Here is a 57070-nt window from a genome sequence, read left to right as displayed (position 1 = left end):
AACACGGCAGTTAAGCTCTTCAGCGCCGATGGTAGTTGGGGGTTTCCCCCTGTGAGAGTAGGACGCCGCCAAGCCATTTAAAAAGATCAGCCATCTGGCTGGTCTTTTTTGCTTAATGCAAAGAAAAATCATTGGATATAAAGGGATTATCAATTATGGAAACTTTTATAAAGACATACACGTATTGAAATTCTTCATCATACATTGTTAAAAGCATCCCCGGGTTCTCTTAAACTATTTAAATTAATGTATGCGAACAATGGTTTTTGGGGAGAATGCAGGTATGGAGGTGGAGATGTTGGGGACAACAACAACCAAAACAACGGCAGGGGAAACGTGCGCGGTTTGTGAACAAGTAAAAGGGATGGGTATACATCTATATACGACTTTTATTTGTGAGGAATGCGAAAGGGATATGATCGGGACGGATACGAACGATCCCAAGTACCAATATTACTTAAAGCAATTAAGAAAAATCACTAATCCTGAAATATTATCATGAAAAAATAGTTTGTGGAAAGTTAAAGAGTCAGAGAAAAAAGAAATGTGTGTTTCTTTAGTCTCTGATTCTTTTTTTGGTACTTTAGAAGAATGCTTGGCAACATGCTCCCATGTTTCTGTATGTTCCCTCCAAACAGACTGTTCAGTGATGCATAATTGCCTTTCTGTCGACGCAATATGAGATAAAATCGTACTTATTTGATAAAATGAAAAAATACTATGATATGAGGGAAGAGAAAAATGAATCAATCACAAACACCGTTGTTCGATGCAATGAGTGCTTTTCATAAAAAAAGCCCCATATCCCTGCATGTCCCAGGGCATAAAAATGGATGGGTGTTTAATAAAAAGGGCCAAGCCTTATACAACCCCCTGCTTGGTATTGATGCCACGGAGATAAGCGGTTTAGATGACCTGCATGCTCCAGAGGGTGCCATTTTAAAGTCCGAGCAACTACTCGCTGATTTATATGGGGTAAAGCGGAGTTATTTTCTTGTTAATGGGTCAACCGTAGGCAACATTGCCATGATTCTTGCAACCTGCCGGGAAGGTGATAAGGTCCTTGTCCAAAGAAACTGCCATAAATCAATTTTACATGGATTGATGTTAGCGAATGTACAACCGGTTTTTTTACAACCAGATTATTATGAAAAATGGGGCATTGCTGGCGGTGTAGGATCAAATTTAATTGAAGAAGCCTTGAGTGTACATCCAGATGTAAAAGCCATCATTGTTACCTATCCTAATTATTATGGAATTGGTGAAGACTTGACGGAAATGGTAAGGCTCGCACATCAAAAGGGGATTCCTGTACTGGTGGACGAGGCACATGGCGCTCATTTTCAGTTAGGGAGTCCATTTCCCAAGTCGGCCATATTGTCAGGGGCAGACGCTGTTGTCCATTCAGCGCATAAAACACTGCCGGCGATGACGATGGGGTCATATCTTCATGTGAATTCATCTTTGGTTGATGTCGATCAAGTATCATTCTATTTACAAATGCTTCAGTCGAGCAGCCCATCATACCCAATTATGGGTTCGCTCGACTTGGCCAGGGCCTACTTAGCAGCTTTTACTTCAGAAGATAAAAGATCCCTTGTTGAAAAGATATCAGACTTCAGAGGAGAATTAGGAGCCCTCCAAACAGTAAGGGTGCTGGAGGCACCACTAGGCACCTTGGCAGACCCGTTGAAAGTAGTCATTCAATCAACAAATGGTTTAAGCGGATTTGAGTTACAGCAGCTATGTGAAGCCGAAGGCATTTTTACAGAATTGGCTGATCCTGATAATTTATTAATGATTTTACCCTTATTAAAAATAGGTACCGATTTTCCTTTTCATGAAATCGTACAAACTATAAAAAGTGCCACTGAAGACAGGACTGGAAACAAGGAAGCAGATCTTGGGGTCTTCTGGCCTGATGGAAGGTCAATGACAGGGCTTGAAATGCCCTACTCCGTCATGAAGCATAGTAAATCCAAACCTGTCGTATTAGGGAAAGCAGCCGGTGAGGTATCTGCCGAGATGGTCATTCCTTATCCGCCAGGCATCCCTTTAATTATGTCCGGGGAAATGATTACTCCTGAGCATATATCCAATTTACGGAGACTGCTGGAAATGGGATCAAGGTTTCATGGCGGTTCCTCCCTATCAAACGGAGAATTGATCGTTTATGAAAGCGGGCAGACTGGTTAAAATGATATACTACAAACAAAGAACCTTGGAGGTACATCGATGAAACGTGGTATTTTTATAACAATGGAAGGGCCTGAGGGTGCCGGGAAAACAACCATTACCCAAATGCTTGGCAAGGCTCTGCAACAAGAAGGCTATCAAGTTCTATTAACCCGTGAGCCAGGGGGAGTTCCCATTTCGGAGCAAATTAGGGAAGTGATCCTTAATAAAGATAATACAGCCATGGACTCCAGGACAGAGGCTTTATTATACGCAGCAGCAAGGCGTCAGCATTTAGTGGAAGTGGTCATGCCTGAGTTGGAACGAGGGGGAATTGTCCTCTGTGACCGATTTATAGATAGCTCGTTAGCCTATCAGGGTCATGCAAGGGGTTTGGATATAGAAGAAGTTTACAATATCAATAAATTCGCAATTGGAGATATGATGCCAGATGCCACGCTCTTTTTTGACATCGACCCAGAGGAGGGATTGAGACGTATCCAGTCCAATGGGGAACGGGAAGTGAACCGGCTGGATCTTGAAGCCCTTGACTTCCATAAAAAAGTTTGTGAGGGGTATCAGTTCATTATAAATAGATGGAAAGACCGTTTCATTATCGTGGATGCAGGCCGGACAATAGATGAAGTCTTTGAGGAAACGAAAGCCAGCTTGTTGGATTTTTTAGCGAAAGCGGGAAACTGAATATATAGGTTTCCATATTATTCAACCAATACTATTCCAGGCAAGGACTAGTTGCTATAATGGAGTTAGTAAAAATTCAGAGTAACCGGAGGATGATGAGAATGAAAATGATCATTGCTGTCGTTCAAGACAAGGATAGTCATCGCCTGCTGAATCAATTAGTGGAAAATAATTTCGGAACGACCAAGCTAGCCAGCACCGGCGGGTTTTTAAAATCAGGTAATACGACTTTTATGATTGGCACAGAGGATGAACGTGTTGACCAAGCCATCGATATCATCAAACAGAATTGTCAGTCACGATCCCAATTAGTATCACCGGTTTCGCCGATGGGCGGGAATGCCGAGTCATATGTACCTTACCCAGTGGAGATTCAAGTGGGCGGTGCGACCATTTTTGTTCTGCCGGTTGAAACCTTTTTACAATTTTAACGGTTAGTTTCAGGGAGGTTCATTATGAAAATCAACCATGATATCCCTATTAAGCTGGATAAATCGCGTCAGGATGCCAAACAATTTCAAACTGGAAATGGCAAATTTCAACAAATGGTCCAGACACAGGATCAAAAGATGCAAATCCAAACATTAAACCGTTTGATAGGCGATATTGAAGGGGTGGGTCAGCGTTTAGTAAGATCACGTACTTTTAGGGAATTGGCAAAATATAAAGCATTGGTGAAACGGTTTGTTAAAGAAGCGGTCGAATATGGACTGGAACTGAAGCAATCCACGAGCTGGAACGAATATGGACAGAGCCGGCCATTGAAAACCGTGGAAACGATAGATGCAAGATTAGTTGAGTTAAGCGAGGAAATTCTTAGTAAAGAGAAAAGTTCGCTTGAAATATTGGAAATGATTGGTGAAATTAAAGGTCTTCTGATTAATTTATATACTTAAGTGAGTTGATGGTTTTGGATAAAACATGGCAGGACATGAGTGAAATTCAGCCGCAGGTAATGACGATGCTGCAAAATAGCATAACGAAAAACAGGGTGGCTCATGCGTATTTATTTGAAGGGGAAAAAGGGACAGGTAAGCAAGACATAAGCATTGCCTTTGCCAAAAGCTTACTTTGTGAAGCCCCGACAGCAGGTTATGAGCCATGCGAACTTTGTCGGAATTGCAAACGGATTTCAAGTGGGAATCATCCTGATGTCCATTTGATAGAAAAAGACGGCCTCTCAATAAAGAAAGAACAAATCAAGGGGCTTCAGGAAGAATTCTCGAAAAAAAGCGTAGAAGCAGATCGGAAGGTTTATATGATTGCCGATGCTGACAAAATGTCGGTGGGGGCAGCCAACAGTCTATTGAAATTTTTAGAAGAACCTTCGGCTGATACTGTAGCAATATTGATGACCGAACAGCTTCAGAGGATTCTTCCGACTATATTATCAAGGTGCCAAGTGATTTCGTTCAAGCCATTATCTCCGGAGAATGTAAAACGGAAGCTGATGGAACAGGAGTTAGAACCGCAGCTGGCCTCGGTTATCGCCCACATAACACAGAATGTGGAAGCTGGAATCGAGCTTAGCCATGATGAATGGTTTGTACAAGCTCAAAAAATAGTGGTAAAATTATATGAAGTGTTAAAACTTAATTCCTTGAAGGCAATGCTGTATCTTCAGACGGATTGGTTCACACACTTTAAAGAAAGAGAACAGGTTGACAGAGGTCTTGATTTGTTACTTCTTATATATAAGGATTTATTATACATTCAGTTGGACAAAAAGGACTTCGTTGTGTTCCAGAATAAACTGAAGGAATTTGAAACTCACGCTCTTCATCTTTCCCCAAGACGCCTTGCTGAACATATGGGTTGCATTTTGGAAGCAAAAAGGAAGCTGATGTCCAACACGAATCCACAGCTGTTGATGGAACAGCTTGTGCTGAATTTGCAGGAGGGATCATGATTTGTATGATGTTGTAGGTGTCCGTTTTAAAAAGGCGGGCAAAATATACTACTTCGATCCGGGTGAATTCGCTATTCCTAAGGACGATTTTGTAATAGTGGAGACTGTCCGCGGTGTTGAATTCGGTAAAGTCGTTACAGCCCGTAAACAAGTAGATGAAAACGATGTTGTCCTGCCATTGAAAAAAGTACTTCGAGTCGCTGATGCAAAAGATAAGCTGATTGTAGACGAGAACAAGGCGGCTGCAGAAGAGGCTTACACTATATGTTGTCAAAAGGTTGTGGAACATAAGCTGGATATGAAGCTGGTTGATGTGTCATATACTTTCGACAGAAATAAAGTCGTGTTTTATTTTACAGCGGATGGTCGCGTGGATTTCCGTGATTTAGTCAAAGATTTAGCTGCCATATTCAGAACTCGCATAGAACTGCGCCAAATCGGGGTAAGGGATGAGGCAAAGATGCTTGGTGGCATCGGACCTTGTGGCAGAATGCTTTGTTGCTCCACATTTCTTGGAGATTTTGAACCGGTTTCCATCAAAATGGCGAAGGATCAGAATTTATCATTAAACCCTACAAAAATCTCAGGTTTATGCGGTCGATTGATGTGCTGTCTGAAATATGAAAATGATGAGTATGAAAGTGCGAAGGAAATGCTTCCTGATTTAGGTGAAATGATTAATACGCCTGGTGGCAAAGGCAAGGTAGTGGGGCTTAATATTCTAGAACGCGTACTTCAGATTGAACTAATCGGGCAAGAAAGAGTATTAGAGTATACTCTAGATGAGATTCTAAAAGAGGGAGCCGTTTCTATTCAAGCCACAGATTATTAAGGTGGTGGGAGAGCGTGGATAAGAAAGATATTTTTGAGTCGGTGACCAATATGGAAACCCAGATAGGCCAATTATATAAGCAGCTTGGAGAATTGAAGCAGAACTTAGCTGAAATCCTTGAGGAAAATCAGTCGCTCAAGCTGGAGAACGAGCATTTGCGCCATCGGTTGGGCCTTGTGGAAGTCGAAAGTGCGCCTGCTGCAGTAAAGGTCAAACAAAAAGTGAAAAACCGTACTGCAAGTGCGGAAAAGGTTATGGATATCGGGGAAGGCTATGATAATTTAGCCCGTATCTATCAAGAAGGCTTTCATATTTGCAATCTGCATTTTGGCAGTTTACGAAAAGAAGGGGATTGCCTGTTCTGTTTATCTTTTTTAAACAAGAAGTGATAATGGATAATATAAAAGATGTTCCATCTCTTTTACGTGATAGATAGACCGTTTACAATATATAGTGATTCGGGGTCTGACGCATACTATGAGTCAGACCCCTTTTTGTACGATAGTGATGTAGAAGCATGGACCCTAAACATGCTTTTTCCATACATGATTAGGAGGGTAACAGCAATGGTAGAACTTAATGGAGATGAGCGCCTGGATTATCTATTGGCTGAGAATTTAAGGATCATCCAGAGCCCATCGGTGTTCTCTTTTTCATTAGATGCCGTTTTATTATCAAGGTTCGTGAATGTACCGATCCAAAAAGGGAAAATTGTCGATCTTTGCTCGGGCAATGGGGTCATACCTTTGCTGCTGAGTACAAGAACGAAAGGGACAATTACCGGTGTTGAAATTCAAGAGCGGTTATATGACATGGCCCAGAGGAGCATGGACTATAATGGTGTATCCTCCCAAATCGAGATGATTCATGGAGATATAAAAGAAATTCCAAAACAGATAGGGTATAGCAAATATGATGTCGTTACTTGCAATCCACCCTATTTCCCGACGCCATCCATCGAGGAAATTAACAAAAATGAGCACTTTGCAATTGCCCGACATGAAATATTGTGTAATCTTGAGGACGTCATGCGTGTTTCAAGCCAGTTGCTACGTCAAGGTGGGAAAGCCGCATTCGTTCATAGACCGGGCCGTCTGATGGATATCCTGCATTTTATGAGGATGTACAGAATTGAACCGAAGCGACTGCAATTCGTTTATCCAAAAAGTTCAAAAGAAGCGAATACGATTCTCATAGAAGGGATAAAGGACGGCAACCCTGATTTGAAGATTCTTCCCCCGCTTGTTGTATATAATGATCAAAATGAGTATAATCCGGAAATCAGAAGGATTCTATATGGAGAGGAATAAGCATTATTTTTATGTTTTAGAATGCAGGGACGGCAGCTATTATGCTGGGTATACCAATGATTTGCTCCGTAGGATTGACGCTCATAATCAAGGCAGGGGTGCTAAGTATACACGAGGCCGAACCCCGGTTGAACTCATTTATCATGAAATATTCGAAACACGGACATTGGCCATGCAGGCTGAATATAAATTCAAGCAATTAACAAGAAAACAAAAGCAAAAGTGGATGGCAAAGGAGGATACATGATATGTGGCAGCAAAAGAGTTTTGAAAAAGAAGGATTGGAGCCGGCTCTGTATCTGGTTCCTACACCGATAGGCAACCTTGAGGATATGAGTTTCCGGGCTTTAAGAATTTTAAAGGAAGCGGATGTCATTGCTGCTGAGGACACGCGAAATACGAAGAAATTATGCAACTACTTTGAAATTTCGACACCTATCGTAAGTTACCATGAACATAATAAGGAATATAGCGGGAAGCAAATGCTTGAGAGGCTTCGATCTGGAGAGGTCATTGCATTGGTAAGTGATGCTGGCTTGCCGACGATATCCGACCCGGGATATGAACTGGTCAAAGATGCCATTGCCGAACAGTTTAAAGTCATTCCGTTGCCGGGGGCCAATGCTGCATTAACTGCATTGATTGCATCTGGGCTGGCTCCCCAGCCTTTTTACTTCTATGGTTTTCTACAACGGGGAGCGAAGGAAAAAAAGCAGGAACTGGAAAAATTAAAAAAAATGGAATCAACTTGGATCGTTTATGAATCGCCACATCGATTGAAAGAAACATTGAAACATATGCATGAAATTTTAGGTGACCGTCGTATAGTATTATGCCGCGAATTAACCAAGAAATTTGAAGAGTTCATTCGAGGGACTGTGAGTGAAGCATTGACATGGGCGGTGGAATCCGAAATTCGGGGTGAGTTCTGTTTGATAATAGAAGGCGGGCAATGGTCGGAGGATGAATCGGAAGAAGCTTGGTGGATGGCCCTTGATATCGTCGGTCATGTTAATCATTATATAGAAACTAAGCAGTTCAGTTCAAAGGACGCAATCAAGCAGGTCGCAAAAGATCGCAATATGCAAAAACGCGATGTATATCAAGCGTTTCACATTGATATACAATAATAATAAGCATAAAAAAAACTTCCGGAGACCGGAAGTTTTTTTATCATTTTATTTAGAAGCAGTGAAGTTTTGTTGAATTTCTTGAATAAGTAATTCTGCACCTTCACGGCTAAGAATCAATTTACCATTGGCAAGTGTAAGGTTGTTATCGGAAACTTCACCTGTAACTTGGCAAGTCATGTTTGGTTTGTATTTTTTCAAGATGATGCGCTCATCATCAACATAGATTTCAAGAGCGTCTTTCTCAGCGATACCCAATGTACGACGAAGTTCGATTGGAATAACCACCCGGCCTAACTCATCAACTTTACGAACAATACCTGTAGATTTCATTTAAAAAATTCTCCTCTCAGTTACAATCTAGTACCCTATTTCTATTTTTTTCGCCATTATTCGACAAATTTTTTTATAAATTTATAATACCAGCCATTCCCAAATTCGTCAATGATTTATTTTCATTTTTTTGTAAGAAATAGCATGGCCCATTTGTATAACAAAATGGCTTTTAAAGAGAAAAAATCGGTTATGCCTTTAAAAGTAAAGAAATGCAGGATTACAAAGAACTACTCACTTCACCACATTTCGACAAAGTATGCATATGAAAACATACTTCACCATTATATGATTAAATATATTTTAGTTTCAAAACAAAAGTTCTGAATTAAGGATAATTTTCTGAAAAAGTTTATGAATATGTGAGTTGTTGCACAAAAAAAGAAATTTAGGTATATTTTGTTGAGGTAAGAGGTAATGCTGACAGAAGGGAAGTCCCCTTATTTTTATAGTGAGATTTACTTATCATTTTTTTATTCTATTAACATGATGATTAGATTAGTGATTATTGTCGCGCAGAATTGTATATAGCGTTAAAATAGAGATAAAGCTTAAATATATATTCTTATGGCTTGGGTCAGTCCCATAGCCGGTTTTTCAAATGATGAGGAGGGAACGAAGTGCAAGATAAATTAAAAACATTCTATATCACGACACCCATATATTATCCGAGTGGCAATTTACATATAGGGCACGCGTATACGACAGTGGCAGGGGATGCCATGGCTCGTTATAAAAGGATGCGTGGCTTCGATGTCATGTATTTAACAGGAACTGATGAACATGGTCAAAAAATCCAGCGTAAAGCGGCTGAGGAAGGAATCACTCCACAGCAATATGTAGATAATATCGTATCAGGGATTAAAGAACTATGGGAAAAGCTTGATATTTCTTATGATGATTTCATCAGGACGACGGAAGATCGCCATAAAGAGGTCGTAGCCAAGATTTTCAAAAGGCTATTGGACCAGGGTGATATATATTTGGACCAATATGAAGGGTTATATTGTACACCTTGCGAATCTTTCTTCACGGAACGTCAAGTGGAAGAAAGCAATGGAAACTGCCCTGATTGCGGCAGGCCTGTTGAAAAGGTAAAAGAGGAATCTTATTTCTTTAAGATGAGTAAATATGCGGATCGGTTACTTAAGTTTTATGAGGAAAACCCGGATTTCATTCAGCCGGAATCCCGCAAAAACGAAATGATCAATAACTTCATCAAGCCTGGATTGGAGGATCTGGCCGTTTCACGTACTACTTTCGATTGGGGCATCAAGGTGCCGGGAGATCCAAAGCATGTTATTTATGTATGGATAGATGCTTTGACCAATTATATAACGGCATTAGGGTATGGAACGGATAATGATTCTAAATACTTGAATTATTGGCCGGCCGATGTACATCTGGTCGGAAAGGAAATCGTTCGTTTCCATACGATCTATTGGCCGATCATGTTAATGGCTCTTGACGTGCCGCTTCCGAAGAAAGTCTTTGCCCACGGATGGCTTCTCATGAAAGATGGTAAAATGTCCAAATCAAAAGGAAATGTAGTGGATCCCGTTACATTGATTGATCGTTACGGTTTGGATTCTTTACGCTACTATTTATTGCGTGAAGTACCATTTGGTTCCGATGGGGTATTTACACCGGAAGGGTTTGTGGAACGGATCAATTTTGACCTGGCAAATGATTTAGGGAATTTATTAAATCGAACAGTTGCAATGGTCAATAAATATTTTGATGGTGTGATTCCAAATTACAAAGGATCCAATGGAGAATTCGAAAAGGCTTTGCTTGAAATGAACCAAGATACGGTAGGCAAGTATGAGGAAGCAATGGAAAACATGGAATTTTCAGTTGCACTAACATCCATTTGGCAACTCGTGAGCAGAACTAATAAATTCATTGATGAGACCCAGCCATGGACTCTTGCTAAAGATGAATCAAGGAAAGAAGTCCTTGCCAGCGTCATGGTTCATTTGGCGGAATCATTACGCAGGACGGCAATCCTTTTAAAACCGTTCTTGACGCAAACACCGGAAAAAATCTTTGCTCAGCTTAACATCGAGGATGATGTGTTAAAATCCTGGAACAGTTTAGCTGAGTTCGGTCAAATTCCTGCTGAAACAAAAGTCTTGAAGGGAGACCCGATCTTCCCTCGTTTGGATATGGAAGAGGAAGTTTTATATATTAAAGAACAAATGCAGGGTGATGCCCCTAAGGCCGAGGAAAAAGTGGAAGAGATGATTCCAGAGGTTGATGAAATCACTATCGATGACTTTACAAAAGTCGAGCTTCGTGTTGCTCAGGTAATGGAAGTTGAGCCTGTAAAGAAGGCGGATAAGCTTCTTAAACTTCAGCTTGATTTGGGCTATGAGAAACGGCAAGTCGTATCAGGCATTGCACAGCACTATAAACCAGAAGATTTAGTAGGGAAAAAAGTGATATGCGTAACGAATTTGAAACCTGTTAAACTTCGTGGCGAGCTCTCTCAAGGAATGATTTTGGCGGGAAGCCAGGATGGTGTGCTCTCTGTCGCTACAATAGATTCATCGATTCCAAATGGTTCAAAAGTGAAATAAACGGATGAAAACATAAAAGTGTTTCATATGAAACATTTTTATGTTTTTTTCTTTATGCTTTTGGAAAAAGTAACGTAATATAGGTTTGTTTTTGGTTCTACATTTATTTGTTGGGCATATAGGCTCCTTTGTAATCTGTTTGTTACCTAAATGTGAAACATAAAACTTTCATTTTTTTATAAAATAGTGCTAGAAAGGAAGAAAAATAATGTTATTTGACACACATGTACATGTAAATGCGGAACAATTCAACGAGGATCTCGAAGACGTAATGGAAAGAGCTAAGGAAGCAGGGGTCAATAATATGGTAGTCGTTGGTTTTGACCGGCCCACCATTATAAGGGCAATGGAATTAATAGAAGCTTATGATTTCATGTATGCCGCAGTCGGATGGCATCCTGTGGATGCTATAGATATGACAGAAGAGGACTTACAATGGATCGAGGAATTATCCAATCATCCAAAGGTTGTGGCCATTGGTGAGATGGGCCTGGACTATCATTGGGATAAATCTCCGAAAGATGTTCAAATGGAGGTGTTCAGGAAGCAAATCCGATTGGCAAAAAAGGTGGGGCTGCCCATTATCATCCATAATCGGGAAGCGACTGCGGATATCGTGAACATACTAAAGGAAGAAGAGGCATCAAGGGTTGGAGGCATCATGCATTGCTTTAGCGGAAGTGCAGAAACCGCTTTGGAGTGCATCAATATGAATTTTTATATTTCATTGGGTGGACCTGTGACCTTCAAGAATGCAAAAAAACCAAAGGAAGTGGCAGCAGCCGTACCTTTAGACCGTTTACTGATTGAGACCGATTGCCCTTACTTGGCTCCCCATCCTTATAGAGGGAAGCGTAATGAACCTTCATATGTGAAGCTTGTTGCTGAACAAATTGCAGAAATCAAACAACTTACAATAGAGGAAGTTTCCCAGGCGACAACGGAAAATGCCAAGAAATTATTCGGCATTAACTGACATTTTTTTTTACAATATCTCCCGGGGTTTGCTAGCTAAAATCGCACTTTTTTAAGGTTTCTACAAATCTCACTCCAACTATAGGCTTATTATGTCGAGAAGTCGCCCTTTCCTTTTCAATATGGAATATGCATAATAGGTAGTAATTTCCTGAATGAGAAGTGAATGGGTTGACAGCTTGATAACTAAGTCTATATAATCACCGGGAGGAAGGAGGAGTTTTTCATTCTATTAAAAACTATGAAAAACCTTATTCCCAAACCTTTTGGGAAGAAGAGAATGGCCATTGCCATTTGCAGTGCTATTCTTGTTTCTACAGCATTGGGAATACTAATATATCAGGGAACAAAGGATACAGTAACAATCATGCTAGATGGAAAAAAAGAGGTAGTGCGTACACACGCGGCTACTGTAAATGATATGTTGGAAGATTTAGAGATTACCGTTCAAGCCGCAGACTATGTCCACCCATCAAGAGCCACAAAGGTTGATGATGATTTGGAGGTGGTTTGGAAGCCTGCACAAAAAATCATCATGGTGCAGGATGGCAAGAAGAAGGAAGTCTGGTCCACCGCCGATTCGGTGGATGAACTTTTAAAAGACCAAAATCTTAGTGTGAAGGAACAGGATAAGATCACCCCTTCAAAAAATACGAAGCTGAAAGCGAATATGGAAGTTGCCATAGACAAAGCCTTTTCACTGAAATTAGTGGTAGGTGGAGACGAAAAGCAGGTATGGTCAACTTCGACTACTGTCGCTGACTTTTTAAAGCAACAAGGAGTAAAACTCAATGATTTGGATCGAGTTGAGCCAGAATTAACCGAAAAAGTTGAGGCTGAGAATACGGTAAACGTAGTTCGAATTGAAAAAGTCACCGATGTAGTGGAAGAACCAGTTGACTTTGCTGTCATAACTAAAAAAGATGACTCTTTATCAAAAGGGAAAGAGAAAATTGTCAAAGAAGGAAAAGACGGGCTCGTTTCCAAGGAATATGAAGTTATTAAAGAAAATGGCAAAGAGGTCAAAAGAGAATTACTTTCAGAAAAAGTAGTTAATAAAAAGCAGGATAAAGTTGTAACGGTCGGAACTCGAACGACGGTTGCCCAGGCATCACGGGGAGTAACTAACGTTAGTTCTTCAAGTGGGAAAGAAATATACGTATCATCAACAGCTTATACTGCCAGTTGTAAGGGCTGTTCCGGAGTCACGTCCACAGGAGTAGATCTAAAGAGTAATCCAGGTGCGAAAATCATTGCTGTCGATCCAAGCGTAATTCCTATGGGGTCGAAAGTATATGTAGAGGGATATGGCTATGCTGTAGCGGCTGACAAAGGCGGAGCAATAAAGGGAAATAAGATTGACGTCTTCTTTTCCTCAAAAAATGATGCCTATCGCTGGGGTGTAAAGAGAGTAAAGATTCGCGTATTGGACTAATAAGGTTTCTCTCGCAGGAGATGAATTCGTCTCCTGTTTTTTGCGTTTTATTTTCCATTTGTTGAAAAACCCCATGTAAAACTGTTTTAATAAGATAGACGTCTCATCATTCCATAAGATTTCAATATATGCGTGTAAACTTTCATAAATGATCTTGAATGGATTCTATACCCAAAAAATTTTACGGGGGACCGGTTACGTTTATCCAAGAGCTAATCAAAGCGGCTTGCGCTTTTCTGTATGGAGGAAACCATGAAAAAGATTAAAGAAATTATTGTTGTAGAAGGAAAAGACGATACAGTGGCGATAAAAAGGGCTGTTAATGCTGATACAATAGAAACCAACGGATCAGCAGTGAATGATTCCTGTATTGAACAGGTGAGGCTTGCACAAAAGACACGTGGAGCCATCATTTTCACAGACCCTGATTTTCCTGGTCAAAAAATCAGGAATATAATTTCAGAACAAGTAAAAGGCTGTAAACACGCCTTTTTAACGAAGAAGGAAGCCCTTCCTAAGTCAGGTAGAGGAATTGGTGTGGAACATGCTTCTCCTGAGGCAATTCGTAATGCTTTAAAGGACGCCCAAATAATGGATGAAGAGGCTTCAGAAGAGATTTCACAGCAGGATTTAATAGATGCAGGTTTAATCGGGGGATCCGGTGCCAAGGAACGTAGGGAAAAACTTGGATCTATTTTAAAAATCGGGTTTACCAATGGTAAACAGTTATATAAGAGACTAAAAATGTTCCAAATATCAACTGAGGCTTTTGAGGAAGCGATGGTACAGATAATTCAGGAGGAAAAAAATGAATAAGGATATTGCAACCCCTGTCAGAACGAAAGAAATATTAAAGAAATACGGATTCTCCTTTAAAAAGAGCTTAGGCCAAAACTTTTTAATCGATACGAATATCTTGAAACGTATTGTCGAACATGCCAATTTGACGGAGGAAAGCGGCGCCATCGAAATTGGGCCGGGAATCGGGGCATTGACGGAACAACTGGCGAAAAGCAGCAAAAAGGTTGCTGCCTTTGAGATTGATCAGCGTCTACTGCCCATCTTATCGGATACACTGTCTCCCTATAACAATGTAAACATCATTCACGGGGATGTTCTTAAGGCTGATGTCAAGAAGGTCATCGAGGATGAATTTGCTGGATTCTCGGACTTGATGGTCGTTGCAAATCTGCCATACTATGTCACGACGCCGATCATTTTAAAGCTATTGTCCGAGGACTTGCCCATTAGAGGCATTGTGTGCATGCTGCAAAAGGAAGTGGCTGATCGAATTGCCGCAAAACCTGGGACAAAGGAATATGGTTCGTTATCCATTGCCATTCAATATTATACAGAAGCCGAAACAGTGATGATCGTACCCAAAACGGTATTCATGCCTCAGCCTAATGTTGATTCAGCTGTAATCCGCCTTACTAGGCGCGTGAAGCCAATCGTCGAAGTCCTTGATGAGGATTTCTTATTCACTGTGACCCGGGCGTGCTTTGCACAGCGTCGGAAAACGATTTTAAATAACTTAACCAGTCAGCTGCCAGATGGTAAATCGAAAAAGGAACACATACTTGCCGCCCTCGAAGCCGCGGAAGTGGATCCTTCCAGACGGGGCGAAACACTGAGCATCAAAGAATTTGGCCGCTTAAGTGATGCGTTATTGCCGAATTTCAAATAAAGAAAATGTGAAAGATTCAAGTCGGAATGGGGTCACTCCCAGCTTCCGGCTTTTTTTATTTTGAAATTGCCCCATCCGACGGAACGTACCCGAAAATGTAATCATCTCCACCTTTCACCATTCAAGAATGGTTCGCATAACTTAAGAATGAAAATAAACTAGGGCGGGCTGAAAATAAGTCTTCTCATGGGGTGGGGCCATGAATATTCAAATAAACGATATTGTTGGTCGGATTTCTTATAAATGCGACGTGTTGTTCCGGGTAATCGATATCCGTGATATTGACGGAAGGCGTGAAGCTGTTCTTTATGGGGAAGATATCCGACTGATTGCAGATGCACCTTTTCAAGATTTAATGATTATTAATGATAATGAAAGAAATGATCGACAAAGGTCGAATGAGGTACTTCAAGAACAATCTGACCGCTTATTAACACAAGATCTAGAGCTGCAACAACAAAAAAATGGCTATCAATCCAGTAATGGCTATCGGTATAGCGGTGAATATTTTCAAATACCAGGGAGAGTCCTCCATGTTGATGGGGATGCATCTTACTTAAGGAAATGCATGGATCTTTATCAGAAATTCGGTATTCCGGTCAATGGCATCTATTGCAATGAAAAGGAAATGTCCCAAAGAATCGGGGGGTTGTTGGATCATTATCGGCCGGATATTCTTGTTGTCACAGGTCATGATGCCTATTCAAAATCAAAAGGACCGATGTCCGATATTAATGCCTACCGTCACTCAAAGGATTTTGTACAGACAGTTAGAGAAGCGCGAAGGAGGGTTTCTCATTTAGACCAACTGATTATATTTGCCGGGGCTTGTCAGTCGCATTTTGAATCGCTGATCCAAGCGGGGGCAAATTTCGCAAGTTCTCCTTCCCGTGTTAATATACATGCTCTTGATCCGGTATATATCGTCGGAAAGATAAGTTTTACGCCTTTTTCCGATCATATTCATGTATGGGATGTCCTTCGGAATACATTAACGGGAGAGAAGGGGCTGGGGGGGATTGAGACAAAAGGAGTGTTACGGACCGGGTTGCCTTTCAAGCCATTTCAGGAAGAATGAACGAGCTGCATTTTGAAAGAATGCAGCTTGCTTTTGGTGGGGTAAGATTTCGGATATCCTCACAAAAAAACGGATTTTTTGTTGAGCAATGTCACTATGGAATGATTTAATTACGAAAATTCGGCTTAATAATAATGGAATAGTTCGTTTACATAATTTTTCATTTCCCAGGATATAATAAAATTGTTCGCGATTTTGCCGAATTTCAGATAAAAATATATTGACTACATTTTTAAGTGCTGATATAATTTATTATTTTGTTTGCGTATATTTGTAAATTGTGATATACTTAACTTAGTGAGGTGGACCGAAAATGCCAAAAACTCTAGCTGATATTAAAACTGCACTTGATTCAAACCTAGGTAAAAGATTGCTCTTAAAAGCAAACGGTGGAAGAAGAAAGACTGTAGAACGATTTGGAACTTTGGCGGAAACTTATCCGGCTGTTTTTGTAATTGAGCTCGACCAAGATGAAAATGCGTTTGAAAGAGTATCTTACAGCTATGCGGATGTTTTAACGGAAACCGTAGAACTAACATTTTTAAACAAACAACAAGAGATGTAACTTAGACGAGGCAGCTAACAACTTTGTTTGCTGCTTTTTGTTTTGCATGGAATATCCTGTGAACCCCAATAAAGGTTTAAAAAGGATGTAATGAAATAGCGTATGATGCAAACACTAGGCATGTGACGGCATGTGAAAGGGGTTGCTTCGCTTGAGCAGGAAAAAAGGGATTATGTCAAATGATCTTAAAGAGGAATTGGCTAAAGAACTTGGATTTTACGATGTTGTCCAGAAAGAAGGCTGGGGAGGAATCCGGGCCAGGGACGCAGGGAACATGGTAAAACTTGCTATCGAAAAAGCACAACGTCAATTGGTGAACAAAGAGTAAGATAAGACACTTAATTGTATCATGCCGTCATGTTGAAAGAAGCCGGACTCTTTATACAATGTATAGCTCTATTCATTTTTGCTTACATTGTAGTTAAGGAGTCTGGTTTTTTTATGTATCGGTGAATGCTATATGGATATGTAGCAAGTCTTTTGGGATGCAGGAAGTGGTTGCTCTCCAATGTGCCTACATGTGTCTATTCTCCTCTAAGGGTCACTCTTAGCTTCATTACATTGAAATTACGATGAAAAAACCTTTAGAATATAAACAAATATGATAGAATAGGACAAGAACTTTTAAGAACGTTAAAGTAGGTGGACATATTGAAGCTTATGGAAAAAGCCCCGGCTAAAATTAATTTGGCTTTGGATGTGCTTTTCAAACGGCCTGATGGGTATCATGAGGTGGAAATGATCATGACGACAGTCGACCTTGCCGATAGAATTGAACTAAAGGAAATAAAGGGAAATCATATTCAAATTCTATCCCATAATCGATTTGTTCCGGATGATCATCGGAATTTAGCTTATCAAGCTGCATTTATTCTAAAGGAACGTTTTGGAATCAATAAAGGTGTTTCCATAACTATAGAGAAAAATATACCTGTAGCCGCAGGACTTGCTGGTGGAAGCAGTGATGCCGCAGCAACCTTGAGAGGCTTAAATAGACTGTGGAAGCTTGGTCTTTCCATGGATGAACTTGCGGAAATCGGAGCTGAAATTGGCTCTGATGTTTCATTTTGTGTATATGGAGGTACGGCATTGGCCAGAGGGCGCGGGGAAAAAATCACGCATCTTCCTGCACCGCCAAAGTGCTGGGTCATCTTGGCCAAACCGACGATCGGCGTTTCGACTGCCGATATATACAAAAGGCTCCAAACTTCAAAAATGGAGCATCCGGATGTACCTGGAATGATTTCGGCTATTATGGAAAACAATTATCACGAAGTATGTGAAGGGTTGGGGAATGTTCTCGAACAAGTGACATTGCAGTTATACCCGGAGGTTGCGAACATTAAAGATCAAATGAAGACATTTGGAGCAGATTCTGTCTTGATGAGCGGAAGCGGTCCGACCGTTTTTGGTTTGGTGGAACATGATTCGCGCATGCAGAGGATTTACAATGGTCTTCGTGGATTCTGTGATCAGGTCTATGCGGTCCGTTTGTTGGGTGATCGAAACAATCTTGAATAGAAACGTACATTAGTGGTATAGTTGCTATATAATATTCGGAATTCACAAAGGGGGTGTCTCAATGAAATTTCGTCGCAGCGAGAGGCTAGTCGATATGACCAATTATTTATTAGAACATCCAGGGGAGCTAGTTTCGCTGACTTATTTTGCTGAAAGATATAGTTCGGCGAAGTCCTCGATAAGTGAAGATTTGACAATCATCAAAGATACCTTTGAACAACGCGGGATAGGTTCTTTAACAACCGTTCCAGGTGCGGCTGGTGGAGTGAAATATATTGTTTCCATCAAGGAAGAAGAGGTCAATGCCTTCATTGACGGATTATGCGATACGATCGCTAGTCCCGAAAGGCTACTTCCTGGCGGTTATCTATATATGACAGACATATTAGGACATCCGCAAACCGTGAATAAGGTTGGAAGGATAATCGCTTCAATGTATGCCAAGAAAAATGTCTCAGTCATCATGACGATGGCAACCAAAGGGATATCATTAGCATACGCCGTGGCAAATTATTTGAATGTTCCAGTTGTCATTGTAAGTAGGAATAATAAAGTAACGGAAGGTTCTACAGTGAGCATCAATTATGTTTCTGGCTCTTCAAAGAGGATCCAGACTATGGTACTCTCTAAGAGAAGCTTGGTTGAGGGTTCGAATGTATTGATTGTAGACGATTTCATGAAGGCTGGAGGTACCATTAACGGTATGGTCAGTCTATTGGATGAATTTAAGGCAACAGTTGCCGGAATTGCGGTGCTGGTCGAATCCGAACATACGGAGGAGTGCCTTGTCGAGGACTATGTTTCTTTAATCAAGTTGACGCAGGTGGTCGAAAGAGACAAGAAAATCAAGGTCAGCCGTGGGAATTATTTTACGAAAAAGGAATAGGGGGAATGATTTCATGAAAACGATACATACTGATGAAGCACCGGCAGCGATCGGACCATATTCACAAGGCGTGATCGTGGATAAGTTATTTTTCAGTTCAGGACAGATCCCACTTACTGCTTCTGGTGAAATGGTGACAGGGAATGTCAAGGAACAAACACACCAGGTCTTTAAGAATCTCCAAGCCGTATTGAAAGAAGCTGGGGCTTCATTGGAAACTGTCATTAAGGCTACAGTATTCATTAAAAGTATGGACGATTTCGGTTCGATTAATGAAATATACGGAGAATATTTTTCTGCTCACAAACCTGCCCGCTCTTGTGTAGAGGTTGCCCGCCTTCCTAAAGATGCACTAGTGGAAATAGAAGTGGTAGCGCTCGTTAAATAAACGGGCGTTTTTTTATTTTTAAGGGAATTCGTAATGGGTAATTTTTCTGTAATATAAGGATAATTTTTAATGTTTTTAAAAACTAGGCTGAATTTTCTAAAAAAATTACAGATAATAGAAGGAGTTCACGTTTTTTTGTTGAATATGTACTTTAAGTTTTAACAACAACAAAAAGGGATGGTGAGCTTAAATGGAAGTAACTGACGTAAGATTACGCCGTGTGAATACGGATGGTCGTATGAGAGCTATCGCATCAATTACACTGGATAATGAATTTGTGGTTCATGATATTCGTGTGATCGACGGAAACAATGGTTTATTTGTAGCAATGCCAAGTAAACGAACTCCAGATGGAGAATTCCGGGATATCGCTCATCCAATCAATTCCTCGACACGCGGGAAAATTCAAGAAGCTGTCTTGACAGAATATCATCGATTGGGAGAACTTGAAACTGAATTAGAGGAAGCTGGAGCAGGTGCTTCTTAAAATAACCTTACTTTTAAACTTTAAATTTATAATTCGTGCATCTAGAGCCTACTTCATAAGTAGTGCTCTTTTTTATTTATTCAAAAACAGATAAGTTTAGAACTTATCCGCCCATCATACAGACATTTGCTTTAATAAATTGTAAAACTTACGTTTTTATCTAAAGTTTAAGTACCCATCCTTTTTATTTTTTAAACCTTTTTGTTTAACCGGATATTGTAAGTAGGACCGCCTAATGACCTAAGATAAAATGAACCGGTAACCTGATCTCGGAATGGGAGTTAACAACGGGTGCAGTGCTTCTAAATGGCTTGTACATAGGGCGTGGCGCGGTCGTGGCAGTGTTTTGGGATAAAGGGGGAGGATATGTGATTTCTGTACATTGACCGGGTATACATCATTAATTTCATGTAAAATAATGTCCCAAGATCCAATGCTAACCTTTGTAAGGCTGTCGGATATCGGAAATTTTTCACCTGATTGGTTGACAATTATATGTACTTTTAATTGTTACCTTGAAAAGAATCACTATTTGAGATAATATTTTTAGTGGATAAAAAGGTGAAAATGGAGGCCTGTTATGAGTAATCGCTATGCAATAATATTGGCCGCTGGGCAAGGTACTAGGATGAAATCTAAGCTTTATAAGGTTTTGCACCCTGTTTGCGGGAAACCAATGGTACAACATGTTATCGATCAAGTCAATCAACTTCAAATAGAAGATATTGTAACAGTCATCGGCCATGGTGCTGAAAAGGTTCAAGAACAACTTGGTGATTCATGCAAGTATGCCTTACAAGAACAGCAATTAGGTACGGCACATGCTGTAAAGCAAGCGGAAAGCGTTTTATCCGCAAAAAGTGGCACGACCCTTGTTATTTGCGGTGATACGCCTCTGATTAAAGCGGAAACAATGAGAGAGCTTATAGCATTGCATGAGCAAAGTCAGGCGAAAGCAACAATCTTAACAGCATATGCAGATAACCCTGCTGGCTATGGAAGGGTCCTTCGCGGTGAAGGCGGACTTGTAGAAAAAATCGTCGAGCATAAGGATGCTTCTGAAGAAGAAAGATATGTTAAGGAAATAAATACCGGTACATATTGCTTCGACAACCAAGCATTATTTAGCGCGCTGAAAAAAGTTTCAAATGAAAATGTCCAGGGAGAATATTACTTACCGGATGTTATTGAAATCTTAAAAGAAGAAGGCGAAGTGGTGACGGCTTTCCAATCCAGTGATTTCGAGGAGACATTGGGTGTGAATGACCGTGTGGCTTTATCGCAGGCAGAGCAAATTTTACGGAAACGCATCAATGAAACGCATATGAGGAACGGTGTAACGATCATCGATCCGGTTACAACGTTCATTGAAGCGGATGTGCAAATCGGACAGGACACAGTCATTAACCCTGGGTCATTCATTAAAGGAAAAAGTATTATCGGGCAGGATTGCTTGATTGGCCCGAATACGGAAATCAGTAATTGTGAAATTGGTGATGGAACGGAAGTCCTCCAATCGGTTGTACACGAAAGCAGTATTGGAAGTTTTGTTAAAATCGGTCCATTCGCACATGTTAGGCCTCAATCAGATATTAAGGATTCCGTTAAGATCGGTAATTTTGTCGAAATTAAAAAGACCGTTTTTGGCAAAGGAAGCAAGGCGTCACATTTGAGTTATATTGGTGATGCAGAGGTTGGGGAGAATGTTAATATAGGCTGCGGATCTATTACCGTGAATTACGACGGGAAAAATAAATATTTGACGAAGATTGAAGACAATGTCTTCATAGGCTGCAATTCTAATCTGGTTGCACCTGTGACAGTAGGAGAAGGGGCATATGTAGCTGCTGGTTCAACCATCACGCATGATGTACCGCAGGAAGCCCTATCCGTTGCTCGGGCTCGTCAAGTTAACAAAGAAGATTATGTCAAAAATTTGAAATTTAATAAATAACCGACGGAGGTCATCATGTCAAATCAGTATTTAGATCCTAATTTAAAAGTATTCTCTTTAAATTCAAACTTCGATTTAGCTCAGGAAATTGCTGCTGCAATCGGTGTTGAACTTGGAAAATGTAGCGTAACAAGTTTCAGTGACGGTGAAGTTCAAATTAATATTGAAGAAAGTATTCGTGGCTGTGACGTATTCGTGATCCAATCAACAAGCCAACCAGTGAATGAAAATTTAATGGAACTTTTAATTATGATCGATGCTCTTAAACGTGCTTCAGCTAAAACGATCAATATTGTAATGCCATATTACGGTTATGCCCGACAAGATCGTAAAGCGCGTGCGCGTGAACCGATTACAGCTAAACTTGTCGCAAATCTTTTAGAAACGGCTGGTGCCCACCGTGTAATCACATTAGATCTTCACGCACCTCAAATTCAAGGTTTCTTCGATATTCTAATCGATCACCTTGTTGCCGTTCCGATTTTAGCTGATTTCTTCAAGGAAAAAGATTTAAGTGATATCGTCATCGTTTCCCCAGATCATGGTGGTGTAACACGTGCCCGTAAAATGGCTGATCGCCTAAAAGCACCGATCGCCATTATCGATAAGCGCCGCCCAAGACCGAACGTGGCTGAAGTCATGAACATCATTGGTAATATTGAAGGGAAGACAGCAATACTGATTGATGACATCATCGATACTGCAGGAACTATTACATTAGCGGCCAATGCCCTTGTGGAGAATGGGGCTAAAGCAGTGTACGCTTGTTGTACTCACCCAGTCCTTTCAGGTCCTGCCATCGAAAGGATTCAAAATTCAACGATCAAGGAATTGGTCGTGACTAACTCGATTGCCCTATCTAAAGATAAGAAGATCGATAAAATTGTTGGACTTTCTGTAGCACCTTTGATTGCAGAGGCAATCATTCGTGTACATGAGGAACAATCAGTCAGCACATTATTCGATTGATAACAAAATAAACGAAAATACGGCGGGCCTTTCGGGCTCGCCGTGTTTTTGTTTAAAGGTTTCAGAAAATTTTTAATCCTTAGTTGACAGATGAGAATAGTAATAATAAAATAACTATACAAATTCAATTCAAATTCATGGAATGAAAAACTGTACTACGCAAGTGCATACTGGTTAACGCCGATCGGACTACCGAAGGCTCCTTTTCACTTACCATTGAACATTAGGCATCATTTTGCCCTATTGTCCAATTGGTGAAGGAAAGGAGCCTTTTATTTTTATATAAATTGTTTAAGAAGGGTGTGCAGAATATGAAGAGAAAACGAAAGATATGGCTGCTGTCCATCTTCAGCATCTTCATGCTGATAGTAAGTGCATGTGGGCAGGAAAAGAATAGTTCCAAGAGTGCTGACGCAAAAGAATCAGATAAAACCATCCGAATCGGTTATCAAAAATTCGGGACATTAAATATTTTAAAATCAAAAGGGAGTCTGGAAACACATTTGAAAGAAGTGGGATATACCGTCGATTGGACTGAATTCCCTGCAGGACCTCAGCTGCTTGAAGCCTTGAATGTCGGAAGCCTTGATTTTGGGCACACAGGGGAGGCGCCGCCGATATTTGCACAAGCAGCCAAGGCTCCGCTTGTCTATATTGCCAATCAACCGGCAAACCCATCAGGAGAGGCTATAGTTGTACAAAAGGATTCACCCATCAAAAATGTGAAAGATTTAAAGGGAAAGAAGGTTGGTTTGAATAAAGGCTCCAATGTTCATTATCTATTGGTCAAAGCTTTAGAGGAAGCAGGACTTACTCTTGATGATATTACCCCGGTCTACTTACCGCCGGCAGATGCGAGGGCCGCTTTTGAAGGAAATCAAATTGATGCCTGGGTAATATGGGATCCATTTTTATCAGCGGCGGAATTGGAACTTGAAACGAAAACGATCCTGGATGGAGATGGACTTGTGGCGAATCGTGAATTCTTCTTGGCAACTGATTCATTTGCCGGGAATGAAGAGGCGTTAAAGATTATCAAAGAAGAACTGATAAAGGCTGATAAGTGGATTGAAGAGAACCCAGGAGATGTCGCTGAGTTTCTATCTCCGGAAATTGGAATGAGTGTTGAGGCATTGGAAAAAACATTGAAAAGAAAAGAATATGGACTCGAGGAGATTTCCAATGCCGTTTTGGATGATCAACAAAAGATTGCCGATACTTTTTACAATCTTAAGTTAATCCCAAGCAAGATTAATATTCTGGATGCTTCAGCAGATCTTAAAAAACATTAAGGGGGAAATACAAATGAAAGTTTTTTGGTTTTTACCATCACACGGGGAAAGTCGCTATTTAGGGTCAACAAAGGGAGGAAGGGCAATCACGCTTCCTTATTTAAAGCAAATAGCACAGGCGGTCGATCATTTGGGATTTGAAGGAGCGTTGCTTCCGACGGGACGGTCTTGTGAGGATGCATGGGTAGTGGGTTCTTCGTTGATTTCCGCCACGGAAAGAATGAAATTTTTAGTTGCGGTCCGCCCAGGTTTAATGTCGCCAACCTTGGCTGCCAGGATGGCTTCGAGCTTCGACCGGCTGTCGAATGGACGTCTCTTGATCAATGTAGTAACTGGAGGGGATCCGGTCGAATTGGCGGGTGATGGCGTATTTCTGAATCATAAGGAACGATATGGGCAGACAGATGAATTTCTTGATATCTGGAGAAAGGAAATGTCCGGGGGTAAAGTGGACTTTGAAGGGGAGCACCTAAAGGTCGAAGGCGGGGACATCCTTTTGCCACCTGTACAAAAACCGTACCCGCCACTCTATTTCGGGGGTTCCTCCGACCCTGCCATCGATATATCAGGAAAGCATATAGATGTGTACTTGACTTGGGGTGAACCCTTGGTACAAGTAGCTGAAAAAATTGAAAAGGTACGTAAAAGGGCAGCAGAATATGGACGTGAGGTCAGGTTTGGCATACGGATGCATGTCATTGTAAGAGAAACGGAAGAAGAAGCTTGGCAGGCAGCAGAGGAACTCATTAAATATGTGGATGACGAAATGATTGAAAATTCACAGAAGATTTTTGAAAGATTTGATTCAGTAGGCCAGAAGCGGATGGCGCAACTCCATAACGGAAACAGGGATTCGCTTGAAATTAGCCCTAACCTATGGGCAGGTGTAGGTCTTGTGCGCGGGGGCGCCGGTACGGCACTGGTTGGGAGTGCAGAAAATGTTGCTGCCAGAATGAAAGAATATGAAGAAATCGGAATAGAATCCTTTGTTTTATCTGGATACCCCCATCTTGAAGAAGCGTACAGAGTTGCGGAATTATTATTCCCTTTACTCCCTGTTGAACGGCTGCAAGGACCTGTTTCAAATGCTACGAGCCCATTCGGGGAAATATTGGCTAATGACCACTACCCTACAAAAGGAAGTGAAATTGAAGATGAAGTTAAACAAAAAGTTCAATAGGTTCCACCACATATCATGGCTTGTGCCCATCCTCCTTTTGGTAACTTGGCAGCTGCTGTCTTTGTGGGGGATTTTGTCGGATCGGATATTGCCTGCCCCGACTGAAGTGTTTCAAGCAGGTGTTGCTTTATTGGGGACAGGTGAACTTATTGATTATATCGGCATCAGTGCTCAGCGTGCCTTCATCGGCTTTTTAATAGGCGGGATCATTGGTTTTGTACTAGGTTTATTAAATGGATTATCATCCATTGCTGAAGCTTTATTCGATACCTCGCTTCAGATGTTGCGTAATATTCCCCATTTAGCTTTAATACCACTGGTGATTCTATGGTTTGGTATAGAGGAAGAAGCGAAAATCTTCCTTGTCGCTTTAGGGGTTCTATTTCCTATCTATTTAAATACATTTCATGGTGTGAAATCGGTGGATAAGGGATTAATCGAAGCGGCGAGGGTTTATGGGTTAAGTGGTTTTTCTTTATTCTGGAATGTACTCCTCCCTGCAGCCTTTCCATCCATTTTGGTGGGTATCCGCTTCTCTCTTGGAATCATGTGGGTCACATTAATTGTTGCGGAAACAATTTCCGCTAATTCCGGAATTGGATATATGGCTATGAATGCCCGGGAATTCATGAGGATGGATATAGTTGTTCTTAGTATTCTCTTATATGCCTTATTAGGAAAAATATCGGACGTTGCGGCCAAAGTGATTGAAAAAAGATGCTTAAAGTGGCATCCGTCATACCAATGAGGAGGTCATTAACATGAAAAATGGAAATTCGTTGGAGTTGCATGGTGTAAGAAAGGATTTTGGGAAGTTTGAAGTATTGAAGGGGATGGACTTGACATTTAAAAAGGGGGAATTCATAGCCATTGTCGGTAAGAGTGGTTGTGGGAAGAGCACCTTGCTTCGTCTTGTGGCAGGACTGGAAAAGCCGACGGGTGGGAAAATACTGGTAAATGGAAAGCCGTTGAATGGCTTAAATAAATCATCACGTACGATGTTTCAGGATGGCAGGCTTTTTCCTTGGAAAAAAATCCTTCAAAATATTGGTGTAGGCTTGAAAGGGGATTGGAAGCCAAACGCAATGGAATTGCTGGAGCTAGTGGGCCTGGCAGATCGAGCAAATGATTGGCCGTCCGTTTTATCTGGGGGGCAAAAACAGAGGATTGCATTGGCGAGGGCATTGGTTAACCAACCTGACATTCTCCTTTTGGATGAGCCACTAGGGGCGTTGGATGCTTTAACGAGGATTGGCATGCAAAGGCTGATAGAAGAACTATGGAGGGAAAGGGACTTTACTGCCTTACTTGTTACACATGATGTTGAAGAAGCCGTTATGCTTGCCGACCGTGTCATATTAATCGAAGAAGGCAAAGTCGTCATGAATAAGGAAATCAATCTGCCTAGACCGCGGAAAAAGGATAGTATTCAATACTCATCACTAGCAGCCCAAATCCTAGACCGAGTGATGCAAGTCGAGGGGGAAATGGAAAAAAAAGCGATTCACGCTTGAGTTAGAGAAAAAAAGAATGAAAAAAGATTTTGCAGCGGATTCCTATGTTTACCATATGTTTATCGCCTTCTTGCTCCCTTCGGATTTTACCTTTCATGTTTAATGATTCGCCATTTAGGGAAATGTTAAATATAGAGAAACTTGTAATTCATATTTAGGAAGGCGGAGGATGTATGAGTAATATATTAGCTGCAAAAGAACGTACGGGTTCAAAACACTCTAATTTAAGGAATTTGAGAGAAAGCGGCGAAATCCCTGCGATAGTATATGGCAATAAAAATGACAGTACGGCCATTTCAGTCAATAATATTGAGCTTCAAAAGACAATCAAGGAAATAGGCCGTAATGGAATCATTTCTTTGGACTTGGAAGGTAAGAGTTATAAAGTCATGCTCTCTGACTATCAAAAGGATCCAATAAAAAACTCCATTTATCATGCAGACTTTTTAATTGTAGATATGTCCGCTCAATTACAGGCACAAGTTCGCATTAACCTTGTCGGTGTTTGCAAAGGCGTGAAAGACGGTGGGGTCCTTCAGCAGTCTCTTCATGAAGTGACGGTTACGGCTAAACCTAATGACATTCCTGACTCCATCGATGTTGACGTTACAGAACTTCAGGTAGGGGAAACAATCTACATATCCGATATCCAAACGAATAAGCAAGTTACAATCGGCAACGATGGTGAAGAAGTTGTTGCATCTGTTTTGGCTCCTCGTCAGGAAGAGGAAATAAGTACAGGTGAACAGCAGGATGGCGGCATCCCTGAAAATGAAGAAGGCAGGGAAACCAAGGCATCACCAGAGTCATGATGCCGGGATTAAACAAGTGAATCGTGATATAATAGGCGTAGCTCTTAACGAGTTACGTCTTTTCAATCTCTGGAATGCATCCATTTAAACCGGACGGACTTTTTTTGTAATGGATTCCTTTAATTTGGATTTTACCTAATTAGTTCTCCGGTCGCTTGCAGTCCAGCTTGAAATTAGGGTACTATTTTTCTAAGGTCAATGATCTTGGAAAAACTTCGTCCCAGCGTAACTCCCTAAATAACCGTAATGACGGAGTGTGAATCATGAAAATTATTGTAGGGTTAGGGAACCCAGGTAAACAATATGAAAAAACTCGGCATAACGTCGGATTTGAAGTAATAGATGAGTTATCCAAAAGATGGTCGATCCCTCTTGATCAAGCAAAACATAAGGGGATATATGGTTCAGGAATGGTAAAGGGAGAAAAGGTTTTATTGCTTAAACCCTTAACCTACATGAATTTATCAGGAGAATCCATTTCGGCTGTCATGCATTTCTTTAAGGTGGATATCGCGGATTTGGTCATTATATATGATGACCTTGATTTGCCTCCAGGAAAGCTTCGCCTTCGTCAAAAAGGAAGTGCAGGCGGTCATAATGGGATAAAATCTTCAATTGCCCATTTGGGTACACAGGAATTCAATCGAATCAGAATAGGCATTGGCCGCCCGATTGGCCGTATTCCGGTATCTGATTATGTATTAGGGCGTTTTTCGCCTGAAGAATGGGATCAAGTCGGGGCAACGATCGAAAAAAGCGCAGCTTCATGTGAAGCCTGGTTGGAAAAACCATTTATACAGGTCATGAACGAATATAACCAATAAGCAGAGAGTAGATATAAGTAAAGAATAATATCTTCCTGTTTCGCTGAATAAAACCCCTCTACTTTTGTACATACTAACACTATTACAAAAATAGGGGGTTACCAAATGGCTCTCCATTATCGATGCCGACATTGCGGAACTAAGCTGGGCTCAATCGAGGCACACTCACTGAGTACGGAGCAGTTAGGTTTTAATCAACTTACCGATGAAGAGCGACAAGAGATGATCGTTTATGATTCTGAAGGGGATATGCATGTAAGGGCGATATGTGAAGATTGCCATGAATCGCTGCAAAGAAACCCTGATTTATATGAAAACGATTATATTATTCATTAGCGGGAGAGGGCTTTGGACAAAATCCAAAGCATTTTTCCGTTTGTCTGGAATACCAGGGCACATAAATTGCCGTTAATAGAGGATCTTGGTGATGGCCAAGTTCAAATACAGTAAATGTTTTTCGCACGTTAAAGAGAGGGGGGAAAGAAAATGAATGGATTGCAGAACTTGTTTTCCAAACAAGATGATGTTCATTCGTTAATAGCCGGCATCGATGAAGGGCTTAAGGAGCAAATCGTCTCTGGTCTGACAGGTTCCTCGAGATCGTTATTGCTGGCTTCCGTATATGAAAAGACGAACAGGCCTATTTTATTAGTTACCCATAATTTATTGCAAGCACAGAAATTCCATGAGGACTTATCCAGTTTCATTCCCGAGGAAGAATTATATATATATCCAGCCAATGAATTGATTGCGGCTGATTTGAGTGTTGCCAGCCCGGAATTAAGGGCCCAACGTGTAGAGGCTTTGAACTTTTGGGCGGAGGGAAAGAAAGGGATTGTCATTGCCCCGATTCCCGGAGTGCGTCGTGTGCTTCCTCCAAAGGATATTTGGAAGAGACATCAGCTAGCTTTTAATCTAGGGGAAGACATCGAGCTTGAACCAACGCTTAATAAGTTCATTGCCATGGGTTATAACCGGTCCGAAATGGTTGCTTCTCCAGGTGAATTCAGTATCAGGGGCGGTATAATCGATATTTATCCGATCACCGAACCTAATCCAATACGAATTGAATTATTCGATACCGAAATAGATTCAATAAGGACTTTTTCAAGCGAAGATCAGCGATCCATCGAGAAGCTCAAGAAAGTGACGATTGGCCCCGTCAGTGAGGCTTTGCTAGAGACGGAGCATATCGAAAGAATCATAACAAGGCTCGAGAGCGGATTAAGTAAAAGCTTGAAGAAACTTAAAGACGAGAAAACCAAGGAACAGCTGGTTCAAACGATCAGTTATGAACTTGAACAGCTGAAAATGGGGAATATACCCGACAAAATCTTTAAATACTTAAGTTTGGCGTATGAAGATCCAGCTAGTTTAATAGATTATTTACCGGTAAATGGTTTGGTTTTCTTGGATGAAATCAGTAGAATCCAGGAAATCAATGATTCGTTGGAAAAGGAAGAGGCTGGGTGGTACACGGACCTTTTAAGTCAGGGACAAATTATCCACGACATAAAGTTGGCTCATCCCATGCAGGAATTAATAGTGAAATCCAGCAGGCCGTTTGTATACCTTTCATTGTTTTTACGGCATGTACCGCATACGAATCCTCAGAATATCCTGAATTTTGCCAGTAAACAAATGCAAAATTTCCATGGACAGATGAATGTGTTCAAAGCTGAACTGGAACGTTGGAAAAAAGGGAAATATACAGTCGTCATACTTGGACAGGATGAAGAACGGGTAAAAAAGCTGCATTCGGTTTTAGCCGATTATGATATAGAGGCCGCAGAACTGTTTAATGCTGACAGCATTCTTCCAGGTAAAGTACAGATTTTACGCGGCAGTCTAAATAGCGGCTTTGAATTGCCTATGCAAAAGTTCAGTATCATTACGGAAACGGAATTGTTTAATAAGAAGTCAAAGAAATCGGTACGGAGACAGAAACTATCGAATGCGGAGCGAATCAAGAGTTATTCCGAACTGAAGATCGGTGACTATGTCGTTCACGTTAACCACGGTATCGGAAAATACTTGGGTATTGAAACCCTTACGATAAATGGGGTCCATAAAGATTACCTGAATATTCGTTATCAAGCGGATGACAAATTGTATGTTCCTGTCGACCAAATTGATCTTGTCCAAAAATATGTCGGTTCTGAAGGAAAAGAGCCGAAGCTTTACAAGCTAGGCGGAACGGAATGGAAACGTGTCAAAAGTAAGGTTCAATCATCCGTTGAGAACATTGCCGATGATTTAATCAAGTTATACGCAGAAAGAGAAGCGGCAAAGGGCTATGCCTTTTCACCTGATGGTGATATGCAGAGAGAATTCGAAACATCATTCGCTTATAACGAAACGGAAGATCAATTACGTTCCATAGTCGAAATCAAAAAGGATATGGAACGGGAACGGCCGATGGATCGTTTATTATGTGGCGATGTTGGATATGGGAAGACAGAGGTGGCGATCCGGGCCGCTTTTAAAGCCATAATGGATGGGAAGCAGGTTGCATTTCTTGTTCCGACCACAATCCTCGCCCAGCAGCATTATGAAACATTAAGGGAGCGTTTTCAGGATTATCCCATTTCGATTGGCCTTATGAGCCGTTTCCGGACTAAAAAACAGCAAACGGAAACGATTAAAGGATTGAAGGCCGGCACGGTGGATATTGTGGTTGGCACACATAGGATTTTATCAAAAGATATCGTGTACCGCGATTTGGGATTGCTGATCATTGATGAAGAACAGCGCTTTGGCGTTACACATAAGGAAAAGATCAAACGGTTAAAAACAAATGTGGATGTACTGACTTTGACTGCGACACCGATACCAAGGACCCTACATATGTCTATGTTGGGCGTGAGGGATCTGTCCGTCATCGAAACACCGCCTGAGAACCGGTTCCCGATCCAAACTTATGTCATGGAGTATAATGGCTCTTTGGTAACGGAAGCGATAGAACGGGAATTGGCCAGGGGTGGTCAGGTTTATTTCCTTTACAATCGGGTAGAGGATATAGCAAGAAAAGCAGAAGAAATTTCCATGCTGGTGCCTGATGCCCGTGTCACCTTTGCTCATGGGCAAATGACAGAGCAAGAACTGGAAGCCGTCATGTTCGGCTTTTTAGAAGGCGAATATGATGTTTTGGTAAGTACAACCATTATAGAGACGGGTGTTGATATTCCCAATGTCAATACGCTTATAGTGAATGAAGCGGATAGAATGGGACTTTCACAGCTCTATCAGCTGCGTGGCCGTGTAGGTCGATCCAATCGGGTGGCATATGCGTTCTTCACTTATAGGAAAGATAAAGTGTTGACGGAAGTGGCGGAAAAACGTCTTCAATCCATTAAGGAATTTACAGAATTGGGTTCAGGGTTCAAAATCGCGATGCGTGATTTATCCATCAGGGGAGCTGGAAACATTCTAGGGGCTCAACAACATGGCTTCATCGATTCGGTTGGTTTTGATCTGTATTCACAAATGTTGAAAGAAGCTGTAGATGCGAAACGTAATGACCAAACAGCCCAAGAAAAGAGCACCCTGGAAATCGACGTTGAAGTGGATGCTTATATCCCGGATGCCTACATAATGGATGGACATCAGAAAATAGAAATGTATAAAAGGTTCAGAGGTATAGCTTCGCTTGAAGAAGTTGAAGAATTACAAGAGGAAATGATCGATCGTTTCGGAGAATATCCAGAGGAAGTTTCCTATTTATTCATGATTGCCGAAATGAAGGTATATGCTGAAAAGGCTGGAATTGAAAGCATTAAACAATTAAAGCAGGAAATCAGCATTCTCCTTAGGGAAAAGGTCAGCAGCGAAGTGGATGGACAAAAGGTGTTCGAGCTGGGATCGAAGTATGGCCGTATGGTGGGCTTCGGCATGGACGGCAATCGAATGAAGCTGGTCCTGCACATAAAAGGCGTGGAACAAAGCAAGTGGCTTAATATCTTATTTGAAATGGCCAAGGGTTTGCAGTATGTAAAAAAAGAGACGCAAGCCACAAAAAACTAAAATTGAATGATTGTCCTCTAGAAGAAATTTTTTTAGGTACCATGGTAAAAAAATGCAACAAAAAGAAAAATTTTTTCAAAGTGCATAGAACTTACCATTAGAAAAATACTAAGTACAATAGCTGGTGATGATTTTGCTACAAAATGAGGATTTATCAAATCAATTAGATGAAAGTGAGGCAACATTAGATGAAAGCAACTGGTATCGTTCGCCGAATTGATGATTTAGGAAGAGTCGTCATCCCGAAAGAAATTCGCAGGACACTCCGTATTCGTGAAGGAGATCCACTGGAAATATTTGTGGATAGAGATGGAGAAGTCATCCTAAAGAAATACTCTCCTATTAGTGAATTAGGCGATTTCGCAAGGGAATATGCAGAAGCACTATATGATAGCCTTGGAAACCCAGTTATGATTTGTGACAGGGATACTTACATTGCAGTGGCAGGCGGATCCAAAAAAGAATACTTAAATAAAAGCGTCAGTGATCTAGTGGAAAAAATCATGGAAGAAAGAAATCCTGTCCTGGAGTCTCCGAACGGACAAATTTCATTCGTTGATTCCAATGATGAAGAGGTCCAATCTTATACTGCAGCTCCGATCATTGCGAGTGGCGACCCGATTGGTGCCGTCTTGATTTTCTCTAAAGATAGTACCATTGGTGAAGTGGAACAGAAATCGGTTGAAACAGCAGCAAGTTTCCTAGCTAGACAAATGGAGCAGTAACCTTGGACATGCCATTATATTTTTAAAGGTGGAAAGGGCAGCAATCGCGCTGTCCTTTTTGCACTTTCTAAAAGAAGTGGATATGGAAAATGATTGACAGTATGGCTGGAATTGAAAAATACCCATTGGAATTATGCTATAATAACTACCACATATGAGTGAAAAGGGGAAAAAATATGGCTGAAAAGCCTGTTAAAACATCAAATGAACTTTTTCGAGGTGCGTTGATTTTGAGTGCAGCAGCGATTATCGTAAAAGTTTTGAGCGCGGCCTATCGCATACCATATCAGAACATTGCTGGTGACATCGGATTTTATATCTATCAACAGGTTTATCCCTTCTACGGTGTTGCCTTTACATTATCAACAATCGGCTTTCCGGTAGTCATATCCAAACTAATTGCAGAACGGGAGTCTTCCAAAAATAACTTCGCGGTCAAAGACATATTAGTGACATCATTCGTCGTCTTAAGTTCGATAGGCGTCATGATGTTTGCTGCACTATTCCTTGGCGCTGATTGGATTGCAGGATGGATGAAGGATCCGCATTTAGCCGGTCTGCTGAGGATCGTTGCCTATTCCTATTTATTAATGCCGATTTCATCTGTTTTAAGAGGCTATTTTCAAGGAATAAACGACATGTTACCGACGGCAAGTTCGCAGGTCGCTGAACAATGCATCCGTGTGCTGACGATTCTGGTCCTTTCCACAATATTCGTGTATCAGGGCTACTCTCATTATGTGGTCGGCAAGGGGGCGGTCCTCGGTTCGGTAACCGGCGGCATGACAGGCATGGTACTGCTAATTGCTTTCGTTATTTTAAGAGAAGAATGGAAGCTTTTTTTACGAATGAGAATCAAACCGGTGAATTTCATCAAAATTTCCAAAGCCCTGATTTTCCAAGGATTGGCCTTTTGCATAACTGGTTTGATCCTTATCTTGTTTCAGTTTGTCGATTCACTGCACTTGTATTCCCTGCTAAGGGAAACGGGAATGGGGGAAGGGGAAGCCAAAGAATGGAAAGGGGTATATGATCGAGGACAGCCGTTGCTTCAGCTAGGTACAGTCGTGGCTAATTCTTTTGCATTGGCGCTAGTACCTGTAATATCCGGATTCGTTCAGAGTAAAAGTGAACTTGATTTATTGAATAAGATCAAATTGGCGCTTCGTGTAAGTGCGACGATCGGGCTCGCTGCTGCGATCGGGCTGGTGGTGACGATGAAGCCTGTCAATCATATGCTGTTCACTGATGCCAAAGGGACGATTACTTTAGCAATTTTCTCTTTATCGATTTTATTTACATCCCTCATTATGGCGGAAGCGGCAGTGATTCAAAGTTTAGGCCATTCGTTCGTGCCGGTGATCATTACGATTGTGGGGGTGGGCAGCAAGTGGGCTTTGAACCTTGTTCTGGTGCCCCATTACAAAATTGCGGGAGCAGCCTCGGCAACAGTACTTGCGTATATGATCATGACTGTATTATTTTATGTTGTATTGAAAGTACATATTAAAAAGACATTAATTGAAAAACGGCACGTGTTAATTATCTTGAAGAGTACGGTTTACATGGGGGCTGCGGTTGTTTTATTCAATGGTTTATTCGAATTGATGTCCTCGGGCGAGAGCCGGTTGTTAGCTACGATCCAAGCTTTGATCGGTGTAGGGATCGGTGCAGCCGTTTTTGTGATGACCGCCATTCGGGCAGGCTTATTTGGTGAAGAAGAACTTTCACTTATACCTGCAGGTTCAAAGCTTAAACGATTTATAATAACGAATAGGAGTATAAGAAATCATGAATGAGATTACGATAATAGGCCTTGGTGCAGGGGATTTAGAGCAGCTTCCACTAGGGATTTATAAAAAATTGATACAAACAGAACAATGCTACGTCAGAACGGTTGATCATCCGGTAATCGGGGATTTGAAAAGGGAAGGAATAAATTTCACGGCGTTTGACGGGATATATGAAAAGCACGACCAATTTGAAGCTGTATATGAAGAAATTGCCGGAACATTATTACAAGAGGCTTCAAACCGTTCCATTTTATACGCAGTTCCGGGGCATCCTATGGTTGCGGAAAAAACGGTGCAGCTTTTGCTCGAAAAGGGTCCGGCTCTTGGAATAGCCATTAAGCTGGAAGGCGGGCAAAGTTTCCTTGATCCATTGTTTCAGGCTGTTAGGATCGATCCGATAGAAGGGTTTCAGCTATTGGATGGAACAGATCTTTCACCGGATGATTTACACATTACCCAGCATATGATAATCGGACAGGTGTATGACGCATTCAGTGCATCCGATGTGAAGCTGACTTTGATGGAAAAGCTCCCGGATGACTACGTGGTATATATCGTAACTGCGGCAGGCAGCAGTCAGGAAAAAGTGACAAAATGCGCCCTCTTCGAACTCGACCGTCAGATGGAGTTAAGTAACTTGACGAGTGTTTATGTCCCACCAGTAAAAGATGAAGCTTTACGATATAGAGAGTTTTCTAAGCTGCGGCGGGTCATCGCAGAACTTAGAGGTCCTGACGGATGTCCTTGGGATAAGAAACAAACTCATGAAAGTTTAAAGAAATATCTAATAGAAGAAGCATATGAGCTGATTGATTCCATTGACGAAGGTGACGATGAGGGTATGGTTGGTGAACTTGGGGATGTCCTGCTTCAGGTGATGCTTCATTCACAAATCGGTGAAGATGAGGGCATGTTCACGATAGATGATGTGATTGAAGGCATTACGGCAAAAATGATTCGGCGCCATCCTCATGTATTCGGAGATGTTGAAGTGAACGGCGAGGAAGATGTATTAGTGAACTGGCAGAAAATCAAAGAAGATGAAAAAGGAAGCGAAACAAAAGCTCTGAAATCCATACTGGATGGTATTGAGAAATCGCTGCCAAACTTACTTCGGGCCGAAGAGTACCAAAAAAGGGCTGCGAAGGTCGGATTTGATTGGGATGAGGTTTCCGAAGCCTGGAAAAAGGTCAGGGAAGAAGTGCAGGAATTGGAAGAGGAAATATTGAGCCCGAACAGGGATGTTGAAAGAATAAAATCAGAGCTGGGCGACCTCTTTTTTGCGCTTGTCAACATTTCACGTTATTATGACATACAAGCGGAAGAAGCCGTCTACAAAGCAAATCAAAAATTCCACCAGCGTTTTACATATATAGAAGAGTGCATTCAAAGGGCAGACAAAAAATTTGAGGATTATACATTGGAAGAACTGGATTCATATTGGGATGAAGCAAAAGCTAAAGGACTTTAATTAAGGGAGAGATTTGAATGTCGATGAGATTGGATAAATTCCTGAAAGTTTCAAGGTTGATCAAGCGCCGCACACTTGCAAAGGAGGTTGCGGATAAAGGGAGAATCACGATTAACGGACAACAGGCCAAAGCAAGTTCGAATGTGAAAGATGGCGATGAGTTGACAGTAAGATTCGGTCAAAAGCTTGTTACGGTACGTGTCGATAAAATTCAAGAAACGACGAAAAAAGAAGCGGCTGCAGATATGTATACCATCGTAAAGGAAGAAAAGCTAGCGGAGGAGTAAGGACAGGCTTGGTTCTAATTCCAATCTTACGGACATACACTTGTACAAAATCAGTGGTACTGTGAGGGATGAAAAAATGAGCCAATATATTGATCCGAATGCTGGTTACACAAAGGGAACGACCCAAGAGCATGATGTAACGATGAAAGGCCGCCGTTTACTTGATATTACCGGTGTCAAACAAGTTGAAAGTTTCGATAATGAAGAGTTTCTGCTCGAAACGTCAATGGGATTCTTATCAATCCGGGGCCAAAACTTGCAAATGAAGAATTTGGACGTTGATAAAGGCATCGTTTCCATTAAGGGAAAGATTTTCGACCTTGTTTATTTAGATGAGCAATCAGGGGAGAAAGCTAAAGGATTCTTTGGCAAGTTGTTCAAATGACCTTAACGATCCAATTTTATACGTTGCTTGCGATGATAGGCATGGGCAGTGGCTTTGGAGCTGCCCTGGATACGTATAGCCGGTTCCTGAATCGTTCAGAAAGGAAAAGGTGGATTGTATTCATCCATGACTTCCTTTTCTGGATCATTCAGGGTCTCCTTATTTTTTATGTTTTGTTTTTAGTGAATGAGGGAGAGTTTCGCCTCTATTTATTTTTGGCCTTATTATGCGGTTTTTCAGCTTATCAAGCACTTTTCAAAGGCTTCTATCTACGTTTTTTAGAGTTTTTGATAATACTTGTGATAAAGTTGGCGAGATTTATAGCGAATTCGGTTCACATGCTGATATTTCTACCGATAAAATGGGTAATAGTATCCATATTAGCCATCATCATCGGGATAGGTAAGTTCGTTTTGGCCTTATTAAAATGGGCGGGGAAATTACTTCTCTTTATTTTGAATATATTCTGGAGACCTTTAAAATGGATTCTGACTTATATATGGAATTTATTGCCGGTTTTTGTTACGAAAAACGTCGGGAAGTTTTATAATAAAGGAAAAGGAATTTTATTGAAAATAAAGAATTCTATATTTAGAACAATAAATGGATGGAAAAATAAAAAGAAATGAGGAGCGATAAAAAAATGAGTAGCCTGCGTAAAAGGAAAGTGGCAAAAATAGAAAATCCCTACGTCGCTCAACAAGAGAAAAAAGTACAAACCGTAGAAAAAAAGAAGCGTGGTCTAATGCGTAGATTAACTCTATACTCAGTTTTCGCCGCTGTCTTTTTGATTTTTGCCGTTTCCACCCTCATAACGCAAAATGTTGCACTGGATGAGAAAGTTCAACAAAAGGAAGAATTGAAGGGAAAGTTAGCTGAATTGAAAAAAGACGAGACCCTTCTTAAAGAAGAAATCGTAAAGCTTAATGACGACGACTATATAGCGAAAATAGCAAGACGGGATTATTTCTTGTCTGAAAAAGGTGAGATTATTTTTACCCTTCCAAAAGGGAAGGAAGATAGTGACTAATATTGACACTGTTTTTTTACTTTCGTTATAATATAGTGTGAAGAGATTTTTTAACATTTCTAAGGAGGAACATTTTTTTTATGTCAATCGAAGTAGGCAGCAAGTTACAAGGTAAAGTAACAGGCATAACTAATTTTGGTGCATTTGTAGAGCTACCTCAAGGTTCAACCGGTCTTGTCCATATCAGTGAAGTGGCTGATAACTATGTCAAGGATATCAATGATCATTTAAAAGTGGGCGATACAGTTGAGGTGAAAGTCATCAACGTTAAAGATGGCAAGATTGGCTTGTCCATAAAAAAAGCGATAGACCGTCCTGAAGGTGAGCAAAAACCTGCATACACACCACGTCCGCGCCAAGGAAGAGGGAATGACAGCCGTTCCAAAGACTTCCGCTCGAAAGGTAATGGTTTCCAACCAAAAGAAAACTTTGAGCAAAAAATGGCTAAATTCTTAAAGGATAGCGAAGACCGCTTAACGACCCTAAAACGTAGCACCGAAACGAAACGGGGAGGTCGAGGAGGAAGACGCGGATAAAACTGCTGCTGAAAATAATAGTTTAGCAACTTTTCCTGTGAAATTATTCATAGTGTAGATAAAGGCAAGCTTGCCGGCTTGTCTTCTTTTATTATCAACGATATAAAAAAAAGCGCCCCTGCACACTTACCAGAGATAAGTGTGCAGGGGCGCTTTTGGTATTTGATGACCCGTACGGGATTCGAACCCGTGTTACCGCCGTGAAAGGGCGGTGTCTTAACCGCTTGACCAACGGGCCGTGATTTTCATGATAAAAGATAGCGGCAGAGGGGATCGAACCCCCGACCTCACGGGTATGAACCGTACGCTCTAGCCAGCTGAGCTACGCCGCCATAATGATAAGTGCTACTGAAGCACAAGTTATATCTTACATTCGTGAAGAAAAAATGTCAACAAAAAAAATAAAGTTTGTCGGTTTCCATTTCCTGATTATTTATTCGTGTTATTTTCCGCAAAAATAACCTAAAAACTTTGCTTTTCTTCAAAAAAAAAAGAACACCCGTTTCTGTATTGGGAAAAAAGGCACAAAAACCTGTATACAAATGATTGTTCAAGAAGAATTTCGTCGAACGTTTTTCTTATCCGCTTATAAAATTCTGACAAAAAAATAGACAAGCCCTCTTTATAATAAAAATCACTAATATGAATGGGGTGTTGAAATGGAAAAAGTAGAAAGACCTATGATGGAACCTCTTGGAGATGTTCAGTTAAAAGAAGCGAAGGCAGGGGCCATCAATTGGATCCAACAACTGCAAATGAAGAGTGAAGACATATTCATAAAAAAAGGTATATCTTTAGCAATCATAGGTTTTTTATTAGGACGGGCTTTAATTCTTTCGCAGCTGGCACCATTTGGACTTCCGTTTTTCGCAGCTGTTTTTCTCATGAGACGTGATAGGGCTCCACTGGCTTTATTCGGATTGATTGCAGGTGGGCTGACCGTTCACTATTCGAATAGTTTAGTCATCTTTGCATCGGCGTTCCTGCTCCTGTTATTTCATAAGATCAAGAAGCCCGCCGTGGAAGGACAATTCAAGACAATGTCGATGTACGTCTTCGCTTCACTATTCCTGGTCAACCTGGCCGAGCAATATCTGGTATTTCGAACGATTCAGCTGTACGACCTGATGATGATAGGGGTAGAGGCGGGACTGGCGATGATTTTAACTTTAATCTTCATACAGTCCATCCCGATGCTGACCGTTAGGACAAAGTCCCAATCATTAAAGACGGAGGAAATTGTCAGCATCATCATCTTGCTGGCTTCGGTTATGACCGGAACCATCGGCTGGATGATATATGATTTATCACTCGACCATATATTCTCGCGATACCTGGTCCTCCTCTTCGGGCTGGCGGGAGGGGCCGCCATAGGCTCCACTGTAGGTGTAGTTACTGGATTGATATTCAGCTTGGCAAGTATTGCCAGTCTATATCAAATGAGCCTTCTCGCATTTTCAGGGCTTCTGGGCGGTCTGTTGAAGGAGGGAAGGAAGATAGGGGTTGCTAGCGGCCTCTTGATTGCTACATTACTGATAGGTTTATATGGTGAGGGCACCAATAATATCATGGTGACCCTTTATGAATCACTTATAGCTGTGGCACTATTCATATTGACACCGTCATCCATCATCAACAAAATAGCGAAACATATACCGGGAACAGTCGAGAATTCTGATGAACAGCAGCAGTATGCCCGAAAAGTGAGGGATGTCACCGCTCAAAGGGTGGAGCAATTCTCACATGTATTTGAGGCGCTTTCTAATAGCTTTTCGCAAGTGGATGAAAGGGGGAGATTGGAGGAAGATGAGAAAGAATTCGACTACTTCTTAAGTAATGTAACGGAAAAGACGTGCCAGCTTTGTTTTAAAAAGGAGCAATGCTGGTCCAAGAACTTTAATACAACCTATGACGGCATGCAGGAAATTATGCTTCAATTAAGTGAAAATAATGGTCAACTCCCCCAAAAAACTTCAAAAGAATGGGGGAAATATTGTAGTCGCGGGCCTCAGGTCATCGGGGCGATATCACAGGAGCTTACTTATTTTGAAGCTAACCAAAAATTAAAAAGGCAGGTGAAGGAAAGTCGGAAGCTAGTGGCGGATCAACTGCGGGGCGTTTCGGCAGTAATGGATGATTTTGCGAAAGAAATTCAAAGGGAAAGGAAGAATCATCATGTACACGAAGAATCCATTTTGGAAGCCATCCAGGATTTTGGACTGCACATAGGTCATGTTGAAATATACAGTCTAGAACAAGGAAATGTTGATATAGAGATGAGTGTCCCATACTGCCAGGGCAGAGGGGAATGTGAAAAGTTGATTGCACCTATGCTTTCTGACATTTTAGGGGAAACGATAGTCGTTCATTCAGAAGAGTGTGCAACGTATCCAAGCGGGCAATGTGAGGTGATATTTAGGTCAGCAAAAAAATTCACGGTCGAAACGGGTGTGGCTCATGCTGCCAAGGGGGGAGGGCTTGTATCAGGAGATAGTTATACGACCATGGAAATTGGCTGCGGCAAATTCGCAATAGCCATTAGTGATGGAATGGGAAATGGGGAAAGGGCCCATTTTGAAAGTACAGAAACATTAAAGCTGCTACAAAAATTTTTACAATCGGGAATAGAAGAAAAAATAGCCATTAAATCCGTAAACTCCGTATTATCTCTACGCACTACCGATGAAATATTTTCGACTCTTGATTTGGCAATGATTGATCTTCAGGACGCAAGGGCTAAGTTTTTAAAAATCTGTTCGATACCGAGTTTCATTAAAAGGGGGGATAGGATAATAAAAATTGAATCAAGTAACCTCCCTATGGGGATCATCCAGGATTTCGATGTTGATGTAGTATCAGAAGAGCTGAAGGCAGGGGACATATTAATCATGATGAGTGATGGAGTGTTCGATGGCCCCTCACATGTCGAAAATATCGAGTTCTGGCTTAAACGAAAAATCAAGGAAATGGAAACGGACGATCCGCAGGAAATCTCTGATTTAATATTGGAGGAGGTTATCCGTACAAAAGGGATCATAGATGATGACATGACAGTGGTAACATCGAAAATTAAGCATAACACACCGAAATGGGCATCCATTCCCGTTTCCCCAAAACGCAAAAAGGCCCAGTAGGGGCCGTTTATATATAAAATAAACAAAACCAAAAATGAGGTGGTGTAAATGGAAGAAGGATAAAAGGTAAAGAGATGAACTCTTTTCAATCATTCCGCTCCATATGTGACTTGATGTGATGTCTTTTGCGTATAATTTCCCCTCTTTTAGTCAATTATGGTAACAAATTGATAGGAAGGGAGAGCAAAACATGAAAGCAGGAACATTAAGACAGATTTTGCTTATAACCGACGGATGTTCAAATCATGGTGAGGAGCCGTCTGCCATGGCTGAATTAGCAAGGGAGCAAGGCATAACCATCAATGTCATAGGTGTAATGGAAAATGATGTGATAGATGAAAAGGGACTTAAGGAAATCGAGAAGATTGCTGGTTCAGGAGGTGGCGTAAGTCAAATAGTCTATGCGCAGCAGTTGTCCCAAACCGTACAGATGGTGACCCAAAAGGCAATGACTCAAACTATACAGGGAGTTATCAATCGTGAACTTCAACAAATACTTGGAGATTCGAAAACGATGGAGGATCTTCCGCCGGATAAACGAGGAGAAGTGATGGAGGTGGTCGATGAGCTTGGGGAAACAAGCAAGCTCGAAGTACTGATTCTTGTTGATACCAGTGCAAGCATGAAACATAAACTGCCTACAGTGAAAGATTCCTTATTAGATCTTTCCCTTAGTATGAATGCAAGGATGGGTGACAGCCGTTTTTCCGTATTCGTATTTCCTGGGAAAAGAAATGACGTTGAAAAGTTGCTGGATTGGACCCCCAACCTTGAAGCCTTGACGGCAACTTTTCCTAAGCTTAGTACAGGGGGACTCACTCCGACAGGTCCAGCCATTCGTGAAGCTTTAACATATTTCAATAAAAAACGTTCATTGAGGGGATTGTTATCACATGATGATGAACAATACTTTGAGGAATCAATGTAAACTCCTGCCTGGCAGTTTGGTCACTGGAAAATGGAATAAAAACCAGTACAAAATAATTAAAGAATTGGGGTGTGGAGCGAACGGGATCGTTTATTTGGTTGAAAGCGGAAATCGTCATTATGCTTTAAAGCTCAGTGATAATGGGACGTCCATTATTTCGGAGATGAATATCCTAAAATCCTTTTCAAAGGTCCAGGGGTCTACCCTTGGGCCTTCCTTTTTGGAAGCGGACGATTTCATGAAAACAGGAAAGCAGCTCCCTTTTTATGTCATGGAATATATCCACGGACACGATTTTTTGCGTTTCATCGATAAGAAAGGGTCATCATGGATAGGAGTCCTAATGCTTCAGCTTTTAACAAGCTTGTCTGCCTTGCATACCAATGGCTGGGTGTTCGGCGATTTGAAACCCGAGAATTTGATCGTGACTTCACCAGCCTATAAGGTACGGTGCGTGGATGTTGGCGGAACCACCTTAATTGGGCGATCTGTTAAAGAATTCACCGAGTTCTTTGACAGGGGCTACTGGGGACTTGGATCAAGAAAGGCCGATCCGCAATATGACTTGTTCGCTGTGGCGATGATTATAATCAATTCTGCCTATCCTGGACGTTTCCACAAAAAAGGGGAGGGGTATAGACAGCTTAACGACTTGATTAAGCAGAAAAAGGAATTGCACCCCTACAGGAAGATGTTGGACAAAGCGCTCAACGGGCAGTATGATTCAGCCCTCCAAATGCGGGAGGATTTGGTCACGGTGCTAAGTAAGCAAAACCATTCGAAGAAAAAGGGCCTGACCCAGGCAGCGACGGGTCAGCAACAAACAATGCAACCTTCAACGAGACAAGCAAGAAGGTCCCAAAACAATTCAAAAAAGAAAAGCGGCGGTTTTTTTGAAACTTTTTTGCTGGTTGCCATCATATCGATGCTCTATGTTCTTTACATATATGAACAGTTGTTATGATATAGTTATTAGGTGAATGCCATGGAATAGTTGAAACCATTTCATGATTGAATCGTATAAAACTAATGCCTGTCCATAAAGAAGGAAGATTGTATGTTAAAGGAAAAAGTTCTGAGCACAATTTATAGAAACGAATTGATTAAGGAAAACTCGAAGTTGCTAATAGGCGTTTCCGGAGGACCGGACTCGTTGGTGCTTCTCCATATCCTTAAGGAAATTCAACCTCTTTTCCATTACGAGATGCTCGTAGCAAGTGTTGACCATATGTTTCGTGGTGAAGAATCCTATGAGGATTATAAATATGTAGAGCATATATGTGAACGGTGGGGCATTACATTTGAGGGAAAAAGGATCGATGTACCTGCCCGGATGGAGCAGACGGGGGAAAGCTCACAAATAACGTCAAGAAAGCTGCGTTTTGCTTTCTATGAAGAAATGATGGATAAGCATCAAGCCTCCACGCTTGTCCTGGGGCATCATGGAGATGATCAAATAGAAACGATGCTCATGCGTTTAACAAGAGGGGCGACAGGTAAGGCAAGAGCAGGCATACCCATAAAGAGGCGTTTCCATACAGGGAATCTGGTCAGGCCTTTTCTTGAAATCACGAAAAGTCAAATAATCGAATATGCGGGCCTTCATAATATTGAACCAAGGTTTGATCCGAGCAATGAAACGGGTGTCTATGCAAGAAATCGTTTTAGACATGAAGTTCTTCCGTTTTTAAAGAAAGAAAATAGAAAGGTTCATGAGCATTTCCAACGATTCAGTGAAGAGCTTTATGAAGATGAAGAGTTTTTTTTGAACCTGGTTTCAAGCAAAATGTCCGAGGTTTGGATCCAACAGGATAAAGATCAAGCGGTTATCCAGATTGATAAGGTTCTCGCGATGCCTAAACCTTTACAAAGAAGGGCGATTCAACTAATATTAAACTATCTTTATTTGGAGAGACCTTCATCGCTTTCGGCATTACATATTGACCAACTTTTAGTTTTGTTTTTGAATCCTCAACCATCTGCAGAATTGCATCTTCCGGAGGGCCTTATTGCGGAAAAATCATATCAAACTTGCACGTTTAGATTTTTTCGTCAAAAAAGCCGTGAATATTCCCTTAAATTACAAATTCCCGGTGAGACTATTCTTCCGAATGGATATAAGATTAAAGCGCACTATATAAAAGAAGAAATTCCGGTACTTAGGGGAAATGATTCTTTTATTCTTCCCGAATCAGCTGTTCAGTTTCCTCTTACAGTCCGAACCAGGAATGAAGGCGAACGGATGGCCGTCAAGGGATTAGGTGGAACTAAAAAGTTAAAGGATATTTTTATTAATGAAAAGATCCCGATGCTAGAAAGAAATGTGTGGCCGGTCATCATCGATCAAACGGGAATGGCCATTTGGCTGCCTGGTTTAAAGAAATCGAATGTTGAGCCGGATATTATTTCTGATGAAAAATCTTTAATCTACTTAGAATATAAAAAAGCTTAATTCTTCATGGGGGGCAATTAATTACAATGACCATGCAAAACGACATTGAAAAGGTTTTAATAACAGAGGAAGAACTTCAATTAAAAATCAGGGAATTGGGTGCGCAGCTTGAAGCTGATTACCAAGGTAAGTTCCCGTTGGCCATCGGAGTGCTGAAAGGCGCCATGCCATTTATGTCAGATTTACTGAAACGTGTGGATACACATCTTGAAATGGACTTTATGGATGTTTCGAGCTATGGTAACTCCACAGTATCTTCCGGTGAAGTGAAAATCATCAAGGATCTTGATACATCAGTTGAAGGCCGTGATATTTTAATCATCGAAGATATTATCGACAGCGGTTTGACTCTTAGCTATCTTGCGGAACTTTTCCGTTATCGAAAAGCAAAATCAATTAAAATCGTTACCTTATTGGATAAACCAACAGGCAGGAAAGCGGATATCACTCCGGACTATGCCGGGTTCATCGTTCCGGATGCATTTGTTGTCGGATATGGTCTTGATTTTGCGGAAAAGTATCGTAATCTCCCATATATTGGCATATTGAAGCCTGAAATTTACTCGAATTAATCGTACCTGTTTGAAAGGGAAGACCAGATAAAAACAGCGGTGTTAAATTATTGTAATTCATTAATTTTGTATGATAGTATTTACTATAGTTTGTTTACCCGTGGGAGGAGGTAAGGGATGAATCGGATCTTCCGTAATACCATATTTTATTTACTGATCTTTTTGGTCATCATTGGGATTGTAAGCATTTTTAATAATAACAATGAACCAACGGAGAAAATGACCCAAGATGAATTCTATAAGCATTTGGAGAATGGGGACGTTACTGCACTGACGATGCAGCCCGAAAGCAGTGTGTTTGAAATCACAGGAAAGCTCAAAGGTTATGAGGAAAACAAATTCTTTGTGACTTACGTGCCTTTCAGTGAATATTCGCAAAGTCGGATAAATGATGCCGTAACCAAGTTGGATAAGGACATCATCACTGTTGAACCTCCAGAAAAAACAAGTGGCTGGGTGACATTTTTCACTTCCATCATTCCATTTGTAATCATTTTTATCCTCTTCTTCTTTTTACTTAACCAAGCTCAAGGCGGCGGTGGTGGCCGCGTCATGAACTTCGGGAAAAGTAAGGCGAAATTGTATAATGATGATAAGAAAAAAGTTCGCTTCAATGATGTTGCCGGAGCGGACGAAGAAAAGCAGGAACTTGTCGAGGTTGTTGAATTCTTGAAAGATCCTCGCAAATATGCCGAGCTTGGAGCCCGTATTCCTAAAGGGGTACTTTTAGTCGGGCCTCCTGGTACAGGTAAAACTTTACTTGCACGAGCAGTAGCTGGTGAAGCCGGAACTCCTTTCTTCTCAATCAGTGGTTCTGATTTTGTTGAAATGTTTGTGGGTGTCGGTGCATCCCGTGTTCGTGATTTGTTTGAAAATGCTAAGAAGAATGCACCATGTATCATCTTCATCGATGAAATTGATGCAGTCGGACGTCAACGTGGCGCAGGTCTTGGTGGCGGTCACGATGAACGAGAACAGACATTGAACCAGCTACTGGTGGAAATGGATGGTTTCGGTGGTAATGAAGGAATCATAATCATCGCTGCGACTAACCGTGCTGATGTATTGGATCCGGCATTATTGCGTCCAGGACGTTTCGACCGTCAAATAACGGTAGGCCGCCCTGATGTTAAGGGCCGTGAAGAAGTGCTGAAAGTGCATGCGCGCAATAAACCATTAGCAGAAACAGTCGATTTGAAAGCGATCGCTCAGCGTACTCCAGGATTTTCTGGTGCAGATCTTGAAAACTTACTGAATGAAGCGGCGCTTGTTGCTGCCCGTCAAGATAAGAAGAAGATCGACATGTCCGATTTGGATGAAGCTTCGGATCGCGTTATCGCTGGACCTGCCAAGAAGAACCGTGTCATTTCCAAAAAGGAAAGAAATATCGTAGCTTGGCATGAAGCAGGCCATACCATTATTGGGTTGGTTCTGGATGATGCCGAAGTCGTTCATAAAGTTACGATAGTCCCTCGTGGTCAAGCTGGCGGTTATGCAGTTATGCTGCCGAAAGAAGATCGTTTCTTCATGACGGAACCTGAGCTTAAAGATAAAATCGTAGGACTATTGGGTGGCCGTGTAGCCGAAGAAGTTACATTCGGGGAAGTGAGTACCGGTGCGCATAACGACTTCCAGCGTGCAACGGGCATAGCTCGGAGCATGGTTATGGAATATGGAATGAGTAAGCTCGGGCCGCTTCAATTCGGTAATTCTCAAGGTCAGGTCTTCCTAGGCCGCGATTTCAACAATGATCAAAACTATTCAGATGCAATAGCATATGAAATCGATCTTGAAATTCAACGTATCATCAAGGAAGCTTACGAAAGATGTAAGAAAATCCTTACTGAAAATCGTGAAAAACTTGATTTGGTTGCAAAAACCCTGCTTGAAGTGGAAACACTTGATGCGGAACAAATCAAAGGTTTATTCCATAATGGTAAATTGCCAGAACGGGATTATACGGCTCTGAACGGGAATTTAACCACTGATGAGAATGTCAAGGTGAACATCAATAAGAAGAAGGAAGAAAAAGAGGCCCTATTAGATCCATTGGATAAGAGAGGACCTGAGGACCTTGAAATAACGGAGGAAGGATTGAATACCCCTCCAATCAAAGAAGGTGCTCCTCAAGATCAGCCGCTTTCCTTCCCGAACGAAGACGACAATAAAAAGTCTTAATTGACTAAATTCAAAAGGGTATTTCCGCCTCGGAAATACCCTTTTCTTAACTCTTAAATTAATTATGATAAAGTTTCTGGGATATCTTTCGAAAAGTGCGACTGATAGCGTGGGAAATAACAGTGTGGTATGATGTTGGAGAATAATTTACCGGAGTGATGAAACGATGATTTTTGTATTGGATGTTGGGAATACGAATACTGTATTAGGCGTATACGATGAAGATATTTTAAAATATCATTGGCGAATTGAGACTAGCCGTCACAAGACAGAAGATGAGTATGGAATGATCATAAAGTCTTTGCTGCAACATGAAGGTCTTTCGTTTGATCAATTTGATGGAATCATTATTTCTTCGGTAGTTCCGCCAATTATGTTTGCGCTTGAACGCATGTGTAAAAAATACTTTGGAATTAAACCGCTAATAGTTGGACCTGGAATAAAAACTGGTTTGAATATTAAATACGAAAATCCCCGTGAGGTTGGAGCGGACCGAATCGTTAATGCTGTTGCAGGCATTCAGGAATATGGAAGCCCTCTCATTATCGTGGATTTTGGTACGGCAACGACATATTGCTACATAAATGAGGATAAACAATACATGGGCGGAGCCATTGCTCCGGGTATAAATATTTCTACTGAGGCACTTTATTCAAAGGCAGCCAAACTTCCAAGAATAGAAATCAGCCGGCCGGAAGGGATTATCGGGAAAAATACGGTGTCCGCCATGCAGGCTGGCATTTTGTATGGGTATGTTGGACAGGTAGAAGGAATCGTTAATCGAATTAAGGCGCAAAGTAATCTAGAACCAACGGTAATAGCGACAGGCGGACTGGCTACCTTAATTGCTAATGAGTCCACTGTGATTGACGTTGTGGAGCCGTTTTTGACCTTGAAGGGGCTGCAGCTGATTTATAAACGTAATCGTGAGCAAGTGAAGAAGTAACACAAAGTATGAAAGGAGCAAAATGAATGAAGGATTATCTAATAAAGGCGTTAGGTTATGAAGGACAGGTTCGTGCATATGCCGTTTCAACGACAGACACCGTAGGAGAAGCTCAGCGACGCCATTATACATGGCCTACTGCTTCAGCTGCCCTTGGACGGGCTATGACGGCAGGCGTTATGATGGGTGGCATGTTAAAAGGTGAAGAAAAGCTGACGATCAAAATTGAGGGCGGCGGTCCGATTGGTTCCATCCTGGTCGATAGCAATGCAAAGGGAGAAGTCCGCGGATATGTCACTCACCCGCAAACCCACTTTGATTTGAATGAGCAAGGTAAGCTGGATGTAAGGAGAGCGGTGGGTACCGATGGATTGTTGACTGTTGTCAAAGATATTGGTCTTCGTGATTACTTTTCGGGGCAAGTACCGCTTGTATCGGGAGAATTGGGTGAAGATTTCACTTATTACTTTGTTACTTCCGAACAGGTGCCTTCATCTGTGGGGGTTGGGGTCCTGGTGAATCCGGATAATTCAATCCTTGCAGCGGGCGGATTTATCATTCAGTTGATGCCAGGTACATCCGAAGATACGATTTCCAAAATCGAAAAACGACTAAGCACGATAACTCCTGTTTCCAAGATGATTCAAAGCGGCATGACTCCTGAAGAAATCCTAACCGAAATTTTAGGTGAGGGCAATGTGAATATATTAGAAAAAATGGATGTCCAATTCTCCTGTCAATGTTCCAGGGAAAGAATTGCTAATGCATTGATCAGCCTGGGGCAAGCTGAGATTCGGGATATCATTGAGACAGAGGGACAAGCGGAGGCGCATTGTCATTTTTGTAATCAGACCTACCAATTCTCGAAGGAAGAACTCGAGGAACTGGAAGCGGAAACCAAAAAATAATTTACGGGGGATAAGGGTTTGCCAAAACAAAAGCTTCGGGCGATTATTGCTGGGCTTGCCTTGTTGAACCTATTGACTATCATTATCTTTGTCATAAAACCACTAATCATTTCAAAATCCGTCATTGGGGAAGAAACGGCCGCAAAGGTTGGATCGAAGGATATTTCCCGGGACGCATGGATTAATGAGCTCGAAAAAAGATATGGGGAAGATGTACTTGAGGAAATGGTCGATAAAGAGGTAGTGAAACAGGCAGCTGAAAAGTACAAAGTGAAAATTTCGGATGAAGAGCTTGATCGGGAACTTAAAATGATGAAAACGATGTATGGGACTGCCGGTCAGAACCTTAATAAAAGTAACGATCAACTGAGGGAGGAAATTCAGTCGAGTCTCCTCCTCGAGAAGCTCCTCACCAAGGACGTATCGGTTTCCGAAACGGCAATGCGTAATTATTATGATGATAATAAGGATATCTATAGAATCCCTACTGCTTTCCATATATCCCATATTACCACGTCTACACAAAAGCAGGCAGACCAAGTCATACGTGAGCTGGAGAAAGGTGTCTCCTTTGATGTCTTGGCGATGGAAAAGTCCCATGATGAGTTTACTGCCAATCAAGGGGGCGACATGGGTTATATATCACAGGATAACGAGCAAGTCTCCAAGGAATACATTACCGCTGCCGAGAAATTGAAGGTGGAAAAGTGGAGTGATGCAATCCAGACGGAGGATGGCTGGGCCGTTCTCTACCTGCATGAAAGAATAGAGGGCAAGCAGTATGAATATGAAGAAGTTAAAGACAAAATTCACCGCCAAATAGCCCTTGAACAGATTCAGGCACCGGTCTCAGGGAAAATTTTCTGGGACGAATTTGATGTAGAATGGTTTTATGGATTGAAGGAAGAAAAGTAGGTCAATGGTTTTGTGAGAAAATTTAGAATATAGTATATAATCATTGACAATGAACTATTAAAACTGGTAACTTTAAAATTATAAAACCAATAAACATACTCGGCATTGAAATGATAAGGGAGTGGAGAAAATGGCACGTATAGCTAATTCTGTAATCGATTTAATTGGACAAACACCTATTGTTAAGTTAAACAAGCTTCAAAATGAAAACAGTGCAGATATTTATTTGAAACTTGAGTATTTTAACCCAGGTAGCAGTGTAAAAGATCGTATCGCCCTTGCGATGATCGAAGCGGCAGAAAAAAATGGTACCCTTAAGCCAGGTGATACGATCATTGAACCTACAAGCGGAAATACTGGAATAGGCCTGGCGATGGTAGCTGCGGCAAAGGGCTATAAATCAATTCTGGTTATGCCGGAGACGATGAGCTTGGAACGCCGTAACTTGCTTCGCGCTTATGGCGCAGAATTAGTCCTTACTCCTGGGCCTGAAGGAATGAAGGGTGCAATCGCAAAGGCGACTGAGCTGTCTAAAGAAAAAGGTTACTTCATTCCACAGCAATTCGAAAACGAAGCCAATCCTGAAGTACATCGGAACACTACAGGCCCTGAAATCGTTGAAGCCTTTGGAGATGATGGCTTGGATGCATTCGTTGCCGGAATCGGTACTGGCGGAACCATTACGGGTGCCGGTGAAGTCCTGCGTGAAAAATTCCCTGACATCAAAATTTACGCTGTTGAACCTGCGGACTCTCCAGTATTATCGGGTGGGACTCCAGGACCTCATAAAATCCAAGGAATTGGAGCAGGCTTCGTTCCAAGTATATTGAATACAGATCTCTATGACGAAATCATTCAAGTCAATACAGAGGAATCTTTTGATTATGCACGCCGCGCAGCAAAAGAAGAAGGAATCCTTGGCGGAATTTCTTCTGGAGGTGCAATCGCAGCTGCCATTAAAGTGGCTGACAAACTGGGAAAAGGCAAAAAGGTACTTGCCATCATACCAAGTAATGGTGAACGCTACTTAAGTACGCCATTATATAACTTTGAGTAAGACAAGACGCTAAAAATGAGAAGCGAAGTTCCTTAGGGGCTTTGCTTTTCTTTTTGCAGAAAAGCCTGCAGAGGTGTTCTGTATCTTCATGGAGCTTGCACTATGCCTGTGTAAATGGGTAAACTCGTATATATAGATTTCTTTTAGTGAAGGAGAAAGTTGGATGTCATTAGCTGGAGCGTCAAAAATAAAATGCGGTTCATTTGATTTGGATTACAGCAATAAAACCTTAATTATGGGGATTTTGAATGTTACGCCGGACTCCTTTTCGGATGGCGGGAAATATAATCGGATAGATTCTGCATTGAAGCATGCCGAACAGATGGTCAACGATGGAGCGGATATATTGGATGTAGGCGGAGAGTCCACCCGACCTAACTATGAGAGGATATCGGATGAAGAGGAAATAGAGAGAGTCGCCCCGATTATAGAGGCTATATCCCGTAATATTGAGGTTCCGATATCGGTTGATACGTATAAATCAAGAGTAGCGGAAGCGGCGTTAAAAGCAGGAGCCCATATATTAAATGACATTTGGGGAGGTAAAGCCGATTCCTTGATGTCGAAGGTTGCTGCGGAATATAAGGTGCCGATCATCTTGATGCATAACAGGGGTAACATGGAATATGGACATTTTGTTCGGGATGTACTTCAAGATTTATTTGAAAGCATCATGTTGGTGAAGGATGCGGGAGTCAAGGATGAAAACATCATTCTCGATCCAGGAATTGGCTTTGCGAAAGATTTAAAGTTTAATTTGGAAATGATGAGGAATCTTGATAAGCTGGTATCGTTAGGTTATCCCGTACTGTTAGCCACATCAAGAAAGTCCATGATTGGACATGTTCTGGACCTGCCGCCTAGTGAGCGGATGGAAGGAACGGCCGCCACAATCTGCCATGGCATTCAACAAGGCTGTCAAATGGTTCGAGTACATGATGTGAAGGAAATGGCACGTACTGCAAAGATGATGGATGCTCTATTAGGAAAAGGTGAATGAAATGGATAAGATATATGTGAATAAAATGGAGTTTTACGGTTATCATGGTGTTTTTCCGGAAGAAACGAAGCTTGGTCAGCGGTTTAAAGTGGATTTAATCGTCCAGACTGATTTAGCCAAGGCAGGGAAGAGTGACAACCTTGAAGACTCAATCAACTATGGCGAGTTATATGAAGTATGTAAAAGTGTTGTTGAGGGAGAACCTTTTAAGTTAGTGGAAGCTGTCGCTGAAAAAATCGCCTCTGAACTACTTAATAAATATACTTCCATCGAGACATGCACAGTCAAGGTTTATAAACCAGATCCTCCAATAGCAGGTCACTATGATTCGGTTGCTATAGAGATTGTAAGGGGACGCTGATTGTGTTAAATATTGCTTACCTTTCAATAGGGTCGAACTTAGGGGATCGCCTTGAAACATTCCAAAGGGCTTTCCAATTATTGTCTGATAATCCGCATATCAAGTTGGTGGCCTGCTCCTCTTTATATGAAACAGATCCGATAGGATATGAAGACCAGGACTGTTTTTTAAATGCTGTCCTTAAAGTGAAAACCGATTTAGAACCCGAACGATTACTTCACGCTTGTATGAAAATTGAACGAGATTTAGGGAGAAAAAGGGAAATCAGGTGGGGCCCCCGTACTTTAGACCTTGACATTTTGTTATATAATCATGAAAATATTGAGACAGAGAATCTTTCAGTCCCGCACCCTCGTATGCACGAGAGGGCTTTTGTTATCGTGCCTTTAATGGAAGTGGACCCAGATATATCACTTCCGAATATGCATGCACCTTTGAGCGACCTGCTTGAACAGATTTCGGATAAAGAAGGAGTTCGATTATGGAAGGTGAAAAATGGGGAAGGCGTATTCGCGCTTTTCGAAAGTTAAAGGGTTATACCCAGGAAGGGTTTGCGAGAGAAATAGGTGTTTCCGTTTCCTTGCTGGGAGAAGTTGAACGAGGGAACCGTAACCCTTCAGAGGCTTTTTTACTGGAAGTGGCGGAAATTCTTCGTGTTTCCATTGAGGAGCTACAGCCGCCTGAGGATAAATGAACGAATGTTACAGGAGGTCACAAATTGTTAAGAATAGGCGATATAGAAATGAAGAATCAGGTAGTGCTGGCACCGATGGCGGGAGTCTGTAACTCGGCATTCCGCTTGACCGTCAAGGAATTTGGTGCTGGTCTTGTTTGTGCGGAGATGGTCAGTGACAAGGGAATCGTTCTTAAAAATGCTAAAACGATGAATATGCTTTATATAGATGAAAGAGAAAAGCCGTTAAGTTTGCAAATCTTTGGCGGTGAAAAGAAATCTTTGGTCGAAGCTGCACAATTTGTAGATAAAAATACAACTGCTGACATCATCGATATCAACATGGGCTGCCCTGTCCCTAAAATCACTAAATGTGATGCGGGTGCGAAGTGGCTTCTCGATCCAAACAAAATTTATGAGATGGTTTCAGCGGTGGTCGATGCTGTTGAAAAACCGGTAACGGTAAAAATGCGCATAGGCTGGGATGATGAACATGTTTTTGCGATTCAAAATGCTCAGGCTGTTGAACGAGCAGGTGGGAAAGCTGTTTCCATGCATGGCAGAACACGCGTTCAAATGTATGAAGGGAAAGCTAACTGGGACATCATCCGTGAAGTGAAGAAATCGATTAATATTCCCCTTATCGGTAACGGTGATGTGGAAACTCCACAAGATGCGGAAAGAATGCTGAAGGAAACGGGTGTTGATGGAGTCATGATCGGACGTGCAGCCCTAGGTAACCCGTGGATGATTTACCGGACTGTAAAATATCTTGAAACCGGTCAACTGATGGATGAGCCTTCAGTTCGCGAAAAGATGGACGTTTGCGTGCTTCATATGGATCGTCTGATTGCGTTGAAAAATGAAAATGTCGCCGTTCGCGAAATGCGTAAGCATGCTTCTTGGTATTTAAAGGGTGTTAAAGGGAATGCTCAGGCCCGCAAAGGAATTAATGATTGTGAAACAAGAGAGGATGTTGTTAAGCTTCTTTATGGACTTGTTGATGAAGTTGAAGCGAAGCAACAAAATATCCAAATGGTCTGAGTTTGACATCACCTTCCTATTTTCCTATAATACGCTTATCTTAAACTGCCAGTAATCCTGGCAGTTTTTATATGTACATAAACAATGTTTTAAGATAAAAAGCTGTTGAATTCCTTTACTTTATGTAAGAATAAATATGTATGCAAAAGAATTTCTGATTAATTATATAAAGCATTTATTAATAAAGATGGAGATGATTTTCGTGAGTCATGAAGAATTGAATGACCAACTGCAGGTAAGGCGCGATAAAATGCAGGCCATGATGGATAATGGACAAGACCCTTTCGGGAGCAGGTTCGAGCGCACACATAACACTCAGGAGATAATCAGTGCTTATGGTGAATTAGAAAAAGAAGATCTTGAAGAAAAAGAAATTGAAGTTACGATCGCTGGCCGTGTCATGACGAAGCGTGGAAAAGGGAAAGCGGGATTTGCCCATATCCAGGATATTAGCGGTCAAATCCAAATCTACGTCCGTTTGGATAACATAGGTGAGGATTCTTACCAAATTTTCAATCAAACGGATCTTGGCGATATCGTAGGGGTAACTGGCGTTATTTTCAAAACCAAAGTCGGGGAACTTTCCATTAAAGCTAAAGAATATGTTTTCCTTGCTAAAGCGCTTCGCCCGCTGCCTGATAAATTTCATGGCCTAAAGGATGTTGAAGAGCGTTACCGGAAACGTTATGTCGATTTAATTACAAATGAGGAAAGCAAAAATACATTGATCATGCGCAGTCGCATTGTACAAGCCATGAGAAGGTATTTGGATGATCATGGATACCTTGAAGTGGAGACGCCGCTATTGCACTCTGTTGCTGGTGGAGCTGCTGCACGCCCTTTCCTTACTCACCATAATGCTTTGGATATGCCTTTGAATTTAAGGATTGCCATAGAACTTCATCTAAAACGCTTAATCGTTGGCGGATTGGAGAAAGTTTATGAAATTGGCCGGGTTTTCAGAAATGAAGGAGTATCCACAAGGCACAACCCTGAATTCACATTGATCGAATTATACGAGGCTTATGCGGATTACCAAGATATCATGAGTTTAACGGAAAATCTGATTGCGCATATAGCTCAAGAAGTTCTGGGCACGACTACCATCCAGTATGGGGAGTATGAGATAGAGTTAAAGCCGGAATGGAAACGACTTCACATGGTTGACGCTGTAAAAGAATATACTGGTGTGGACTTCTGGACTGAAATGAGTAAAGAAGAAGCCCATCAGCTTGCTAAAGAAAATGGGATTGAAGTTAAGGAATCCATGGAGTTCGGCCATATCGTAAATGAATTCTTTGAACAAAAGGTTGAAGATAAGTTAATTCAACCTACATTCATTTATGGACATCCAGTGGAAATCTCTCCTTTGGCAAAGAAAAATCCGGAAGATTCCCGTTTCACAGATCGTTTTGAGTTATTCATTGTAGGTAGGGAGCATGCAAATGCCTTCACGGAACTAAATGACCCTATTGATCAACGTCAACGCTTTGAAGCTCAATTAAAAGAACGAGAGCAAGGTAATGATGAAGCTCATGAAATGGATGAGGATTTCTTGGAGGCGTTAGAGTACGGAATGCCGCCGACTGGCGGACTGGGAATTGGTGTTGACCGTTTGGTTATGCTATTGACCAATTCTCCTTCTATACGTGACGTCCTGTTATTCCCTTTAATGAGACATCGCTAATATAAGCAAAAGAGTTTTGATTGCATGGCCGAATTCGGATGGCTGGGATCATTGGGCGTAGCTCCTGATCCTGGTAAGTCCAATTCGGTTTTTGTTTTTTAATTATAATTTCATATCTTTTAAAAGTTTGGATTCTAGGGTTTGAAAGAAAAACAACATTATCTCAAAAAAACTTTATAAAAGGTATTGCGCAGTTAACGTAATGGTGTTATATTTATATCTGTCGTTACGAACGAGTTGCAAACAGATTACAAACTTTTAAAAAGTTTAAAAAAAGTTGTTGACTCAGAGTAATGAAAATGTTATTATAATTAAGCTGTTCCGAAAGACATTGCTCTTTGAAAACTGAACAAAACAAAGCGCCAACGTTAAATTTTAAGTGAGCACACACTATCAAAAAAGCAAATGAGCAAGTCAAACATTTC

58 protein-coding genes, 2 tRNA genes and 1 rRNA gene are annotated in these 57070 nt (G+C 41.3%); 58 read left to right on the top strand and 3 right to left on the bottom strand.

All coding sequences use genetic code 11. From position 1 onward, the window contains the following. The 12 genes from rrf to rsmI form a co-directional block, all read left to right on the top strand. A 5S ribosomal RNA gene (rrf, locus tag ACIQ0C_RS27310) occupies window positions 1-74 on the top strand; the annotation flags it as partial. A gap of 209 nt (window positions 75-283) precedes the next feature. Further along, the gene (locus ACIQ0C_RS23230; protein WP_402843087.1) at window positions 284-502 is read left to right on the top strand and encodes a sigma factor G inhibitor Gin; all 219 of its coding nucleotides are present in this window, start codon (window positions 284-286) and stop codon (window positions 500-502) included. 239 nt (window positions 503-741) lie between these two features. Continuing rightward, window positions 742-2196 carry an aminotransferase class I/II-fold pyridoxal phosphate-dependent enzyme gene (locus ACIQ0C_RS23225; RefSeq protein WP_402843090.1) on the top strand — a complete coding sequence of 485 codons (1455 nt, stop codon included), beginning with the start codon at window positions 742-744 and terminating at the stop codon, window positions 2194-2196. A 39-nt stretch (window positions 2197-2235) separates the two neighbouring features. After that, window positions 2236-2877 carry a dTMP kinase gene (tmk, locus tag ACIQ0C_RS23220; protein ID WP_402843093.1) on the top strand — a complete coding sequence of 214 codons (642 nt, stop codon included), beginning with the start codon at window positions 2236-2238 and terminating at the stop codon, window positions 2875-2877. A gap of 101 nt (window positions 2878-2978) precedes the next feature. Then, window positions 2979-3308 (top strand): cyclic-di-AMP receptor, encoded by a 330-nt coding sequence (locus ACIQ0C_RS23215; RefSeq protein WP_402843095.1) that lies wholly within the window; start codon window positions 2979-2981, stop codon window positions 3306-3308. Window positions 3309-3332: 24 nt separating this feature from the next. Further along, entirely contained in the window at window positions 3333-3773 is a 441-nt protein-coding gene (locus ACIQ0C_RS23210) for a YaaR family protein (RefSeq protein WP_403064326.1), read from the top strand. Window positions 3774-3781: 8 nt separating this feature from the next. Continuing rightward, complete coding sequence (holB, locus tag ACIQ0C_RS23205) at window positions 3782-4786, top strand: DNA polymerase III subunit delta' (protein WP_402843100.1); 1005 nt, start codon at window positions 3782-3784, stop codon at window positions 4784-4786. Window position 4787: 1 nt separating this feature from the next. Beyond that, window positions 4788-5618 (top strand): PSP1 domain-containing protein, encoded by an 831-nt coding sequence (locus tag ACIQ0C_RS23200; protein ID WP_048689969.1) that lies wholly within the window; start codon window positions 4788-4790, stop codon window positions 5616-5618. Window positions 5619-5668: 50 nt separating this feature from the next. Then, window positions 5669-6007, top strand: a complete 339-nt coding sequence (gene yabA, locus ACIQ0C_RS23195) for a DNA replication initiation control protein YabA (RefSeq protein ID WP_402843197.1) — start codon at window positions 5669-5671, stop codon at window positions 6005-6007. A gap of 177 nt (window positions 6008-6184) precedes the next feature. Further along, window positions 6185-6928: a tRNA1(Val) (adenine(37)-N6)-methyltransferase gene (locus ACIQ0C_RS23190; RefSeq protein WP_403064323.1), complete on the top strand. Its 744-nt coding sequence runs from the start codon at window positions 6185-6187 to the stop codon at window positions 6926-6928. Next, window positions 6915-7175: a GIY-YIG nuclease family protein gene (locus ACIQ0C_RS23185; protein WP_402843105.1), complete on the top strand. Its 261-nt coding sequence runs from the start codon at window positions 6915-6917 to the stop codon at window positions 7173-7175. The genes ACIQ0C_RS23190 and ACIQ0C_RS23185 overlap by 14 nt, the downstream gene beginning before the upstream one ends. A 1-nt stretch (window position 7176) precedes the next feature. Then, complete coding sequence (gene rsmI, locus ACIQ0C_RS23180; RefSeq protein ID WP_402843107.1) at window positions 7177-8058, top strand: 16S rRNA (cytidine(1402)-2'-O)-methyltransferase; 882 nt, start codon at window positions 7177-7179, stop codon at window positions 8056-8058. Window positions 8059-8106: 48 nt separating this feature from the next. Here rsmI and ACIQ0C_RS23175 read toward each other — a convergent pair whose 3' ends face one another. Further along, on the bottom strand, window positions 8107-8391 hold the full coding sequence (locus ACIQ0C_RS23175; RefSeq protein ID WP_048689982.1) for a transition state genes transcriptional regulator AbrB: 285 nt from the start codon (window positions 8389-8391) through the stop codon (window positions 8107-8109). Between the two features lie 620 nt (window positions 8392-9011). Between ACIQ0C_RS23175 and metG the strand changes: the two genes are divergently transcribed. The 30 genes from metG to ACIQ0C_RS23025 all read left to right on the top strand — a co-directional run bounded on the left by metG (window position 9012) and on the right by ACIQ0C_RS23025 (window position 38790). Continuing rightward, a complete protein-coding gene (gene metG, locus ACIQ0C_RS23170; protein ID WP_403064320.1) occupies window positions 9012-10973 on the top strand; it encodes a methionine--tRNA ligase in 1962 nt (653 codons plus the stop codon). A gap of 208 nt (window positions 10974-11181) precedes the next feature. After that, window positions 11182-11949, top strand: a complete 768-nt coding sequence (locus tag ACIQ0C_RS23165) for a TatD family hydrolase (RefSeq protein WP_403064317.1) — start codon at window positions 11182-11184, stop codon at window positions 11947-11949. Between the two features lie 279 nt (window positions 11950-12228). Then, window positions 12229-13383, top strand: coding sequence for a ubiquitin-like domain-containing protein (locus ACIQ0C_RS23160; RefSeq protein WP_403064314.1), 1155 nt, complete (start codon window positions 12229-12231; stop codon window positions 13381-13383). Window positions 13384-13635: 252 nt separating this feature from the next. After that, complete coding sequence (gene rnmV, locus ACIQ0C_RS23155) at window positions 13636-14199, top strand: ribonuclease M5 (RefSeq protein WP_403064311.1); 564 nt, start codon at window positions 13636-13638, stop codon at window positions 14197-14199. Continuing rightward, window positions 14192-15070 carry a 16S rRNA (adenine(1518)-N(6)/adenine(1519)-N(6))-dimethyltransferase RsmA gene (gene rsmA / locus ACIQ0C_RS23150; protein ID WP_403064308.1) on the top strand — a complete coding sequence of 293 codons (879 nt, stop codon included), beginning with the start codon at window positions 14192-14194 and terminating at the stop codon, window positions 15068-15070. The genes rnmV and rsmA overlap by 8 nt, the downstream gene beginning before the upstream one ends. Window positions 15071-15269: 199 nt before the next feature. Further along, on the top strand, window positions 15270-16148 hold the full coding sequence (gene yabG, locus ACIQ0C_RS23145) for a sporulation peptidase YabG (RefSeq protein ID WP_403064305.1): 879 nt from the start codon (window positions 15270-15272) through the stop codon (window positions 16146-16148). Between the two features lie 313 nt (window positions 16149-16461). After that, entirely contained in the window at window positions 16462-16713 is a 252-nt protein-coding gene (veg, locus tag ACIQ0C_RS23140) for a biofilm formation stimulator Veg (protein ID WP_034316343.1), read from the top strand. A gap of 151 nt (window positions 16714-16864) precedes the next feature. After that, window positions 16865-17041: a small, acid-soluble spore protein, alpha/beta type gene (locus tag ACIQ0C_RS23135; RefSeq protein WP_034316340.1), complete on the top strand. Its 177-nt coding sequence runs from the start codon at window positions 16865-16867 to the stop codon at window positions 17039-17041. A 323-nt stretch (window positions 17042-17364) separates the two neighbouring features. Next, window positions 17365-18234 carry a 4-(cytidine 5'-diphospho)-2-C-methyl-D-erythritol kinase gene (ispE, locus tag ACIQ0C_RS23130; protein ID WP_403064302.1) on the top strand — a complete coding sequence of 290 codons (870 nt, stop codon included), beginning with the start codon at window positions 17365-17367 and terminating at the stop codon, window positions 18232-18234. Window positions 18235-18295: 61 nt separating this feature from the next. After that, window positions 18296-19120 (top strand): pur operon repressor, encoded by an 825-nt coding sequence (purR, locus tag ACIQ0C_RS23125; protein ID WP_048690004.1) that lies wholly within the window; start codon window positions 18296-18298, stop codon window positions 19118-19120. Window positions 19121-19133: 13 nt separating this feature from the next. Beyond that, window positions 19134-19508: a RidA family protein gene (locus ACIQ0C_RS23120; protein ID WP_137019644.1), complete on the top strand. Its 375-nt coding sequence runs from the start codon at window positions 19134-19136 to the stop codon at window positions 19506-19508. A gap of 190 nt (window positions 19509-19698) precedes the next feature. Beyond that, window positions 19699-19995: a septation regulator SpoVG gene (gene spoVG / locus ACIQ0C_RS23115; RefSeq protein WP_034316332.1), complete on the top strand. Its 297-nt coding sequence runs from the start codon at window positions 19699-19701 to the stop codon at window positions 19993-19995. A gap of 580 nt (window positions 19996-20575) precedes the next feature. Continuing rightward, entirely contained in the window at window positions 20576-21949 is a 1374-nt protein-coding gene (gene glmU, locus ACIQ0C_RS23110; protein WP_403064299.1) for a bifunctional UDP-N-acetylglucosamine diphosphorylase/glucosamine-1-phosphate N-acetyltransferase GlmU, read from the top strand. A gap of 15 nt (window positions 21950-21964) precedes the next feature. Beyond that, the gene (locus ACIQ0C_RS23105; RefSeq protein WP_403064296.1) at window positions 21965-22918 is read left to right on the top strand and encodes a ribose-phosphate diphosphokinase; all 954 of its coding nucleotides are present in this window, start codon (window positions 21965-21967) and stop codon (window positions 22916-22918) included. A 311-nt stretch (window positions 22919-23229) separates the two neighbouring features. Then, window positions 23230-24210 carry a sulfonate ABC transporter substrate-binding protein gene (locus ACIQ0C_RS23100; RefSeq protein ID WP_403064293.1) on the top strand — a complete coding sequence of 327 codons (981 nt, stop codon included), beginning with the start codon at window positions 23230-23232 and terminating at the stop codon, window positions 24208-24210. A 13-nt stretch (window positions 24211-24223) separates the two neighbouring features. After that, window positions 24224-25390, top strand: coding sequence for an FMNH2-dependent alkanesulfonate monooxygenase (gene ssuD / locus ACIQ0C_RS23095; protein WP_403064290.1), 1167 nt, complete (start codon window positions 24224-24226; stop codon window positions 25388-25390). Continuing rightward, window positions 25365-26138: an aliphatic sulfonate ABC transporter permease SsuC gene (ssuC, locus tag ACIQ0C_RS23090; RefSeq protein ID WP_403064287.1), complete on the top strand. Its 774-nt coding sequence runs from the start codon at window positions 25365-25367 to the stop codon at window positions 26136-26138. The genes ssuD and ssuC overlap by 26 nt, the downstream gene beginning before the upstream one ends. A 13-nt stretch (window positions 26139-26151) precedes the next feature. Next, a complete protein-coding gene (locus ACIQ0C_RS23085) occupies window positions 26152-26904 on the top strand; it encodes an ATP-binding cassette domain-containing protein (protein ID WP_403064284.1) in 753 nt (250 codons plus the stop codon). Between the two features lie 173 nt (window positions 26905-27077). Then, a complete protein-coding gene (locus tag ACIQ0C_RS23080) occupies window positions 27078-27716 on the top strand; it encodes a 50S ribosomal protein L25/general stress protein Ctc (protein ID WP_402843139.1) in 639 nt (212 codons plus the stop codon). A 263-nt stretch (window positions 27717-27979) separates the two neighbouring features. Then, the gene (gene pth, locus ACIQ0C_RS23075) at window positions 27980-28540 is read left to right on the top strand and encodes an aminoacyl-tRNA hydrolase (RefSeq protein ID WP_402843142.1); all 561 of its coding nucleotides are present in this window, start codon (window positions 27980-27982) and stop codon (window positions 28538-28540) included. Between the two features lie 105 nt (window positions 28541-28645). After that, window positions 28646-28876 carry an anti-sigma-F factor Fin gene (gene fin / locus ACIQ0C_RS23070; RefSeq protein WP_034316319.1) on the top strand — a complete coding sequence of 77 codons (231 nt, stop codon included), beginning with the start codon at window positions 28646-28648 and terminating at the stop codon, window positions 28874-28876. Window positions 28877-29026: 150 nt separating this feature from the next. Next, window positions 29027-32563: a transcription-repair coupling factor gene (gene mfd / locus ACIQ0C_RS23065; RefSeq protein ID WP_403064281.1), complete on the top strand. Its 3537-nt coding sequence runs from the start codon at window positions 29027-29029 to the stop codon at window positions 32561-32563. Between the two features lie 188 nt (window positions 32564-32751). Then, window positions 32752-33288, top strand: a complete 537-nt coding sequence (gene spoVT, locus ACIQ0C_RS23060) for a stage V sporulation protein T (protein ID WP_402843148.1) — start codon at window positions 32752-32754, stop codon at window positions 33286-33288. A 176-nt stretch (window positions 33289-33464) separates the two neighbouring features. Beyond that, window positions 33465-35087, top strand: a complete 1623-nt coding sequence (locus ACIQ0C_RS23055) for a putative polysaccharide biosynthesis protein (protein ID WP_403064278.1) — start codon at window positions 33465-33467, stop codon at window positions 35085-35087. Further along, a complete protein-coding gene (gene yabN / locus ACIQ0C_RS23050; RefSeq protein ID WP_403064275.1) occupies window positions 35080-36552 on the top strand; it encodes a bifunctional methyltransferase/pyrophosphohydrolase YabN in 1473 nt (490 codons plus the stop codon). Before ACIQ0C_RS23055 ends, yabN begins: the two co-directional genes overlap by 8 nt. Window positions 36553-36575: 23 nt before the next feature. Continuing rightward, entirely contained in the window at window positions 36576-36839 is a 264-nt protein-coding gene (locus ACIQ0C_RS23045; protein WP_034316386.1) for an RNA-binding S4 domain-containing protein, read from the top strand. A 76-nt stretch (window positions 36840-36915) separates the two neighbouring features. Next, entirely contained in the window at window positions 36916-37224 is a 309-nt protein-coding gene (gene yabP, locus ACIQ0C_RS23040; RefSeq protein ID WP_034316308.1) for a sporulation protein YabP, read from the top strand. Next, entirely contained in the window at window positions 37221-37853 is a 633-nt protein-coding gene (yabQ, locus tag ACIQ0C_RS23035) for a spore cortex biosynthesis protein YabQ (RefSeq protein WP_402843157.1), read from the top strand. The genes yabP and yabQ overlap by 4 nt, the downstream gene beginning before the upstream one ends. Window positions 37854-37867: 14 nt before the next feature. After that, window positions 37868-38254 (top strand): FtsB family cell division protein, encoded by a 387-nt coding sequence (locus tag ACIQ0C_RS23030; RefSeq protein WP_101225919.1) that lies wholly within the window; start codon window positions 37868-37870, stop codon window positions 38252-38254. Window positions 38255-38334: 80 nt separating this feature from the next. After that, window positions 38335-38790 carry a S1 domain-containing RNA-binding protein gene (locus ACIQ0C_RS23025; RefSeq protein ID WP_214794723.1) on the top strand — a complete coding sequence of 152 codons (456 nt, stop codon included), beginning with the start codon at window positions 38335-38337 and terminating at the stop codon, window positions 38788-38790. 166 nt (window positions 38791-38956) lie between these two features. On the opposite strand, the gene ACIQ0C_RS23020 is transcribed toward ACIQ0C_RS23025, so the two are convergent. After that, window positions 38957-39028 (bottom strand) — tRNA-Glu (locus ACIQ0C_RS23020). A gap of 20 nt (window positions 39029-39048) precedes the next feature. Next, window positions 39049-39122, bottom strand: a tRNA-Met gene (locus ACIQ0C_RS23015). A 327-nt stretch (window positions 39123-39449) separates the two neighbouring features. Here ACIQ0C_RS23015 and spoIIE point away from each other — a divergent pair. From spoIIE to lysS, 16 genes are all read left to right on the top strand, one after another. After that, on the top strand, window positions 39450-41924 hold the full coding sequence (gene spoIIE / locus ACIQ0C_RS23010) for a stage II sporulation protein E (protein ID WP_402843160.1): 2475 nt from the start codon (window positions 39450-39452) through the stop codon (window positions 41922-41924). Between the two features lie 190 nt (window positions 41925-42114). Next, window positions 42115-42852 (top strand): VWA domain-containing protein, encoded by a 738-nt coding sequence (locus tag ACIQ0C_RS23005; RefSeq protein ID WP_063235926.1) that lies wholly within the window; start codon window positions 42115-42117, stop codon window positions 42850-42852. Further along, window positions 42818-43816: a protein kinase domain-containing protein gene (locus ACIQ0C_RS23000; protein WP_403064272.1), complete on the top strand. Its 999-nt coding sequence runs from the start codon at window positions 42818-42820 to the stop codon at window positions 43814-43816. Before ACIQ0C_RS23005 ends, ACIQ0C_RS23000 begins: the two co-directional genes overlap by 35 nt. A gap of 93 nt (window positions 43817-43909) precedes the next feature. Then, on the top strand, window positions 43910-45304 hold the full coding sequence (gene tilS / locus ACIQ0C_RS22995) for a tRNA lysidine(34) synthetase TilS (RefSeq protein ID WP_403064269.1): 1395 nt from the start codon (window positions 43910-43912) through the stop codon (window positions 45302-45304). A 32-nt stretch (window positions 45305-45336) separates the two neighbouring features. Continuing rightward, the gene (gene hpt / locus ACIQ0C_RS22990; protein WP_048690059.1) at window positions 45337-45876 is read left to right on the top strand and encodes a hypoxanthine phosphoribosyltransferase; all 540 of its coding nucleotides are present in this window, start codon (window positions 45337-45339) and stop codon (window positions 45874-45876) included. 117 nt (window positions 45877-45993) lie between these two features. After that, a complete protein-coding gene (gene ftsH, locus ACIQ0C_RS22985; RefSeq protein ID WP_402843169.1) occupies window positions 45994-48054 on the top strand; it encodes an ATP-dependent zinc metalloprotease FtsH in 2061 nt (686 codons plus the stop codon). 166 nt (window positions 48055-48220) lie between these two features. Further along, complete coding sequence (locus tag ACIQ0C_RS22980; protein WP_403064266.1) at window positions 48221-49000, top strand: type III pantothenate kinase; 780 nt, start codon at window positions 48221-48223, stop codon at window positions 48998-49000. Window positions 49001-49026: 26 nt separating this feature from the next. Continuing rightward, window positions 49027-49908 carry an Hsp33 family molecular chaperone HslO gene (gene hslO, locus ACIQ0C_RS22975; RefSeq protein WP_402843175.1) on the top strand — a complete coding sequence of 294 codons (882 nt, stop codon included), beginning with the start codon at window positions 49027-49029 and terminating at the stop codon, window positions 49906-49908. Window positions 49909-49926: 18 nt separating this feature from the next. Beyond that, window positions 49927-50823, top strand: a complete 897-nt coding sequence (locus tag ACIQ0C_RS22970; protein WP_403064263.1) for a peptidyl-prolyl cis-trans isomerase — start codon at window positions 49927-49929, stop codon at window positions 50821-50823. 130 nt (window positions 50824-50953) lie between these two features. After that, window positions 50954-51880: a cysteine synthase A gene (gene cysK / locus ACIQ0C_RS22965; RefSeq protein WP_402843180.1), complete on the top strand. Its 927-nt coding sequence runs from the start codon at window positions 50954-50956 to the stop codon at window positions 51878-51880. 163 nt (window positions 51881-52043) lie between these two features. Continuing rightward, a complete protein-coding gene (gene folP, locus ACIQ0C_RS22960; protein ID WP_402843183.1) occupies window positions 52044-52880 on the top strand; it encodes a dihydropteroate synthase in 837 nt (278 codons plus the stop codon). Between the two features lies 1 nt (window position 52881). Next, window positions 52882-53241 carry a dihydroneopterin aldolase gene (folB, locus tag ACIQ0C_RS22955; protein ID WP_402843185.1) on the top strand — a complete coding sequence of 120 codons (360 nt, stop codon included), beginning with the start codon at window positions 52882-52884 and terminating at the stop codon, window positions 53239-53241. 2 nt (window positions 53242-53243) lie between these two features. Further along, window positions 53244-53771: a 2-amino-4-hydroxy-6-hydroxymethyldihydropteridine diphosphokinase gene (folK, locus tag ACIQ0C_RS22950; protein ID WP_402843188.1), complete on the top strand. Its 528-nt coding sequence runs from the start codon at window positions 53244-53246 to the stop codon at window positions 53769-53771. Continuing rightward, window positions 53723-53935 (top strand): helix-turn-helix domain-containing protein, encoded by a 213-nt coding sequence (locus ACIQ0C_RS22945; RefSeq protein ID WP_402843191.1) that lies wholly within the window; start codon window positions 53723-53725, stop codon window positions 53933-53935. Before folK ends, ACIQ0C_RS22945 begins: the two co-directional genes overlap by 49 nt. Window positions 53936-53959: 24 nt before the next feature. Then, a complete protein-coding gene (gene dusB / locus ACIQ0C_RS22940; RefSeq protein ID WP_402843194.1) occupies window positions 53960-54958 on the top strand; it encodes a tRNA dihydrouridine synthase DusB in 999 nt (332 codons plus the stop codon). A 187-nt stretch (window positions 54959-55145) separates the two neighbouring features. Beyond that, entirely contained in the window at window positions 55146-56645 is a 1500-nt protein-coding gene (gene lysS, locus ACIQ0C_RS22935) for a lysine--tRNA ligase (RefSeq protein WP_402843200.1), read from the top strand. The last annotated feature ends 425 nt before the right edge of the window (window positions 56646-57070 follow it).

Source organism: Peribacillus sp. NPDC096448 (assembly GCF_044762675.1).
GTDB lineage: Bacteria > Bacillota > Bacilli > Bacillales > DSM-1321 > Peribacillus > Peribacillus frigoritolerans_B.
Note: the sequence above shows the minus strand (reverse complement) of the source record. Positions and strands in the feature narration are given on the sequence as shown.

Coding starts and splice junctions, on each gene's coding strand:
- ACIQ0C_RS22945 (WP_402843191.1), top strand. CDS start 53,723: ATGGAAGGTGAAAAATGGGGAAGGCGTATTCGCGCTTTTCGAAAGTTA.
- ACIQ0C_RS23230 (WP_402843087.1), top strand. CDS start 284: ATGGAGGTGGAGATGTTGGGGACAACAACAACCAAAACAACGGCAGGG.
- ACIQ0C_RS23190 (WP_403064323.1), top strand. CDS start 6,185: ATGGTAGAACTTAATGGAGATGAGCGCCTGGATTATCTATTGGCTGAG.
- spoIIE (WP_402843160.1), top strand. CDS start 39,450: ATGGAAAAAGTAGAAAGACCTATGATGGAACCTCTTGGAGATGTTCAG.
- mfd (WP_403064281.1), top strand. CDS start 29,027: ATGAATGGATTGCAGAACTTGTTTTCCAAACAAGATGATGTTCATTCG.
- tilS (WP_403064269.1), top strand. CDS start 43,910: ATGTTAAAGGAAAAAGTTCTGAGCACAATTTATAGAAACGAATTGATT.
- ACIQ0C_RS23085 (WP_403064284.1), top strand. CDS start 26,152: ATGAAAAATGGAAATTCGTTGGAGTTGCATGGTGTAAGAAAGGATTTT.
- ACIQ0C_RS23225 (WP_402843090.1), top strand. CDS start 742: ATGAATCAATCACAAACACCGTTGTTCGATGCAATGAGTGCTTTTCAT.
- ACIQ0C_RS23165 (WP_403064317.1), top strand. CDS start 11,182: ATGTTATTTGACACACATGTACATGTAAATGCGGAACAATTCAACGAG.
- glmU (WP_403064299.1), top strand. CDS start 20,576: ATGAGTAATCGCTATGCAATAATATTGGCCGCTGGGCAAGGTACTAGG.
- ACIQ0C_RS22980 (WP_403064266.1), top strand. CDS start 48,221: ATGATTTTTGTATTGGATGTTGGGAATACGAATACTGTATTAGGCGTA.
- ACIQ0C_RS23025 (WP_214794723.1), top strand. CDS start 38,335: ATGTCAATCGAAGTAGGCAGCAAGTTACAAGGTAAAGTAACAGGCATA.
- ssuC (WP_403064287.1), top strand. CDS start 25,365: ATGAAGTTAAACAAAAAGTTCAATAGGTTCCACCACATATCATGGCTT.
- ACIQ0C_RS23005 (WP_063235926.1), top strand. CDS start 42,115: ATGAAAGCAGGAACATTAAGACAGATTTTGCTTATAACCGACGGATGT.
- rsmI (WP_402843107.1), top strand. CDS start 7,177: ATGTGGCAGCAAAAGAGTTTTGAAAAAGAAGGATTGGAGCCGGCTCTG.
- fin (WP_034316319.1), top strand. CDS start 28,646: ATGGCTCTCCATTATCGATGCCGACATTGCGGAACTAAGCTGGGCTCA.
- ACIQ0C_RS23160 (WP_403064314.1), top strand. CDS start 12,229: ATGGCCATTGCCATTTGCAGTGCTATTCTTGTTTCTACAGCATTGGGA.
- yabP (WP_034316308.1), top strand. CDS start 36,916: ATGAGCCAATATATTGATCCGAATGCTGGTTACACAAAGGGAACGACC.
- purR (WP_048690004.1), top strand. CDS start 18,296: ATGAAATTTCGTCGCAGCGAGAGGCTAGTCGATATGACCAATTATTTA.
- veg (WP_034316343.1), top strand. CDS start 16,462: ATGCCAAAAACTCTAGCTGATATTAAAACTGCACTTGATTCAAACCTA.
- spoVT (WP_402843148.1), top strand. CDS start 32,752: ATGAAAGCAACTGGTATCGTTCGCCGAATTGATGATTTAGGAAGAGTC.
- ACIQ0C_RS23215 (WP_402843095.1), top strand. CDS start 2,979: ATGAAAATGATCATTGCTGTCGTTCAAGACAAGGATAGTCATCGCCTG.
- lysS (WP_402843200.1), top strand. CDS start 55,146: ATGGAGATGATTTTCGTGAGTCATGAAGAATTGAATGACCAACTGCAG.
- ACIQ0C_RS23105 (WP_403064296.1), top strand. CDS start 21,965: ATGTCAAATCAGTATTTAGATCCTAATTTAAAAGTATTCTCTTTAAAT.
- ACIQ0C_RS23030 (WP_101225919.1), top strand. CDS start 37,868: ATGAGTAGCCTGCGTAAAAGGAAAGTGGCAAAAATAGAAAATCCCTAC.
- ACIQ0C_RS23120 (WP_137019644.1), top strand. CDS start 19,134: ATGAAAACGATACATACTGATGAAGCACCGGCAGCGATCGGACCATAT.
- rnmV (WP_403064311.1), top strand. CDS start 13,636: ATGAAAAAGATTAAAGAAATTATTGTTGTAGAAGGAAAAGACGATACA.
- folB (WP_402843185.1), top strand. CDS start 52,882: ATGGATAAGATATATGTGAATAAAATGGAGTTTTACGGTTATCATGGT.
- yabQ (WP_402843157.1), top strand. CDS start 37,221: ATGACCTTAACGATCCAATTTTATACGTTGCTTGCGATGATAGGCATG.
- holB (WP_402843100.1), top strand. CDS start 3,782: ATGGTTTTGGATAAAACATGGCAGGACATGAGTGAAATTCAGCCGCAG.
- folP (WP_402843183.1), top strand. CDS start 52,044: ATGTCATTAGCTGGAGCGTCAAAAATAAAATGCGGTTCATTTGATTTG.
- spoVG (WP_034316332.1), top strand. CDS start 19,699: ATGGAAGTAACTGACGTAAGATTACGCCGTGTGAATACGGATGGTCGT.
- hpt (WP_048690059.1), top strand. CDS start 45,337: ATGCAAAACGACATTGAAAAGGTTTTAATAACAGAGGAAGAACTTCAA.
- ACIQ0C_RS23055 (WP_403064278.1), top strand. CDS start 33,465: ATGGCTGAAAAGCCTGTTAAAACATCAAATGAACTTTTTCGAGGTGCG.
- ftsH (WP_402843169.1), top strand. CDS start 45,994: ATGAATCGGATCTTCCGTAATACCATATTTTATTTACTGATCTTTTTG.
- tmk (WP_402843093.1), top strand. CDS start 2,236: ATGAAACGTGGTATTTTTATAACAATGGAAGGGCCTGAGGGTGCCGGG.
- rsmA (WP_403064308.1), top strand. CDS start 14,192: ATGAATAAGGATATTGCAACCCCTGTCAGAACGAAAGAAATATTAAAG.
- yabG (WP_403064305.1), top strand. CDS start 15,270: ATGAATATTCAAATAAACGATATTGTTGGTCGGATTTCTTATAAATGC.
- ACIQ0C_RS23185 (WP_402843105.1), top strand. CDS start 6,915: ATGGAGAGGAATAAGCATTATTTTTATGTTTTAGAATGCAGGGACGGC.
- yabA (WP_402843197.1), top strand. CDS start 5,669: ATGGAAACCCAGATAGGCCAATTATATAAGCAGCTTGGAGAATTGAAG.
- pth (WP_402843142.1), top strand. CDS start 27,980: ATGAAAATTATTGTAGGGTTAGGGAACCCAGGTAAACAATATGAAAAA.
- ACIQ0C_RS23100 (WP_403064293.1), top strand. CDS start 23,230: ATGAAGAGAAAACGAAAGATATGGCTGCTGTCCATCTTCAGCATCTTC.
- yabN (WP_403064275.1), top strand. CDS start 35,080: ATGAATGAGATTACGATAATAGGCCTTGGTGCAGGGGATTTAGAGCAG.
- ACIQ0C_RS23210 (WP_403064326.1), top strand. CDS start 3,333: ATGAAAATCAACCATGATATCCCTATTAAGCTGGATAAATCGCGTCAG.
- ACIQ0C_RS23080 (WP_402843139.1), top strand. CDS start 27,078: ATGAGTAATATATTAGCTGCAAAAGAACGTACGGGTTCAAAACACTCT.
- hslO (WP_402843175.1), top strand. CDS start 49,027: ATGAAGGATTATCTAATAAAGGCGTTAGGTTATGAAGGACAGGTTCGT.
- ssuD (WP_403064290.1), top strand. CDS start 24,224: ATGAAAGTTTTTTGGTTTTTACCATCACACGGGGAAAGTCGCTATTTA.
- ACIQ0C_RS23175 (WP_048689982.1), bottom strand. CDS start 8,391: ATGAAATCTACAGGTATTGTTCGTAAAGTTGATGAGTTAGGCCGGGTG.
- ACIQ0C_RS23045 (WP_034316386.1), top strand. CDS start 36,576: ATGAGATTGGATAAATTCCTGAAAGTTTCAAGGTTGATCAAGCGCCGC.
- ACIQ0C_RS23000 (WP_403064272.1), top strand. CDS start 42,818: ATGATGATGAACAATACTTTGAGGAATCAATGTAAACTCCTGCCTGGC.
- cysK (WP_402843180.1), top strand. CDS start 50,954: ATGGCACGTATAGCTAATTCTGTAATCGATTTAATTGGACAAACACCT.